This is a genomic window from Mesorhizobium waimense, assembly GCF_003601975.1.
In the GTDB taxonomy this organism is placed as follows: Bacteria; Pseudomonadota; Alphaproteobacteria; order Rhizobiales; family Rhizobiaceae; genus Mesorhizobium; species Mesorhizobium waimense.
Genome location: NZ_QZWZ01000043.1, coordinates 1 through 50,306, shown reverse-complemented (window position 1 = coordinate 50,306; position 50,306 = coordinate 1). Strand labels below are relative to the sequence as shown.

Sequence of the window (50,306 nt, the reverse complement as noted above, 5' to 3'; positions counted from 1 at the left end):
GCGACCTTGAAGATGAACGGATCAAGGCCGATTTGGCGCGCAAATCTCCGCGTATCATCAACGACGATAATCAGAAATCGCTGTTTCCCGCCATTTGAAGAGGGGGTGCATAATGAATCAGTCTTCGCTCTCGGCAGGAAAGCTTGGTTGTTTGCAGACTCTGATCGAGGCGCCGATCGGGCCGCCTTCATGGCGACGCTGATCAACACCGCCAAGCTCAACGACGTCGATCCGCAGGCCTGGCTGGCCGATGTCCTCGCTCGCGTCGCCGACACGCCGATCACACGGCTCGGTGAGCTGCCGCCATGGAACTGGCGGCCCGCTCGGGCGCTCATGGTGTCGGCCGCGTAAACAGCGCGCGAAACAGTTCCTCCGAGCGCCGAAGACCCTCATCCGTCAGCACCAAGGATTTTGCCTTGTTGACCGGGTCGGCGATCAGTCCCTTCTGGTGAAGTCGATCCGTCACGCCCCAGTCAAAGCCTTTCCAAGCGCACCGTTCATTGTGCAGCGTCAGCCAAAGCCGCGCCAGCACCGCATCATCGATCTTGTCGGTGTCGATCTCCATCGCTGCAGCTTAACACAGACCGCACCCGCCGCGGTCCAGACCGGATGGATACGAGGTTCTTGGGCAAGCACGGACCGCAGCTGGGCTGGATCAATGCCCGCCTTCGCTGCCGTCTCGTCCAATGCCTAGCGGGACTGGGTTGCTTCGTCTCGCCAGCGCTTGGTCTCAGTGTTGTCGGTCCCGGTTTCGCTGCATCCGGCCACCGCAAGCAGCGCCGTGGATGCCAAAAAGGCCTGTTATTCATTCGAATTGAGCCCGTGCGCGTTTACTCTTGCCATCGTCGGGCCGGACAGGAGCGATGATTTACGGATACGCAAGGTATCTACCGAAGGGCAAGACCTGGCTGACCAGCTGGAGAAGCTTGCCAAGGCCGGGTGCGCGAGCATCTTCCACGAAAGCGCAGCGGCAAGAACGCGGACCGGCCGGGGCTGCAGGCGATGCTGTCCGGCCTGAAGCCGGGAGATAACCGTGCTGGCCATGGTGACAGACCGGATTGCCCGCGACCCGCTGGACCATCCTGCGGACCGTCAAAGCCCGTGGCGCCCGCCTGCGGTTGCTTGAGGAGCCGTTCATCGACACCACGTTGAAATGTCGGACCTGATCCTTTACGTGGTCGGCTGGGCCGCCCAATGGCAGCGGCGCAACATCCTGCGTTGCACGGCTTTCGGCCGGGAACGCGCCAAGGCCAGAGGCGTCAAGTTCGGCCGCAAGCCGAAGCTTGATGCGCCTCAGCGGGTGGCAGCCCTCGCCCGCCTCGCCCTAAACCCCTCACGACGCATTTCGTGCCATTAGGCGAAGGCTGAGATCCGGCCTGCTTCGAATGACTTCGGTGATTGCATCGAGAAACTCTGTCGCGGGCGCGGGCGCCTCAAAGTTTGTCAGCGAACCGCGTGCTTGTCCTTCTCTGGCACTCCCAACCATGGCAAGGGTACTATCGAGGTCAGTCAGAACGCGACGAAGACTGCCTAGCAGCCTCGCGCCGGCCGGAGTTGGTCGGACACCGACCGGACGGCGCTGAAAGAGTGTGGTTCCGAGCGAGTGCTCAAGATCACGAACGCGCTGACTTAAGGCAGAATGATGGATTCCAAGGCGTCGCGAGGCGCCAAGGAAACTGCCCTCCTCAGCAATTACGATTATGCAATCAAGCGCAATTAACTGGACGCGTCGCCGCATCGTGGTCCTTATTAATCTGATGGCGTTGTGACGCGGTTCCACGAACGCCCTCAAGCGGTTTCGTCGAATAGCGTTCAGGCCGCGCCTGGAGGACGCGACTTTGGACCGCCATTTTCTTCTTGGGTATCACCTGATCTCGTGAGGAATTCCTCTGATCAATGGCGCCTGGAGGCTCAGCCACGGAATGCATTGTGGTCCGCATTCCTGATTGCTTGCCGTCACGAAGAACGCGGATCTGGCGTGCGCTCGATGTGCATAGCCCCGGCGAATCTAGGTCGATTTCGATGCGCTATATCAGGCAAGTGGTCGACGGGGCAGGCTGGTATGCATCGATGTCGAGCGTGCGGTGTGCCGTTTAATTCTCTGTATCAGCGGTTCGACACAACCACTGCCTCGGCTTGGATCACAGCCAATTCAAGTTGTTCGTGGGTCATAGCCTTCGCCGAGTTCACGAACCGATCAATCAAAGCGGTCATTCGACGGTCTTGGTCCGTCGCAGTAGCGAAGTCCAGTAGCCAGTTGGGCGTCACGCCTAGGCCCTCGGAGATATTCTTCAAGGTCATCAAATCTGGTTGTCGCCGTCCAGACACGTAGTGGGCGTATCTTCTTTCGTCCAAACCCACGCGTCGTGCAGCTTCGGCGTTTGAGATGCCAAGCTGCACGGCACGCTCCCGCAGCCGTTTTGCGAATATCTCCATGGGAACAGTCTGTTCCGGATTGACACGGGCATGGCCACGTACAATATGTAGTTACTTAAGAACGATATGTAGCGTCAGGCTATAGAGTCTGGCGAACCGTCCGTAACCCGCTACAGCCCACCAGCAGACAAATGCTCAAGCCCCTCCTCGATCCCGATGTTGCCGAAACTGCTCCGACCTCCAACGTGTTGACAGGTTATGATGAGCTGCGACTGCTCACCTACATCCGTCTGCTCGATGCAGCGGGAGAGAATGCGGACTGGCGCGAGGTTGCAAGGATTGTTCTGCACATCGATCCCGCGAAAGAGCCGGAGCGTGCATTTCGCGCCTGGGAAACACATCTCGCACGTGCCCGATGGATGACGACGAGCGGATACAAGCATTTGCTTGCGGGTGGCGCTCCGCACTGAACGCCGCAAACAATGCCATGGGGGTTCCTGGAAGCTTTTCGAACTTTCTGCCTCGCGCCTCCAGCCGAATTGCAGGCGCTTGTGAACGAGGTCGAAAGATTGGAATCTGTTCTGAGATAGGCGTTGCATGCCAGTGATCAGGGCCGTTGCTTCAGCCGGGCCTCAAGGGCGCGATAGGCGAGGGGTTCCCTAAGCTCGAGAATCTCAGACTTCTGGTCAATCATGTGAGCAAGCTCGAACGTCACGGCATCAAACAAATTGACCAGAAGCGCGTCTCCTAGGGTCCTGATATCTGAAAGGTCCTCAAGCAATCCGGTCTTTTCGCCATGCGCGAGTTTGTTGCGGCCTTCGCCGTATTCGCTGCCTGGCCGCCCGCGCCCGAAAGTCCGTCTGCCGCGCAGCCGTAGTTGACGACAGCCATGAAATCCGAGGCTTCGCGCCGTGGTTCTCCCACCCAGTACAATCCATTTGCCCAACGCTCAACGAGATGCGGCGCGCTGCCAGTCAGGCGACCTTGGACATAAGCATTGAGAATCTTACCTGCCGCATCCAGGAACGACCGCTCGGCCTGTATTTGGCGCCGCGCGGAGCGCCCAGTCCCGGCAGGGCCCCTCAACCAAATACCAAAACGGCCCGCCTCGTGCGAGCCGTTGGTATTCGGCTGTGGCGGCCGGCTGATTTGAACCCTCAACAGGGGCCCACAAAGGAGGCAAAGCCGACGCGGCGGGACACAAGTCAACTCCAGCGCCCGCAACCATCGCCGTTAAACCGCAGTTTTCTGCGGCTTTTTGGTTTTCAGGGATCCGCCAATCGGAGTCCGTTTGTTGCACTGGTTAAAGTTTGGACAGTTCCGCATGAATAGCGTCTCTGCCCTGTCTGGTGGCGATTGGCAGTATCCCTGCCAGATCGCCGATAAGGTCTACGGTGAGATGAACGGCGCCAGGCAAATCGGAGGCTCCAACTCCTGAGAAGGGTGGACCCATGACAAGCAAGACGACCAATAAGTTCTCTCCCGAGAGTAAGGAGTGACCGGCTCACTTACGCATCGTCGGTTGGATAAGTCGGAAGACCTACTTGCGCAACCGTACAGGGGCAGCACATCGTCCGGTGGCCGGAACCTTCTCGATCCCGGCTAGGGCCCGACTGCTGGACCCGCCACGTCATGCCCCCGCCGGCAGTCGGGCCTGATTAGAGTATGGAAAGCCGGACTGTTTGCTGTGGCCGTGCGCTCAAAACACGCAAATGCTACGATATGACCCAGTTAATCTAGGATAACAGGAGCGTCGAACCAAACAGGACGCCTTACGATCGCAACCAACCCCTCTTCATAATGATGATGCCGCCGAGTACTCCTGCGATTCCAGCTATTGCCTTGACTACGGCGTCGTCAACCGTGGGGTGTCGCGTCGGGCTGAACATCTGCAAGGCTTCGATGCCGAACCCTGCTGCAACCACCAGGCAAAGTGTCAAAAACCAGTTCCGCTCATAAGCGAGACTGAACAACAGCCCAAGCACAAAGAAGGCGGCAACTCGTTCTGGCTCTGGACCAAGGCCCAAGTGGGGGCGCATTCCGATCGGAACGACCGTCACGGTCAAGATGCCGATCAGGACCAGCCATACAGCGGTCCGGAGGGCGGTGCGAACCATCTCCCTTCAGTAGCAATGATTGGCGTGCATGGCTACTGCGTCTGTCACGCCGCAAGGACCCCCATTCGCCTTATGCCCGAACGGACTAGCAGGTGTGCAGGCCATTTCACTTTATCATCCGGCCTTGGCGCACTGGCAAAATCCTGGGAACGCATGAAACGCCACGACCATTACCTCACCATAGATATCTTGCGCATCTTCGCGGCGATATTGGTGTTGCTGAATCATTTCGCGACATTCGGGTGGGAGACCGCGTCAGTTGTCGAGGGCGATCAAGTCGCCTTCGGTTTTCTGTCCGCTTTCGCCGGCTTGGGTGCCGTGGGGGTTGAGATTTTCTTCGTAATTTCCGGTTTTGTGATCGCCATGAGTGCCTCAGGCGACGGTGGGCTGTCACAGGCGCTTCGGTTTACGCGAATTCGTGCCATTCGGATACTGCCGGCCTTATGGCTGTCGGCGCTTGTCAGTCTGATCGCCCGAGCTTGTTACGGCGAGGATTTGACGCTTCTGCTGATGGATTTCTGTAGATCCGTAATATTGTCGCCAAAAGGGCCTTACATTGACGGGGTTGTTTGGTCCTTGGTCGTCGAGGCCATATTCTATTTCTTGGTGGCGATAGCCATTCTGTCAAAATTTCGGTTGTCGCTCTATGATCTGGCTAAAGTCATAGGTTTCTCCAGCACCGTCTATGTACTGATTTTTTCTGGCCTCCATCTTGCGCCCCATTTCGCGAAATCAGACGAATGGATCTCGATCCTGTCGCGGTTCCAATTCAAAGCTCTCCTGCTTCAGCACGGCGTCTTTTTCGCAGTTGGCATGATACTTTTCAGCATAAAAGCCGATCGTGAAAAGCACGGTCGTCGCGAGTGGAAACTGGTATTGCTGTCGGTCTTTTCTGCCATGGGCATGGTGGAGATATTTATGTCAGTCGAACGTCCCAATGAATATAAGATCATTGCCATCGTGATCTGGGTGATGTGTATGTGTGCAATGGCGGCTGGTATTAGGTATGCTGATCTCGTTGGTAGCTACCTAGAAAAACATAAGGCGATTATCATTTATCTTGGAGGATTAAGCTATCCGATATATTTGAATCATTATTCTGTTGGTATGATCATCGTCTGGGCCGTATGCTCTTCTGGCCTTCCTGCCGGTATCGCCTTTGTACTCTCTGCGTCAATCGTCCTGGGTTTGAGTATGGGGGTCATGTGGCTGGAAAGAAAGATCCAGACCGCAGTCAAAAGCTGGTTCCCAAATCCGTCGCGAAAAGGGGTCAAGCTGGCGGTATAGCTCTGCAAAGGCTTATCCAGATCGTCCGGACGTAGCTCCATTTTGAGCAAGCGGCGACCGCGGTTCGCAAGGGTGCGCCGTTACCCGTGAGGGATCTATTCGCTGCCGCATCTTTTGATCGCGGTCGTTCTGCGGACATCTTCGGACGTAGGTAGGCCGAAGGAGTAGCCTCGCACCGAACGTAGCAATGGTCGCGTTGGGCCTTTTCGATGTAACAAAAAGCGGTTCGCTTGCTACGGCGCCTGGCAAAAGGCTCAAAACGTCTAATGGAATATCCGGGCGACCTGAATTCTGCCTGCGTTGTGGTTGTCGGCGATCGTAGGTTTAGGTGCGCGCGCCTTGCGGCTAGGTCTTTGTAGTCTGTTGATGGGTTTCGCGAGATCCGCGATCGGCACGACAGCTCCTTGGGGAGGTCTCGCATCGTCCGAGCTAAGTCCCGTTAGCTACAGCTAATTTGGTATGGCTTGCTGCTGTGTCGGGGCAGGAAATGGGGTTAGCATGGGCCCAAAAGAAGGGGATCAATCAACTCTGTTCACCTCTGACTTCCGGCGAGGCTCCCTACCCGAGCCAGTCCCGTTCCGTGTGTGATTACCTCTTCTGCACCGAGACATCGAGATGGCAAAAAAAAAGTCACGCGGCAGACCCAGTGGTGACCTCCTAGTGCTGCTGGCGAGCAGACCTAGAGGGATAGCACTTGCCGCGTTGCATGTGGTTGAATCTCTGCTCCTCGAACTGGAGGCATCCGAGATTTTGACCGCGAGAGAAATCAGGGGAGTACTGAAGGACGCGGCAACGACTTTGCGCAACGCCGCAGGTGAAGTGGACAACCGCAGCTGTCTTGTGGCCAGCGAAGTAATCGAGTCCATGCGAGAAAATTTCAAAAAAAGCAAAGCTTGAGGCAGCCGGGGTCCATCTGCAAACCTTTGGTCTGCTGGATATTTCCGTGGAGCCGTCGCTGCGTGCGGCCAGCAACCACCACAGGGTCGCAATCGACGCGTACCCGTGGGGGCAAAGCCAGGAAAAGGGGCAAATTCCCCGTCCCGCGAAAATCCGTACGCCGTTGCCAGGCGGCGTCGCTTGCGAGTAAGGAGCGTGATCCAGCTCATCCGATAGTGGTAGGTGGCTTAGGGGTACTCATGTAGCCAAGGTTGATATACACTTGCCCTTGGAGGTACTTGGGGAGGGGTTAGTGGGGGTCAATGGCGTACGCTTCACATCCTTTGAGTGGAAACGAGAACCGACAGTCGCATGTCGGGTTTGAGGACGACGATAAGGCGTATATCCAGGCGATTGGGTTTGTTCCGAAGGTGTATCCGGCACAGACCGCCATCGTGAATCAGGGCGACGAGAGCGATCGTATCTTCGTCGTCGAGTCCGGCTGGGGGTGCATTTCACATGATCTCGCCGGCGGACAACGACAGATCGTGGATTTTGCCCTTAAGGGCGATATCGTCATGCCGCAGTCGTATTCTGGGATCGCGGTTGAGACCTTTGTGGCTCAGACTGAGCTTGCAGTATTCGAGGGATCGGGCAAGAAATTTTCCCTCGCCATAGCCAAGTCGCCTCGCACAGCCTCTCTTTTTCTAGAAACTCTCATGCACCAGAGGGCGCTGGTTGCCCAGCATCTCACCAATGTGGGGCGGCGCAGCGCGCTGGCGCGTACCGCCCATTTGCTGCTCGAACTCAAGACGCGCCTGGAACGTGTCGGCGACATTACCCGCAAGGGCTTCGCGTGTCCTCTCACCCAATATGACCTTGCCGATGCGCTTGGCCTGACACCGATACACGTTAATCGGATGCTTCGGGAATTGCGGGAGCGCGGATTTCTCGAGTTCCGCCAGGGTTATGTGCGCGTACTCGACGACGCTGGTACAAGGAAATTTGCCGAGTTCGACCACCGGTATGCCGACAACTGAACGCAGCGTCGGAACGCGCTGCTAATTTGCTGGGTAAGGGGCAACCAACGTTTGGCCGGTGGTGGCTACCGCGACAGTTTAGGTTGCCTCCAACGGTTGGATGAAATGTCGGGCTCGGATAGATCGAATGATCTAGAAATTTTTTTACCGTTTGTTAACCTAAATTAGTGAAGCAGGATCTTTTGGCCGATAGCCTCTGTGCTCGATAGCACTGTGACCATGGCGGGGGCCTAAAATTTCACAGTCTGCAATCCTGTTGACGCGGACGCGTTTATGTTCGCGCAGTTGGTGTGTGTCCCTGCAGCGTCGTCTCGTGCTGGTTTTGTACGCGAGCAACGTTGGGGATAAGCTTATGAATCCGGCAATTCAATTCGACCGTAAATCGCCTGGCGCACTGGAACTCATTTCGCAGAAGGTCGGGGGTGCAATACATCTTCACAGGCAGGATTTGGCTGAATCCTGCCTGGTTCTGCTTGATGAGCGTGTGCTCGATCGGCAGTGCCTTGCCCAATGCCTGACAGCCTATCGTGTTGGCAAGGAAATCCTGTCGTTTGGCTCAATCGACGAGTGGCGTCAGCAGGATAACGCGCCGTCGGCGTCGGCTATCATGCTGAACTTGGGCAGCCGAAGGGCGACGGATCCCAAGACCGGCGACGAGATCGCCGATCTCGTCGCCGAGGCCCACCCCATTCCAGTGGTAATCTTGGCCGACACGGACGAATTGGAGCAGATCCTGAGGGCCTTGAGTTACGGCGTAAAAGCCTACATCCCCTCGTCGATCCGCTTCGAGATCTGCGTCGAGGCGGTAAACTTTGTTGTAGCTGGCGGGACATTTGTCCCTGCTAGCAGCGTCTTGGCCCTGCACAAGGGAATCGACGCGAGCGTCGACGTGACCAGGCCGATGGCGAGCGTGTTTACCGAGAGGCAGGAGGAGGTGGTCCAAGCCCTCAGGCGGGGCAAGGCGAACAAGATAATCGCCCATGAGCTCAATCTCCGCGAGAGCACGGTCAAGGTTCACATCCGTAACATCATGAAAAAGTTGAAGGCGACCAACAGGACGGAGGTCGTCTACAAACTCAATGAGATGTTTCCTGCCGCCAACGTGTCTATGCGATCGAGTTGAGCGATCCCTGTCGGGGCAGGCACTGCATAGAAGAGCAAAGTGATCGCCGGCGCCCAGCACCGGTGTCGGGTGCCTGTTCCCCTCACGGCCTTTGAGGGTTGCGGGGACGGCTGACGTTTGACTTTGCCAGCGACCAGCTAACGCTGGTCGCTGGGGAAGGGTGTTGGGCAATACGCCGGAGTTCAGTTGAGAGCGTGGTGTTGTCGTGGCTGATCGAATTTCGTGTTTTGTGATGAGTGGCGGGGTGGGCTCACGGCTATGGCCGCTCTCGCGAGAGGATAATCCAAAGCAGTTCCACGATTTCTCTGGCGATGGATCGATGCTGACGAAAACCGTACGGCGACTGAAAAGCCGCTGTGACGGTGAGACGCCGATCCATCTGATCGCGTCGGAACGGAATGCTGAACGGATCCACGCCGACCTCGCTGGAATCGATCTCTCGGGTGGAGGCCCCATCTTTGAGCCTGTCGGACGCAACACGGCGGTCGCAGTGGCCGTCGCGGCGTTGCATACGATCAATAGCCATGGAGACGGGATCGTTCTTGTCGTTCCCTCCGACCACGCAATCACCACGGATCTGCAATTCTGGGAGACCATCGAGAGGGGCGTGCCTGCTGCGAAAACAGGCAGTATTGTCGTGTTTGGCCTACGTCCGAGCCGCGCGGAAACCGGATATGGCTATATCGAGGGCGGTTCGCCAATCGGAACATCCGATATTCGCAAAGTGGTTCGCTTTATCGAGAAGCCAGAAATCGAGGCTGCCGAGAAGTATGTCGCGACAGACTCTTTCTTCTGGAACACGGGTATTTTCCTGTTCCGGGCAAGCGCCATGCGCGAGGCCTGCCTTTGGCATCGACCGGAAATCTGGAACAGCGCGAGGAAGGCGTTGGATGCTGCCACGACAAACTTGTCCGGCACCTATCTGCCGCTCGATCTCTACTCATCGATTCCATCGATATCGATCGATTACGCGATCATGGAAAAGGTCAGCGATATCACTTTGGTACCGGCGAGCTTCAAATGGAGCGACCTTGGCTCTTGGCAATCCCTGTTGGATGCAAGTTCCACTGACGAAAACGGCAATGTCGTCGTCGGCGATGTAGTCGCGATCGATTGCCAACATTCCTACTTGCGTAGCCGTGGCAGATTGCTGTCGGCAGTCGGGCTGAGGAATGTTGCCGTCGTCTCGACTGCTGACGCCACGTTCGTTGCTCCCGTCGGAGAAAGCCAGAACGTCAAGCGAGTTGTCGAGCGCCTCGAGAAATGGGGTCGTCTTGAAACCAAGTTTACGCCCGCTCACAATCACGTGCTGTTGCCGGGCGCTTGGCGCGAGCGGGTTGCGCACTGGCTGTTCGACGAGACGCTGCCGCACTGGTCGACCGTCGGGGTGGACGAACTCTACGGTGGGTTTCATGAGGCTTTGTCGCTGGACGGCATGCCGCTTTCCAAGCAGAAGCGGATGCGAACAATGGCGCGACAGGTCTACGCGTTCTCGGTCGCCAAGCTCCGCGGATGGAACGGTTCAGCCGACCGGCTGATCGCGCATGGCATTGAATTCATGAAGAATGGGCGAACCAGCCGAGGCGGATGGGCACGGACACTCAATGTCGACGGATCCGTCGCCGATCCATGTGAAGACGCTTATGATCACGCCTGTGTTCTTCTGTGCCTGGCCTACGCCCATCAGGCAAAAAACCCGGATGCACTCAGGCTTGGCGAGGAAACCCTGGCTTTCGTCGATGCACATCTCGAAGATGGGCGGTTGAACGGATTCCTGGAGTCGTCGAGCGGGACCGGCCTTCGTCGCAGCAATCCCCACATGCATCTGCTCGAGGCATTCCTGGCCTGGCATACGGCCACTGGCGAGAGGAACTACCTTCGACACGCAGCTCGCATTGTCGACCTCTTCAGAACGCATTTTTTCGATGCCGACAGTTGGACGCTAGGCGAGTATTTCGACGACGGGTGGAAGCTGGCTGCGGGCGAGCAGGGCCAGTGGACCGAGCCCGGACATCATTTCGAATGGGCATCGCTCCTCGTCGAGTTCGCGGCAAAGTCTGGGCAGGCGGACCTCGTTCCGTTCGCAAGAAAGCTCTACGCGTCTGCGATAGCCAATGGCCTCAACCGATCGACGGGGCTGGCCTATGGCGCCGTGTCACGTTCGGCAATGCCACTCGACCTGATATCGAGGAGCTGGCCCCAGGCCGAAGCGATCAAGGCCGCGATTGCATTGGAAGGATCCGGTGGGCCAGACCTGAAGCCCGAGATAGAAACGCGCGTCGGACGGTTGTTCCGCTGGCATATCGATCCGGCACCGCTTGGGCTGTGGATCGATAGAATCGATGAGAAGGGCAGGGCGGTCGCCACGGAAACTCCTGCCAGCATATTCTACCACCTGGTGACAGCGCTGATGCAATATCTCGACAAGACTGAGGGAGCGATCATTCGCCCTATGTCGGCTTCGGTCGACGCCCTCAGGCCCAATTTCGATCAGGGCATGCTCGATCAGGCGCTTCGAGATTCAGCTTAGGCAGGCCAGGCATTGCAGGATGAGCACTGGTCCATCTGACAAACCCGATGACCAGCCTCATGGGTAGGGCGCCTACCCCATTTGAACGAATATTCGCAAGCGGTACAAGCGCCTAGTGTGTGGTGTGACAGCGGCCAAAGCTGCTGATCGGTTGAGACTTTGTCGCAGATATGGATTGAAGCCATGCTAGAACGGCCGCTGTCGGCGATTGCCCACAAAACATGGCGCGAAGCCGATGCCCCGCAAGATTTCATCAGCCTCTCTGACATCGTTTCTTTCGTGCGGCAGTATCTTTTTTCGATTCTGTCGTTCTCTGGCACGGGAATTCTCTTCGCTGCGTTCTACATTGCTACTTCCGACCCGATCTATGAGGCGCGAACGCAGATTCTGATTTCGCCAAAGATCCCCCGCAACCTGCAACAGCAGCCGGCCGAAATAAATCTTTCGCTCGACACTGCTCAAGTCGAGAGCCAGCTTGCCGTTTTGCGCTCCGAGAAGATCGCGAAGATGGTGATCGATGACCTTGGGCTCATGAACGATCCGACTTTCAGGGATCTGGACGGTACGGGCATCGGCGAAAGGTTTCGAAGAGCTTGGACAAGCGTCGTTCAGGCGGCCGGGCTTGGCAACCATCCCGGCTATGTCGCGCTGGAGAATTTCTTCGGTCGAAATCGAACACAAACGGACAACCCACAGCCGGACCGCGAGCGCAAGGCGGTGGAGATTTTCGATGAAGGGCTGGACGTTCAGCGTGTCGGTGTCTCTTACGCAATAGACATTACGTTTCAGTCATTGGAACCGGAGCTGTCGGCACGGATAGCAAACGCTACCGCGGATGCGTTCGTTCGCGAGCAAGTTCAGACGACAACAGCTGCGGCGACCGAAGGCATCGCATGGTTGGAAAGGCGAATGCGGGAGGTCGGCGATCAGATGAACAAGGCGACCAGGATTGTTCAGGAGTTTCGCGCGAAACACGACTACGCGATCGTCGCGAACGAGACGTCCGTCGACCGCCAGGATATGCCGCTCGACAAAGAACATCCAGAACAACGGACCACGCTGGAGCAACTCGAAGTCACTGCAGACACGTATCGAAAAATGTACGAAAGCTTGCTCGCGGCGTACACGAATTCGGTAGACCAGCAGCCCTATCTGATGGCGGACGCTCGTGTCATCACATCTGCGACGAGTCCGGAGAGGGAAAGTCGCCCTCGCAAGAAACTTATCCTCGCCTTTGGCGCACTTGCAGGACTGGTGGCTGGCATAGGGTTTGCCGTAGCACAACGCAGCCTTGATGGGAACGTGAGGAGACCACACCAGATTCGCCGGGAATTGGGGCTGGCCTGCATTGGAGAACTGCCGCAGGTAAGCTTCAGGCGGGGTGGTTTTGGTCGGCTTGACGAAGTGCTCAGGGATCCCCTGTCTTCTTTCAGTGCGAGTCTGAAAGGAGTAAAGGCGACCATCAGTCTGGCCGGGGCCACTCGCTCAATGCGCTGCATCGGAATTACGTCCGTCTCGCCTGGCGACGGAAAGAGCACCGTTGTGAGCAATTTGGCGGCTCTCTATGGCGCATCGGGTATCACAACTCTAGTGATCAACGCTGACGACAAGTCTGCTCTGGCCACCGAACTTCTTAGTTCTCCCAACTTCGACGTATTCGATCAGGTGTCTGCGGATCCAAAAGAGTTCGTGAAAAAGATACAATTTATTGAAAGAATGGCATTCTATGGCCTGAAGAGCGTCGAAAGAATTTCGAATAACACTTCTCTTGAGAAGAATATCGAGAAAATAATAAGAGAGGCAAATCAATACAAAATTGTCATTGTCGAATTGCCGTCATTTACATCGGGCGCGGACGCCCTCGCCGTCTGTCCTCTCCTTGATGCGGTGATTGTCGTGGCGCAATGGGGCGAGACGTCGCTTGGTCAACTTGCAGATCTGACCCAGACTCTAAAAGATACAAACTCATCGGTACTTGGTGTGCTGATGACCCGTGTTCGGTCCGTTTCTACCGGCAGTTACCGGAAGCGCGCAGCTCAAGCACCGCGCTGACATGCGGCTGTGTCGGCGGAGGGTGAGTTCGGATCGGCAGGTCCTGGCTGAAGCGTGCTTGACCTGGACTTGGCGCCAGATGGCCGCGGATGTGGCGCCCAATCCTGAAAGCGCGCCTGGTGCCGGTCGGCGCAGCCATTCGTCCGGACAAAAGCCTAGCATCTTAGGTGTAGCCCGTCGTTGCCGCTCACCCCCAGTCTACCACCTTTTCGTTGCTTGCCGGGAGACATCCATCTTTGTGAATATGTAGCTGAAGACGTGTGCAAGTTTGTGTGAGCAGAAATGTCCAACGTGATCGAAGGCAAGCTGCGGCAACGCGAGATCTTGGGCATACTGGTCGGAACCGGGCCTGTGGCGACATGGGCTCTTCTGCGTCAAGGCGGCGCGGCCGCCAGATCGAATACGCCGAACGTTTCCCCGCCTCATCTGAGCGCAAGCCAAGACCACACTGCCATCCCATTTGATCAAGGCATGCCGGCGGCAGGCACACAACAAAACCTGCCGAGCGAACGCCGGCAGCCTCTCGGTGGTCGGGCAAAGAGGGTTCTTGACCTGCTGGTGGCCTCGACGGCGCTTGTCCTGATCAGTCCCCTCATGCTTCTTATTCCGCTCTTGATCAAGGCTACCACAGGCGGCCCGGTATTGTTTGTTCATCGCCGTATTGGATTCAATGGCAAGGCCTTCGACTGCTACAAGTTCCGCACGATGGTGCCGAATGCGGAGGAGGTACTGCAACAGCACCTGAGTTGTGATCCGCAGGCTGCGCAGGAGTGGACGGCCAACCAGAAACTGAAGTTCGATCCGCGTGTCTTGTTTTTCGGAAGGATGCTTCGCAGATCGAGCCTGGATGAGCTGCCGCAGCTGTTCAACATCTTGCGTGGCGACATGAGTTGTGTGGGTCCACGACCAGTCGTTGCCGATGAATTGCAACGGTATGGCGCCGCATCACACGAATATCTGAAGACACGGCCAGGACTTACCGGCCTTTGGCAAGTAAATGGAAGAAGCATGACCGAATATTCTCATCGAGTATCGCTGGATACGCAGTACGTTCTAACGTGGTCTCTGGGCAGCGATCTTTGGATACTGGTCAAGACAATACCGGCCATGCTGAAATTTGATCAGACTTCGTGAATCTGGGGGCGATGCAGAAGGAATCCTAGCGCCGCCAGGCGCGATGTGACAGCAGCGCTAGCGCAAGACCGACCAAATAGGCAATTTGAGTGACGATAACCAGATAGAATGTCGAGCGGATGGTTGTTTGAACGGACAGTTGGAGAACACTGCCGGTAGCGATGCTGGCGACGACCACAACCAATGTCGCCGCAATAAGGGCCGGCGCGCGCAGCTTCAGTCCTATTGCCAATCCAAGGCACGCAACGCCGACAATAGCAAACGACATCGTGATCTCCCCAGGTTAATTTGCGTTGCGCGATATCAACCCTGGCCCAAGGAAATCAGAGTCGCTCCTTCCTGTGAAGCCATCGACCTGCCCAAGCGGCGCGGCGACCCGGTCAGGGTCGGGACCAGCTTTCGTCGTCGGAGAAGCTAGATGCAGATTTCCGTCGTCGGGGTATTGATATGCGCGGGAATTCTGGCCTTCGTCGCCTGCATGCGCTGGTCGATGATCGCCGCGTTGATGGCCTCGCTGGCTTTTGGCGCGACTGCAATTGGGACGATAGGCTCGCTTGGCGGCTCATCGCCACTCATCTTCACGGTCTTCAATGTACTCCTGATTGTGGCGGCACTCGCGCGGCGGGGGATATGGAGGGAGTTAGGAACGGTCTTCAGCCACATTGGCGCAGCATGGATCGTCTGCGCGCTCATGATCTACGTGACAATAGGGGCGCTGCTGTTCCCAAGGCTTTTTGTCGGGCAGACGAGCGCCTTCGTCGCCTCCCGGACGGGCAGGGGCGTATACGAAGCGGCCCTGGCACCTGTGTCGGCCAACATTTCCCAGACGGGATACTTTGTTCTGGCGGGATTGACGTTCCTGGCGGTCTGCCTGTTGCTTCAGCGTGGTGGCACGTTGACGGATATCAAACGGGGCTACTTCCTGTGGTTCACCCTGCATGCGTCGATGGGCATCCTGGATTTGCTGGGTAAATTGACTGGCGCCGGTGACATCCTCGCCCCGATCCGCACCGCCAACTACTCGATGCTGACACAAGTTGCGGAAGCGGGCTTCTGGCGGATCGCAGGGGCATTTTCTGAGGCATCGGCATTCGGCGGAGTATCGCTGACAGGGCTTGCATTCACTTACACCTACTGGACCAGGACCGGATCCAAGTTTGCGCTGGGCCTGGGGGCGACTTTGTTCGTTCTCCTGCTGCTGTCGACATCGTCGACCGCCTATGTCGGCCTTGCAATCATAAGCGTGCCCGTTGTCATCTCCATCACGAAGTCGTTCGCTTCGGGCCGGCTGAGACCGAGGCAGGCGCTGCTCGTCGCACTACTGATGCCCTTGCTCCTCTTCGGGATGGCCGTCAGCCTGTTTTACCCTCATTTCTTTGATCCGGTGGTGCAGCTTGTCGACACCACGCTAGTCAACAAGGTCGCGTCGGCGTCCGGTCAGGAGCGCAGCTACTGGAACTACAAGAGCCTGCAGTCGTTCTTCGACACGGGTGGGCTAGGGATCGGATTGGGCAGTTCACGGGCTTCGAGTTGGCCGATAGCTTTGCTTTCGCAGCTGGGGCTGTTCGGCACCGTGATCATGATGGTCCTGTTGGCAATGCTGGTGCGAGGCCTGCGTGGCAGTGGCGATCGTCTCGATCCAGAGGTCGAGGCAATCGCGTTAAGTGCCCGCGCTTGCGCTCTGGCCTCACTGGTGGCTGGGTCTCTGGCAAGTGGCAGCCCCGACCCCGGTATCGGTTTCTATATTCCGCTTGCTGTCGTTCTTGTCTACCGACGGCTGCCGGTCCAGGACAGCAGCGTTGCTGCGGTCCCTGTGGAGATACTCCAGCGTCGGGTCCGTCCCGGCAAGCGTCGATTGGCTTCAATACCCGGTCGCGCCTAAGCAATTCCAGGAAAAGTGTGAAACGGTTTTCCGTCCGGAATTGCGTCAGAACAAACAGAAAGCGGCTCAACGTTTCCGTGAAACTACCGGAAGGGACGGAGCGGCAATACGCCAACGACGCCAGCGGTCTACGCGAACTGATCCGCAGCCTGGCGCCTCTTGCGCCCGCCCGCATCGTCTACGAGGCGACGGGTGCCTACCATCGGTTGCTCGAACGCATGCTCGGTGTAAAAGGGCTGCCGTTGGCAAAAATGAACCCGCAGCACACGCGTGCCTTCGCAAAGGCCGCTGGCCGCTTGTCCAAGACCGATCGCATCGACGCCGCCATGCTCGCCCGCTTCGGCGCGCTGATGACGCCGCAGATCCGACCGATCCGCAGCGATACCCTTGATACGCTTTGCGAACTGGTCGCCGCCCGACGAGCGCTGATCAAAGACTGCACCGCCACGTTGAACCGACAAAAGTCTTTGACCATGCCGCTGTTGAAGCGCCAGGCCGAGCAACGGTTGAAACAGATCGCCGCCCAGATCGCGGCGATCGACACCGAATGCCAAGCCCGGATCGCCAGCGAACTCGGCCTCAGACGCCGCTTCGATATTCTCAACAGCATTCCGGGGCTCGGCGAGGCGAGTGCCTTCGCCATCGTCGCCGACATGCCCGAACTGGGTGCACTCGAAAACAAGCAAGCTGCAAGCTTGGCCGGTCTTGCCCACGTCGACCGCCAGTCCGGCCTGTGGAAGGGCAAGAGCTTCATCCAGGGCGGCCGGCAAACGCTCAGGCAGGCACTCTACATGCCCGCACTCGTCGCCACCCGATTCAATCAGCCTCTCAAGGCAAAATACGAAAATCTCCGAGCAAGCGGCAAACCCGCAAAAGTCGCCATAACTGCCATCATGAGAAAGCTCATCGTTCTCGCAAACGCTCTTATCAGGGACGACCGGAAATGGTCTCCATCCCTTCCTTGACCAAGGCGGATACTCTAGCAAGCAGACAACAGAATGACTGATGGCCTACGGAATGGCTACGGAATCGCTGGCAGCATCTTGTTGAAGTGCTATTCCGGGCGCCTGCTTCCGTCCGACTGACATAGCGCCAAGCATGCCCGGTTCATCCGGAAGCAGCGGTATATCGATCTTTACGGTATCTCCTGGCTCGACAGCGCTCGTTTCGGTGGCCGGAATCTGCTCTGTCGTGCCATCCGCCAAAGGTCGGAAAATCTTATAGACCGGCGTGGCCAATTCGGACTCGGCTCTACGAGCCAGAAGACTTGGCGCGGACACCTCTGAATCGTACAATAGCCGCTTGGTCGTCTCGGTCTTGCTTTCGAGAGCATCGAGTTCAGCCTGTACCTGACGCAAGTCGGTGGTGACCTCGTTTCTCCTTCCGTCCTGAAGTTCGAGAATCGAAATGTCCGTCTTGCTTATTTCCTGACGCCCCCGTAGCAGGCTGGTTTCCGCCGACAACCTCTCACTCTGCGTTTGCGCAAGGGTTCGTTCCAGAGAAAATTCACGTGGCGCCACCGCGAGTCCTTTGTCCACGAGCGCCGAGACGTTCTTCAACTCTTTTTGGATAGACTCGATCTGTTTGTCGAGGAAGACGAGCTGCTCCTCCAGTGAAGCCAGTTCTTTCTCGAGGAACTCGCGCAGACTCTGAAGCGCCTTGATTTGGGTATCTAGCCCCTCGCTTCGTGCCTGGAAGATCAAACCCTCCTGCTTTACAGTCATGGCAATGGCGCTGTCCTGAATGCGTGAGGTCAGCTCGGGTGGAAACTGAATTTCGCTGGCATGAGAAAGTTCCGCCTCGAGCCGCGCCCTGCGGGCGAGGAGGTTGGCCTCGTTCAGCCTAAGCAGACTAATATCGCCTCGACTCTGGATCGCTTCGCGTTCGAACCTCGCGTCCCTGTCTTCCCGCATTCGCAATCCGCCTGCGAGGCTCAATGCCTGCAATACCGTTAGCCCTGGCCGGTATGCGAACTCGCCCGATTGCGTCACTTTGCCAACAACGTAGAATGGTCGGAACTGGACGATTTCCACCGCGGTGTTTGGTGGTCTCGCCAGGCCGACGCTGTTCATCAAGCTCTCGCCGATCGAGTTCGCAATTTCGTTGGTGGTCAGGCCGGCGGCCTTGATCTCGCCGACCAGCGGCAGCGATAGCGAGCCATCCGGACCAACCGTATATGTGTCATTCATGGCTTCCCAGGCGAAGATCGTGTCGCGCGAGGGGCGCCATTCGTAGACCTTGATTCGGAGCTTGTCTTGCGGCCCGAGCAGATATTCCTTGGAGCTGGCAGACGAAGCACCCAAGATGCAGGCCAATGACAGTCCTGCCGATACCGCGACATGGAGAAGGCGCGTGGCGGTGCGCCGATTGGACGGGTTGTCAGAGCATCGAGCCCGGCGAATTGAGCAGCTGCCGTTGTCGATCGATAGTGACGGGTCTTCGAGCATCTTTGCCTTTGTCCTAAATCTCCAGAATATACTCTGGCTCCACCCGGCCTCTTGCGACATGCGAAATGGCCAGGAGATTGCCGCGCAGACGACCTCGTCGGTCGACGAAGGATTCTGGCCACAAACTGCGCGCGAGATTGGCAAGAAGGTTTTTGCCAATCAGGCTTAATGCGAAGGTCAACGGAACGGTACCTTTGCGGATCAGGTAGATCGGGTTCGCCACCTGAGAATAGCCGAAGCGGACACCACTGACGCGACCGCTCTTGACGCCGAGATGAACCCCACGGATCGAGTGCAAGGCAACAACGCGCCCCTTGGCTCTCAGTTGGATGGTGAAATCGACATCTTCTTGCCACCCATAGAGCACCAGGCGCTCGTCAAAGCGCAGGTCGCCGATGAATGCCGCTCTTATGGACATGTTGCAGCCGTAGCCGCAAAGTTTTTCCACGCCTCCCGTTTCAGCCGCGGGGCCCGCCTCTCGCAGCGCCTGGATACCCTCATCCCACGTCAGCCCCGCTGTGGTTGCTCCATCCTTCAGCACCCTTCCTGTCACCACTGCCCAGTCCGGCTGCTGCTCGAACGCCGTCGATACGCCGGCGAGATAGGTGTCTTCGGGAATGAAGTCGTCATCGAAAAAAGTGACGATGTCGAAGCGGTCGGCCGCGACGTCGAGGGCGATGTTGCGTTGCGCCGGCAAGCCGGTCTTTCCGAACACGCTCGTTACGGGAAAAGTGCAGGCTATGCTGTTCGGAACATGCTTTGCGTCGGGGGCCGAGATTATGACCGCGTCCGGCAGTCTGGTCTGTTGCTCGAGCTGCGCGAGAAGCCGGGTCACGTGTTCAGGCCGACCAAACGTTGCAATGACGACGGCCAGTTTCATCGAGAATCAAACTCCGCACGGGCCAATGGACACAAATAGGAGTTCGGGCCTGTTTGTGAGGCGAGCATGCCCGGCATCTTAGTCCGTCAGCTCCACCGCTACAGCATGCGCATAAGGTTAGCTTCGACGTGTGCTTAGGCCCATCGAAGTAGGACGTGTACTCCGTTGGAATATCGTCAGCCTCTGGCGAACGCTGAGCTTAGCCCGATAGGCAGCTTGTTTGGACTGTATGGACGACACACAGTTCCCGGGGGCCTGGCGAAAAGTTCCGAATGGCGCCAACGCTGCGGGAGGACACAACATGCGTCATGTGCGTCAGGCAAAATCGACCACGATGGAGCGCCTTGCCGCGAAGGATGCGCCCTCCATCAGCAAGGCGCCATTCCCTGCTATCGACCGCAACGCCCGCATCGCAGTAGTGCACGACTGGTGTCCGAATTTTCGAGGCGGAGAGCGGGTACTAGCCCGGATCTGCAAGATTTTTCCGAGAGCCGAGGTCTTTACGCTATTCGATTTTCTTCCAAAGGAAATCAAAGACGAATATTTTAAAGATGTTGTTTTTCATGTATCTCCAATAAACCGCTTGCCATTCGTGCAGAAATACTACCGGTCTCTCTTCTTTCTCTGCCCATTCATGATCGAGCAGTTTGATGTAACCGGATATGACGCAGTAATTTCCTCATCAGCCGCCTTCTCCAGAGGGGTTTTGACCAGGCCGGATCAGCCGCACCTTTGCTATGTGCACAGCCCGGTACGATATGCCTGGGACGAACAATTCTCTTACCTGCAGCAGGGCGGATTGGGATTTGGGCCCAAAGGCCTGGCGTTTCGCTATCTACTCCACAACCTGCGGACATGGGATACTCGAACTGCGCACGGCCCCGATTTGATGCTGGCAAATTCGAATTACGTGCGCTCCCGAATCCAGCGGATCTACGGCCGCGATGCGAGGGTGGTCCATCCGCCAGTGGCCATCCAGGAACTTGAATACGTCGCCAACAAGGATGACTACTACGTAACGGCCGCGTTCCATGCGCCTTACAAGCGCACGGACCTGATCATCGAGGCGTTCAGCAAGACGCCGTCGCGCCGCCTGGTCGTTGTGGGCGACGACGTGCAATCAAAGCATCTCAGGTCGATTGCTGGTCCCAACATCATATTCACCGGTTATCTGCCGCGGCACGAATACATCGACAGAATTGCGAAAGCGCGCGCGATGGTTTTCGCCGGATGCGAGGATTTCGGAATTGCACTGGCCGAGGCGCAGGCTTGCGGTACTCCCTTGATCGCTTTCGGCCGTGGAGGCGCCCGCGACATCGTTCGGCCGCTTGGCGAAAGCAGTCATCCGACCGGTGTCCTCTTCAGCAGTCAGACGATCGAATCCATAGCGGATGCAATTGATCTGTTTGAAGAAAACAGGCTGTCCATTGCGCCGAACGTCTGCCGAATGAATGCGACCAGGTTTTCCGAGGAAAGGTTCGACCTTGCGATATTCGATGCTCTCGGCCTTGCCCAGTCCGTCCAGTCCGCTCGCGAAATGGGCCACAATGAATTTCTCGGAGCGGAGACTTCGGCACGCGGCATATCCGGTTCTCTTGCCGAGCCAGCCTTGCCATGAATTCAGTTGACCCGCACACGGCCAGGAACGGCCACGCGCTTCGGCCGGCGGCGTGTCCATGCTGCTCTGCGTCGGTTGGTCGATCGATCTACCGGGTCGGATCCGTCCCCGTGCATAGCTGCGTCCTGCTGAACTCGGCCGAAGAAGCTCGCGCCTTTCCTCGCCGCGATCTTGAACTCGCATTCTGCGAAGCATGCGGCTTCATATTCAACAAGGCCTTTGACGAAAAGGTCATGGTCTACTCGACCAATTTCGAGGAATCCCAGCACTTTTCCGGCACTTTCAACAGCTTTGCGAAGAGGCTTGCACATGAGATTGCGCAGAAATGCGCGATCTCCGGCAAGCGGGTGCTGGAGATCGGCTGCGGCAAGGGGGAGTTTCTCCGTGAACTTTGTGTGTTCGGCAACGCCACCGGACTGGGCATCGATCCAGGCTATCGGGCCGATAAAGGACGCAATGAAGACCTGGGCGATGTAAAATTCATCGTCGATTTCTTCGGGCCGGATTACCGACACCTCGAAGCGGATGCAGTCCTCTGCCGCCACACGCTCGAACACATAAGTTCAGTCGCTGCTTTCGTGCGGCTGATCCGCGAGATGATCGGCGAACGGACCGGAGATTGGGTGTTCTTCGAGACGCCGGACGCAAAGCGCGTGCTGGCCGAGAGTGCGTTCTGGGACATCTACTACGAGCATTGTTCCTACTTCAGTCCCGGAGCGCACGCGCGGCTGTTTCGCCAGGAAGGCTTCGACGTCACCGATCTGGAACTCGTCTACGACAACCAGTACATCGTCCAGTACGCCCGACCATCAATTGGCCAAACCAAACCAAGACTGCCGCTCGAGCGAGACCTCGAAGAAATGCACCGATTGGCGGAAACGTTTCCCGTCCGCGTTCGGGCCTGCCAGCATCTATGGCAGGAGCGCATCCGCTCGGCGCACGCTGCTGGCCGGCGGGTGGTCCTGTGGGGCGGCGGTTCCAAGGCGGTCTCGTTTCTGACGACCTTGCAGATTGGAGACGAGGTATCGGCTGCAGTCGACATCAACCCCTACAAGCAAGGCAAGTTTACGCCTGGGACCGGCCATCCGGTGATTGCACCTGCTGACCTCGTGCAAAATCCACCCGACCTCGTAATCGTAATGAACCCGATTTACCGAAACGAAGTGGTGCAGTCCCTGGAAGCGCTGGACCTGCGACCTGAAGTCGTCTCGGTCTGATCATCGTCGAGAAGAACCTGAAGATGGAACATTCCAAGTCGCCCCGAGTATCCCTTGGTCTGCCCGTTTACAATGGCGAGAATTTCGTCTCCGAGGCGATCCAGTCGATCCTGAAACAGGACTTCGATGATTTCGAGTTAATCATAGCTGACAATGCATCAACCGACCGTACGGCTGAAATCTGCCTCGACTTCGCCGCTGGCGACGAAAGAATCCGCTATGTCCGGAATGAAAGCAATTTGGGTGCGTCGGGTAATTACAATCTGACTTTCCAGCTGGCGCGGGGAGAGTTCTTCAAGTGGTGCGCGCATGATGATTTCATAAGTGCCAATTTCGTCAGACTCGGCGTGACGGCATTGGTCGCGGATCGGGAAGCGGTGGTTGCCTATGGCAAGCTCGAATATGTCGACGCAAACAGCAAGATCATTCCTAGGCCCGCCAGCGGCGAGCCGAGTGTTTCCGTGTATGCCACTACGTTCCCCGACATGACAGGGATAACACCCGGCCGCCGGTTTCGAATGCTGGTAGCGGCGGGCGGGTCGGATAATGCGATGTTTGGCATCATGCGCCGTGCGGCCCTGGCGAAAACGTCGCTTCACCGAAAATACTATATGTCTGACCGCGCTCTTCTGGTTGACCTAGCGGTGCTGGGCACATTTGTCGACGTTCCAGGGATGACGCTCTACAACCGGGATCATGCCGGGCGCTCGACGAAACTTGCGGACAAGGTGACGCGCAGCAAGTGGACCAATCCCGGCGTCAAGAACCACCGGTGCTTCGAACATCTGAGCCTGCTGTCGCATCAACTGGAAATCGCCTGGAAAGGCAGAGGCGTCGCGCCACTGCATACGACACTGCCGTATCTGACGGTGTGGGCGCTGCATCCATTCCGGGTTGGTTGCTATGTGCTGGAACTAGTCGGCGCCGTTTCGCCAACCCTGCGGCAATCGATAGGGACGTCGATCCGGCGACTAGGGGCGCCATTTGGAAAATCGCCCAGCGTTCGCCTTCAGAAGTCCGATAACTGATCGATCGACGCTGTGCGGCGCGCCAACCCAAACGGCTCAGAGGGTTCGTCCGGATCGGGACTGCCGGCCGGTACCGGCAGAAAGAACCTTGTGATCGTACGGGCAGGGCGTGGATCGCTGCATTCCGGCTGGGCGCAACGAACCGGCGAGGCCGAATTCGATCTTCTGGTCGCTGCCTACGAGGCAGGTGCACCCGGCGGGCCGGAGGGGCTCAACATTTTTCTTCCGGGCCGGAAGATTGCCGGCTATCATTTACTGTTCGAACACTATCCGGAAATCCTGACGCGATATGAATACATAGCGCTGATCGACGATGATATCCAGACGACGGCGCATGAGTTAAACCGCCTGTTTGGGATTGGACGGCAGTACAATCTCGATCTGTTTCAGCCCGCATTGGCATGGGACAGCCATTTCTCCTATGCTGCGACGCTGACCAACAGGAAGCATTACCTTCTTCGGTACACGAATACCGTGGAAATGATGTGTCCGGTGTTCAGCGCGAAATATCTTGCCGCGGCCCGGAGCCTGTTCGGGCTTGGCTACGAGACTGGCATTGATTTGCTGTGGACCCGTCTGACCGATTCACCATGGCTGCGGTTCGCCATAGTAGACGACATCGTGGTAAGACACACGCGGCCGGTCGGGACAACAAAGTCGCTTCAGGGGTTCGGCGCTGACGAACCCTATGACGTACAGGTTGATGCTGTGTTGAAGAGGTTCGGCGCTGCGTTTCGCGGGTTCGTGACCTATGCAGCTGTCGACCGGCGCGGGCAACTGGTCCGCTCCCGCTTTCTCCTCGGGCTCAACTCCCTCTCGCTTTTGCAGGGGCTGCTCAAGACGCCACTCAATTGGGCGCAGTTCGTGCGTCGGGCGACCGACTATACGCGACATTGCTGGTTGAGGCCGGTCAACCTGCAACGCATCGACATCGATGGAGTGGGAAAGCCACACCGTCAGCCGCAAAGTGCGGTTCGCCGGCTCATGCCACGATGATGTCCGGCGTCAGACCAAGCTTGTTCGTCGCCTGGGCAACTTCGTTTCGACAGAGCGGGTTCATCATGATGATCGAGCGAAAGGGTCTGCCGCGCAGGCTCTCCGGCCCAACCACACGAGTGCCTGCGCCTGGAGCAATCGCCCTGCTTGTGCGGGTTGACGTCGACCAGAACACTTATGCGCGCCCTCACCAGGCGACGTTGTGGCGATAGGTTTGGTCGAAGCGGCGGGCCAACGCATCGATCGTCGCGATTCTTGAAAGATCGGCCGTCGCCGGCGCTCCCTGCCTATGAAAAAGGGAAGGCTCGGCACCGTGACTCACAACCACAAGCGGAATGGCACGACCACACTGTTTGAGCCGTAGATCTCTCTCCAGCTATCGTTTGTCGAGCTGGAATCTCGCGAACGCAGAGCTGTCGCGGGACACGGATGCCGTTTCGCGTGCTTGCTCATCATTCTATTCCACCACCCGAGGTGCGGCGCGGCAATCAAAGTGAGAGCGCCTCTCTCCCAGATTGTCGCGCTAAAAGCGAGCGGGAAAGTCCGATGACCCCTGGTGGAATGGCCGTACTGATCTCGATTGGCACGGTCAATGGATATTCCCTACCAATCCCGTTCTGTGCTTTAGTGCCGCCGCGGTTGGCTTGAACTTTCATGCAACGGCAATCTCCGGTGTGAAGCCGAGCTCTGCTACCAGACTGGTGATCTCCTCGCGGTAGAGCGGGTTCATGACGATGATTGATTTGACTGGCTGGTCGCGCAACGCCTCCGGAGCAACGACCGGCGTAGCGGTTCCTGGCGCAAAGCGACCTTGCTTGTGCGGATTCACGTCGATGATCGCGCGGATCCGATCGGCGCCTGGCACCACGTTGACGAATGTAATGCCCTTCGATCCCCCTCCCCAGACGACGGTCTGCTGGGGATTGCGCCCGGCAAGGTAACCCCCCAATCGCTCGACCTTGTCGCGATAGGCGCGCTCGAAATTGCGGACGAGCATCTCGATCTCGCGGCTGTCAACGGAAGTAGCATACCTGGGGGCAGCCGGCCGCGCCTCGATGTAAAGATACTGGTCGCCGAAAGACGTTCCTGCATCCAGCACTCGAAAGCCAGCCGTCTCGAACGCCGCGTTCAGCGAAGCGGGCGTGAAATAGGAGGCGTGCTCATAAATGAGGTCCCAGATTCCCATATCTCGGAGCGTGTAGAGGACATTCGGGACCTCAAAGAAGAACACCGTCTCCGGTCCGATGCCCGGATGGGCGCGAAGGGCGCGCAGAAATTTCACCGGCTCGGCGATATGTTCGAGAACCTGGCGGCACACCACTAGGTCAGGATGCAGATCCGCGTAGGAATCGCCGAACCAGTCGTTGATAAAGCGTACGCCAGGAACCGCCTCCCCCCGGTTGTCCTCGAAGCTCTTGTCGAAACCAATGCCCTGCGCACCGCTGATCAAGCTTAGCCGCTTCAGGAAATCCCCCTTGCCGCATCCAATATCGACGATCGTCTTCCCAGAGAGCGCGTAGGTCCTGCTCAGGCGCTCGGCCAGCGTTTCAACAAACGCCACGAAACGGGGGGAGAAATGAAGCGAATTCTCGTAGCTTTGCGTATAACCGATGCGATTTTCCTCGAATGAGGCATTGAAGACGTGCGTGCAATCGAGGCAGAAGGTCGTCGCAAATCTGCCGGTCTGTGCCGCGCGCGCCGATGCCGCGTCCGCATAAAGCGCGTTGCAGAGCAGGGGCAACGCCTCAAAAAGTACTGAATTGAGCAGATTTCGCTGACCGCAGACCAAGCAATCGGTTCGAATGGAACCAGTCGACTGCGCCGTGGGTCCATCGGCTTTCTGGCAAACCATTTGCGCGCGGTCCGCCTGTTTTGTCATATGATTCTCGGCGTGGGGACGGGGAGGATGAATTTTCCGCCGCGTGCACGATACTTGGCCTGTTGATCGAGAATTTCGTCAACGAAATTCCAGGCAAGGAGAAGCACGTAGTCGGGTTGCACCTCGAGAAGCGCTTCAGTCGAGCGGATCGGCAGGCGCTGTCCGGGCATATATTTGTCGTGTTTATGTACGTTGCGATCCACGACGAAGTCCACGAGGTCGCGTCCAATGCCGACCGTGTTAATCAGCGTTGCTCCCTTGGCTGCCGCTCCATAGGCGGCAATCGTGGCACCCTGCGACTTTAACCGGCGCAAAAGCGCGGAAAGCTCGCGCTTCAGCCCGTCGACTTTGGTGGAGAAATCGCGGAAATAGCCAATCGTATCGATCCCGCGCGAGGCTTCATGGGCAAGCTGTTCCGTTACTGTCGCCCCCACGTTCTCGCGCGATTCCACATAAAGGCGCAGCGAACCGCCGTGGATTGAAAGGTGTTTGACCTCGTTGAGGTAAAGCCCGTGGCGGCGAAAGAGCTTATCCAGTGCAGTAACGGAAAAATAGCAAAGATGCTCGTGATAGATCGTATCGAACTCACAATGTTCGATCAAAGGCTCTACATAGGGTGCCTCGATAACCGCCACACCCTCATCCTTGAGAAGTCGGGCAATTCCTGCCACAAATCCGTTGGTGTCAGCCACGTGGGCGAGCACGTTATTGGCATGGATGACGTCCGCGCGCATGCCTTGCGCGCGCAGCGATTCAGCGAGATCGCTGGTGAAGAATGCACAGCGCGTGGGCACGCCGATCCTCTCGGCAGCGGCGGCAGGTCCGTCGGCCGGATCTATTCCGAGCACCCGAATTCCCGCTTCGACGTAATTCTTCAGCAAATAACCATCATTGCTCGCCAATTCGATGACAAGGCTCTCCGGGCCAAGGTCGCGGCGGTTGATCAGATCAAGCGTATTCGCACGCGAATGCTTTAAGAGCGCAGGGGAGAAAGAAGAATAGTACGGATAAGCGTCGGCAAAAAGAATTTGCGGATTCACCGTCTCGGTGATCTGGACGAGGCTGCAGTCTTTGCAGAACGCGACGCGCAGCGGAAAAATGGGCTCCAGTTCGCCGATGTCGGCGCTGGTGAGAAGGCGATCGGCTAGTGGCGTTTCACCAAACTCGAGAAACGTCTCAATGCCACTTCCACCGCAAGATCGGCAGGCCCGCTCGGTCACCGACTTCGCATCTAGGCACAACATGTCCATATCGTCCCCTTAGCTCGGCTCAGGCTGCTTTGGCCAGAACGGGAGCGCTGCCGGCTTGGAACGGCTGTCTGTTTTCTCGGCCAGCCGTGTCCCAAAGGTCCCCGCGAGGATACCCACTTTCATAAAGTCTTCCTCACCAACAAACACAGATCTCGAACGTCCATCAGTTTTGTTACCATGGCCGATCGGCGTTCAACAACGCGAGCGAATGGATGATGGAACCGCACCAAGGTGGACCTTTAGGCGGACCTTCAGCACCATGCTTGATAGTCAATTGCGACTGCGACTAAGGTCGTTTGAGGTAGGCGACTGGCCAGCGTCGGCTGTCATTGTTGCGCCGCATCCGGATGATGAGGGGTTGCGGTGGCGTTTCGGCCAAAAAGATTGCCTCGGGTTCCCAGGTCCGTTTGTTTTTGTCACCGATGGCGCCGCGTCTCATCGCGACCTTACGCACCCCGAAACCTTGCGGATGGCGCATCGATGCTGTGAAGTTTATGAGGCCCCGGACGTGCCGATCTCCATTTTTTGGCGACGACACTCAGCCGACATGCCCTATAGTTGATGCGGGCCAGAAAGTGCCATCAGAAATAATCCTCTTGCGTGACGGGCGGGGCATACGTTTTTAAAGCCTCGACGATCTCGGCATCCTGCGCGGGGTGACGTGGCCGGGCGCCGCAGAGAAGCCCAGCTTCTTCAGAAGATTCCGACCCATGGCGCTCGTGATAGTCCTTCTGGAGATCGACGCGCCGCCAGCGCACAACTCCGTCGACTGCGGGTTGGGACCGGTTTCGACAAATCTCGGCCAGCTCTGCCAGTTGATTTGTTGCTTTGGTAAAAGCCGCGGCTCGGGACCCACCATACCACGCGTCCTTGAGCCCTTCGGCCCGGCTTCGTTGAAGCGATGAAACCAGCCACGCAAGGTCTGGCGATCCATCCCGCCGATCCTGGCGGCGTCCGCTCGGCTCAGCCGTCAAGCACCGCCGCCAGCGAAAGCAACCGACTGCTCTGTCGCGCGTCCAGTGAAGCGCGAGCCAACCGGCGAAGCTCCGAGGCCGAATAGTCCCTGCGCAATTCAATTGCTGATCCCGATGGGCGAATCTCCTTCGCCCCAAAGGAACTTAAATCAGCCCCCAGTGGAATCTGGACCCGCGAGTCAGAAATAAGCGCCGCTGGTATTTGTCGATAGCAGGTTGACTAAGCCAGTGCGCAAACCGGGGCTCATCAGGCCTTTACGACGTTGTCGGTGCGTGACTGACTACGAGCACAAGCATTTCTGGTATCGAGCACCAGCTTTGCGTGCTTGGTGACGTACTGCCAATCAATTGCATCATGGTCTGTCGAGATGACAACGGCATCATACGATGCCAAACTGCTAGCGCAGATATCCACAGAGGGGCGACCTGCCAGGGTACCGTACTCTCTTGTTCCGGGTATCTCCGGTACGTAGGGGTCGTGGTAATCAACGACTGCCCCGCGTCGCTCCATTATGTCGATTAGCTTCAACGATGGACTTTCCCGTGTGTCACCCACGTTTTTCTTGTAGGACATCCCGATCACCAAGATCCGCGAACCGCTGAGGCCGCGGCTGGCTCGCTGGTCCAAGGCCTCCGCAAGGCGGGCAACCACATAATGCGGCATGTTCGTGTTGATTTCACCGGCAAGTTCGATGAAGCGCGTTGTTACTTCGTACTCTCTTGCCTTCCAGGTCAGGTAGAATGGGTCGATGGGGATGCAGTGGCCGCCAAGGCCGGGGCCTGGATAAAACGCCATATATCCGAACGGCTTGGTCTTGGCGGCTTCGATCACCTCCCAGACGTCGATGCCCATCCGGTCAAAAATCACCTTTAGCTCATTGACCAACGCAATGTTCACAGAGCGAAATATGTTCTCGGTTAGCTTCACAGCCTCCGCCGTTGCGGTGGAGGCTACGGGAACGGTTTGCACGATGATCTGGTCATACAGTTCCTTGGCAACCTGTAGGGACCATGGGTCGTCGGCGCCTATCACCTTTGCAACCGTGGCGGTGGTGTGTACGTCGTTGCCTGGGTCCACCCGTTCGGGCGAATAGGCGAGAAAAAAGTCCTTTCCTAGAGAAAGATTCGTCGCCTCGAGCAGCGGCTGCACGACCTCTCGCGTCGTTCCTGGCCAGGTCGTCGACTCCAGGACGACAAGTTGACCAGGGCGCAGCCGCTCCGCGATCGCACTTGCGCTATTTTCGACGAATGACAGGTTCGGCTCCCGGTTTTTGGTAAGCGGCGTTGGCACCGCTATCAAGATCGCGTCGGGTTCCCTCAGGTCGGCGAAATCGCTGGTGGCGCGAAACCGCTTGCTGTCGACAGCCACTTTGATGGCAGCACCAGGCAAATGATCTATGCCGGTTTCTCCGCGGTTAAGAAGTGCAACCCGAGATGCGTCGATGTCGAAACCGATGACCTTGAATCCCGCGTCCAGCGAGATCATGGCGAGCGGCAAACCAACGTAGCCGAGTCCCATGATGCCAATGGTGTAGTCCCGCGTTCGGATGCGGTTAATCAATTTCTCAAGGTCGGGAGCAGTGTGCATGAGATGCTGGCAACTTTCGCTTCAATGTCGACGACCTCAATTACCGCCTTGAAGCAGTTCACACCAATCAGCAAAATGTATGCGCTTAGCAACCCCCACAGCTGAAAATAGGACGGATTGCACCGTTGGGTGAACAGCCGAAATGCTTACGTCAAGCCACGTTGTCAAATAGACTTTGCGCTGCCACATTTAATTCTCAAGCGACGTCCTAGAGGCACTAGGAGCCACCTTCGCTCGCGATATCGAAAATGCCGCGATCGGCGATGGGGACGCACATTGCGTCAGTCGATTAACTATTCGGTTGAGGTGCGAATTATGATGCAATCGATCCTGGTAACTGGTGGAGCGGGCAATATTGGCAGTGCCCTTACTCGCGCGTTGGTCAAGCTACCTCAGACCCAGGTGGTCGTCGCTGACAACCTGTCGACCGGAAGTCGAGACAAGGTACAAATAGACGCGGGCAATCTGACCATAGTAAAGGCGGATGCGAACGATTTCGACGACATCTCGCCGTTGTTCTACCGCTTCCATTTCACCCACGTCTTTCACCTCGCAGCCGTGGTCGGTGTGCAGCGGACTTTGGCAAATCCCTTGCTCGTGCTGCGCGACATCACCGGTATCGAGAACGTGCTGAGGCTATGCAAGAACACCGGCGTCGAGCGTGTCTACTTCGCTTCGTCATCGGAGGTATATGGCGAGCCTTTCGAGTTTCCTCAAAACGAGAGTACCACCCCGCTTAACTCACGCCTGCCGTATGCAGTGGTGAAGAATCTTGGAGAGGTCTATCTGCGCACTTTTCAGCGTGAGTTTGGACTGCCATTTACCATTTTTCGCTTCTTCAACACCTACGGACCACGTCAGAGCGAGGATTTCGTTCTGCCGCGATTTGTGCGTGCCGCCCTGCGCGGCGAGCCCCTGACGATTTACGGGGACGGTTCGCAGACACGCACCTTCTGCTATGTCGACGACACGGTGGACGCTTGCATCGCGGTTCATCGAACGTGCGCACACGAGAACGAAGTGATCAACGTGGGCAGCGACGTGGAAATGAGCATTCGACAGCTGGCCGAAGTTGTCATCGAATTGCTGGGCTCCTCATCGAAATTGGAATTCCGACCGCCCCTTGCCGAGGGCGACATGACGCGCCGCTGTCCTGACACGAACAAGATGAAGGCTATGTTGAACCGTCCCTTAGTGCCGCTCGAAGAAGGCATTCGCCGTCTCGCCGACTACCTCGCCCGACCGGAATACCGTCCTGCACTTAGAAAAGTGGCTTGAACGAGCTGGCAGTGGGGAGTGACATGAAGCTCGTATACGTCGGTCAGCCGTACGATAGACTTTTTCCTCCTGTTCAAAACTCAATCGGGCTGATCGTCTACAATACGGCGCTGCGGCTCGGCGAAGGCCTTCAGATTACGCTCTATGGCAAGCATTATCGAGACGACACGGTGCCCGCGGACCTGCCGTTCGCGGTGCGGCGGGCTCCGGCGCGGCGTGACCATGCGCTACAGCGGGTCATCAACGAGTTTCCGCGTCTGGCGCGCTGGTTGCGGCTGGATCGGAGGGCCGATGACCACTCGCAATATCGTAACAAGGTTCGTCGGTACCTCGCCGTCGATCAACCAGATATTGTCCATTTAATGAATTACTGGACATGGTGCCGGGAACTGAAGGCAGCCAGCTCATCTCATCGGCTCGTGCTTGAGATGCAGTGTGAGTGGCTATCACAGCGTGACCGCGATCAGGTGGCCCGTCAGCTCAAGGTGGTGGATGCGGTGGTCGCTGTCAGCGATCACATCGCAAGGACTTTTCTTTCTGCATTCCCGGACTACCCTGGCGTCGTTGCCACCGTCGGTAATGGCGTGGACGTTTCTTACTTTCGGCCGAGCGAGCAGCGGACTTTCGCATCCACCAGAACCCGACGTGTCATCCTGTTCGTTGGGCGGGTGTCGCCAGAGAAGGGGCTTCACACACTGATCGAGGCCTTCAGTGAGGTCGCGGCCAGGTTCGCGGACGTGGAACTTCGGATCGCAGGGCCGCATTGGCCGCTTTCGGTGGACTTCCTGACCAGCCTCTCGTCGGATCCGCGGGTTACCGCATTGAGCCGTTTCTACGATCGCTGGGGCAATTGCAACTATCGGGAACACCTAGAGGAACTCATCGAGCGCCACGGGTTATCTGATCGAATTCACTTCGTGGGCAACGTGCCCCACAAGGACCTCGTAGCGACGTACCATGAGGCCGACATTGTAGTGAATCCGTCACTCAGCGAGAGCTTCGGAATATCGGTCGTGGAGGGCATGGCCTGCGGGATACCGGTGGTGGGAACGCGCGTGGGCGGGATGTGTGAATCCATTCTAACTGGCAGCACCGGGATGCTAGTCGAAGCCGACGCTCCTGGCGAGCTCGCCCAGGCATTGACCACGGTGCTGGAGGATACGGTCCTGGCAAGCGAAATGGGAAGCGAAGGGCGCAAGCGTGCCGTCGAGCTGTATTCGTGGGAGGCGCGCGCAGAGCGGCTCAAGTCGGTCTATCAGAAACTGCGCCCAGGAACGCGGATCCATGTTCACAAAGATCGTGAGCCATTGAGCCTAGCGGCGGTCGGCGATCGCTAAGTGCCTCGCAGCGGTGAAGGGTCTTGGGGAAGACGCTTGGCTCCGGCTGTCTTGGGTGAAGACGCTTGGCTCCGGCTGCCTTGATCTAGACGGGGATGGGCGGGCGCGCGTTCGCGCTACTGCAAGAAAGCCAAATCCAGGACGCACATTCTGCTCGCTGCCGTGGCGAGACCCAGGCTTTGGCGATTGAAGTGTCGATATCGCCTCCTGGCACTACCCGTGGGCTGACAGGGTCGCACCCGACACGAGGAGGAGGCTTGTTCTGCCAGGACCGCGACAACCTCTGCGTAACTACCTGGCGCGTCGATCTCGGTCTTCATCAAGCGCGCCGGTTTAGAGGAGCTCTAAGTCGTTTGGGGCAGGCGGTTCCACCTGCGAACGGCCTTCGATGGCGACCGCTTCAACATCTTCTTCGACGATGAACCCATCATGCAGCGTAGCTTGACAGATAGCTGTGTTGGCGATCCGCCACTTCGCATCACGCGTCGGTCTGGCGGTCTGGGAATGGCGCAACGACACCGGCCCGATCTTCGAGTCATTCACCGCGCGCTGCTGCACCCCCTGGCCGTACAGGAGAGCACCCCGAGTGGTTTTGCCTAACGGAAATGCATCAGCAGCGCTTGCGAGAACGCAAGCGGCGTCGTGCGGAGCTTCAGGAACATATCATGCGACTTCCACCGCAAGAGCGTCAGACATGCTCGGTTACAGACGCTGCACCAGCCATCATCATGGCCATGGCTCCCGGCTGTATTTGGTCAAACCGCAATCGCCAACTGCGGCGTGCGGCGCAGGTCGGCATCCAGTTCGCCGTTCCGGATCAGCTTCTGCACATGGGCGATGCGCTTGAACCGCTCGCCCTCGAAATCCTCGAGTGTGAGGCCTGCTGCGCGAAATGTGTCGTAGAGCTGTTCGATGCCGCGCCGCGCCGTCCATTGCGGCTTGAACCCGTGCAGGCGGCGGCCGATATAGGCGCAGTCGACGCGATAGCACCGCTTGTCTGGCCCGGCGTCGGGCGCGAACTCCACGCGGCTGCCGGGTACGATCGCCTGGACCAAGGCCGCGATCTCCCGGATCTGGTAGTTTTCCGTGGTCAAGCCGACATTGAATGCTTCATTGTGGACCAGATCCCGCTCGGCTTCCAGGACGGCGATATAGGCCAGCGCAATGTCCTCGACATGGACGATCGGACGCCATGGCGACCCGTCGCTTTTGAGGTAGACCAGACCGGTTGTGTAAGCCCAGGCGGTCAGGTTGTTGACCACGAGATCGAAACGGATGCGAGGCGACAGGCCGTAGGCCGTGGAAGCACGCAGGAATGTCGGGCTGAACGATTGATCCGCCATCGGCGCGACCGCTCGCTCCACATTCGCCTTTGACACACCGTACGGCGTAACCGGGTTGAAGGGAGCATCCTCAGTCAGAAAGCTGTCGCCTGCTGCGCCGTAATTGCTGCAAGAGGAGGCGTATAGGAACCGCTGGACACCGGCGGTCTTGGCGAGGTGCGCAAGCCTTACCGAAGCGCCGCAGTTGATCTCTTCCGTAAGCAGGGGCCGATAGTCCCCCAGGGGATCGTTTGAAAGTCCGGCGAGATGGATGATCGCGTCGAAGCCGGCGACGTCGTCGACCTCGATGTCACGGATGTCTTTCTCGATCGTCGGCACTTCGGCCAACTTTCCCACGAAAGTGCATGATCGGAAGATGTCGCTGTCTAGACCTGTAACGTCATGGCCGCGTTCAAGCAGCATCGGAGTTAGGACGGAACCGATGTAGCCGAGGTGGCCTGTAACCAGAACTTTCATCGATCAATTCCCATGTTTTCCAGGGCGCTTGCCCGCTGTCCCACAATTTCTGAAGGAGATGCTTTTCGCGGATGGTGTCCATGCATTGCCAGAAGGATTCGTGGCGGTATGCCATCAGCTGGCCGTCAGTGGCGAGCCGCTGCATCGGCGCATGTTCGAACATCACGTCGTCGCCATCGATATAGTCCTTCACGCCCGGTTCGAGCACGAAGAAGGCGCCGTTGATCCAACCCTCCGAGGCCTGTGGCTTTTCGGTGAAGTCGACAACGCGATTGCCATCGAATTCGATGTGCCCATAGCGTGCTGGCGGACGCACCGCCGTCATCGTTGCGAGCTTGCCATGCGATTTGTGAAAGGCGATCAGGTCATGAAGGTTGACGTCCGAAACGCCGTCACCCCAGGTGAGCATGACGGTCTCGTCGCCCATCCATTCGATCAGGCGTTTTATGCGGCCGCCCGTCAGTGTATTCAGTCCCGTCTCGACAAGATCGACGGACCAGTCAGGCAGCGAGTTCGAGTGGCGCTTGACGTTTCCCGATGCGGCATTGACAGTCAAGCTGCCATCGAATGCGACATAGTCGCTGAACCAGCGTTTGATGTATTCGCCCTTGTATCCCAGCGCGACCGCGAACTCGCGGTGTCCATAGGCATAATAATGCATCATGATATGCCAAAGGATTGGCTTAGCTCCGATTTCGACCATTGGTTTCGGCCGGATCTCGGTTTCTTCCGCCAGCCGCGTTCCCAGTCCGCCAGCAAGAATTCCTACCTTCATTGTTTTCTCACCCCAATCGCCTACAGTGTTTTGCTACCATGCGCAGGTCGGGTTGAACCACACCGAAGAAGGGATGATCGGAACCATCGATGCATGACGTCAGACATACGATTGGCGCTATGCTCGATAGAGCGATGCAAAAGCGGTCTCATCCATTCGACGTAGCAGACTGGCAGGCGTCGGCGGTCATCATCGCACCCCATCCCGATGATGAGACGTTGGGATGTGGAGGGGTCGCCAGCAAGAAGCTTAGCTCGGGCGCCGATGTCCGGTTTATTTTCGTTACCGACGGTTCGGCATCCCATCCAAATCGGATTGACAGTGAGGCACTGCGGATCGCCCGCGAGGGCGAAGCGATCGAGGCGGTTTGCCGGTTGGGCGGATCTGCTGATCGGGTGAGATTCCTGCGTGTTCCCGACGGGATGGCAAAGCATCATATCGGCAAGATCGCAGAGGCGATCGCTGAGTTGCTTTTCGTTTGGCAACCGCAGAGCGTGTTCGTCACCCATGCAAAAGAGCCGCCTGCGGACCATGTTGCCACCAATCTTGGCGCGCGAGGCGCGCTTAAACTGTATGGCCGGCGCGTGACCGTGTTCGAATATCCCGTCTGGTACTGGTATCAGTGGCCGTGGGTTCGCCTGCACGATCGTGTGCCTGGCCTCAGTCGCGTCGCGTTGCGGCAAACGATCCGGACCCTTGCAGGTTTGCGTGGGCTCATGCTGTTCAATTCGAACGCATATGTCGGCGACGTCGTTGACGTGAAAAGGCATGCGCTGGCCGCGCACCGATCACAGATGGAGCGGCCGGAAGGGCTGGACGACTGGCCGATCCTTCCGGATGTAGGGAGCGGCGATTTCGTCAAACGGCTGCTTAGCGATCATGAGATGTTCACGCGCTATGAGTTCAATGCATGAACGATGTCTTCCTTGCTGTGCCACCTCTGCCCTCGGCAGGTGGGGTCTGTGCGCTCGCGGCCAGGCCGAACTACTGATCAAGTGCACAAGAGCCAGCTTGCCCCCGACCGCACCTGCCGCTCACCGCCTGCCAACCAGGTGCGCCTCGTCTGGACCTGAGACAGGTGAACGTTGCGCTCAGGTCGGGACCTGCTGACGAACTCGGCGAGCGTGGAAGAGCCGTTGCCTATCGGCGCGCAGTAAAGGCCGAAAACACTGAGCCCGTATCGGTTCCCCATTCCCAGTTCGTCGCTAACCCAACGCGGGTGATGCGCAGGCGAGGGTCGTCTGGATAGAGGTCCGTCAACGTGCGCTGCATTACCGGCTCACCGTCCACAAAAACAACAAAGCGTTCGCCGTCAAAGACAATGCGAAGCTGGAACGGCCTTCCCCAGGCGATCTTCTTCCATAGCATTGTCCAGACTGCGTCATAGAGTTCCTCGAAATCGTGACGCTTTGTGAACAATGCGATCGAGGCGCCATCGTAGACGTCGTCCAGGTAGGCAGTAAATGTTAGATAATTGGCATCGTCCTGCCAAAATACCAGCCCTGCGCGGCAGTAGTGGCGCTGGCCGCTTGCGCTGCCCGGTGGTGTGATGGTGACTTCCAAATCCGCAAACTCAGAATGGTCCCATGGCAGCGTGTAGAGCGAGCGCCCTGGATCGGGGCTTTCCTTTGTGCCGCGTACGCGCGCGGCTCCCATGCCGTCAACATCAACGAAGCCGACGCCCAAAGTCCGCTCCCAGCTATGTGTGCCTTTGGAGGGGGCACGTCCTGCCAGCCCGCTGGTCACGCCAACGAAGTCATCGGCATACTCCACGCCCTCTCCGAACCGGACCCACGGCGCGTCGAATTGCATCTCGGAGGGCATGCCTACCTCGCGGGGATGCGCCTCGAAGTCACGAAGTCGCATGCCGCCGCCGTTTAGCCAAATGCCAACACATGTTGCGTCTTCAAGAAATTCACTTTCGAACCATCTGTCGAAAAGGCGGTCGCCATCCAGATAGCAGCCGATCTGGCCATGAGCATCGAGGACCTGGAGGGAGTGCGTGGAATTCGGCTTGAGACGACGCTGTTTGTCGCTTGCCACAGCCGTTTCGACACCCTGTTCGACACGCAGAAGATCACAGCCCTCCACTGAGACCTTGAGCAGCCAGAAATTCTCATGATTGCGGGCGCGCCATACGAGACCTGCAGCGGCTGCGGCTTGACCGGTGTCGACGAGCACGTGAACGAGACCGGATGACGCGCCTGGATCAAGAATGGCCATCGCGTGGTCATCGCCAGTCAACGCACCTGCATCCGTCCGATAGACGCGACCGTTCAAGATGCGCCAATTTCCACGCAGCTCCACCGTATCCCCAAGAGTGCCATTTCCGGTCAATGAATCGCCGGCATGCGCGGTGCCAAACGGCCGCGCAAAGTCTTCCAACCGCTGGATCTGGATGGCGTGGACGCGCGTATCAACGCGAAACCCGATCTGGCCGAGGACACATTGATGGACGCCGGCGTAGACCGACGCGTCCCTGTTGAAGGGATCGATGGCGATCGGACGCATCATCGGGACGGCGGCGAGCCCATGGGCTCCCTCCATCGCGGCTGCGTAGTAGACGGCACCCGACTCGCGAAGCGCGATCAGGTAGTGGACCTCTATATTCTTCAGTTGACGGAAGGCGCTGAGGCAACGATCTCCCACGCGCGTCCACAATTCGCCGTTTTCGCCTTCCGCGGCGTGCACAATGAAGCCGCAACCGTCAACCAGCGGATCCTTTGGTGCCTCGCTGCTGAACCAGCCGACCGCCATGTTCTCGTTGTGATTGGGCAGCTTGTACGTTCTGGACGTGCTGCGAATCCACCACAGGAATCGCCGAAGGGTTGCCTTTTTCCGTGGTGCGCGTGCCCAGGCGACCAGCCGCCGCGGCCACGGATCGGTGTTGGGCCCGACCGCCCAGCGATAAAATCGCTTCAGGATATGCTCCGGAATAGGGCTACCCTGCGAGGTGTTGTGCCCGTTCGTGATCGAGACGGCCATCACCAGGCCCGCTTGCCGGCGAAATGGGCCATAGGCGATGCCCTGACGTTGCCAACCTGGCGTGATCAGAGGTTGGAAGCGGAGCGCTCCATGGTCGATCGCGATCTGCCGTTCGACGTCGCGTCCCAACCTGATCGCGCCGCCGGCCGCACAGGTTCCGATGACCGTCCCAGCGGCTAATTCGTCGAAAAAGAAGTCTGCGACCTGAGGCTCCAAGCAGCCTGTCTGAACTGCCGTATCGATCCTCACCGGCACGGTCATCGTAGAGCTAATCCCTTCCAGCTTTGGCTGCACGTTCGTCCCTGACGGTCCTTTATTCTACACAACGACCACCTCGGCCGCGATATCGAGCGCCGCCTTCGGCACCTTGAAGGCCCTGAACGCCCTCGTGCCGTCGTGATTTCAGCTAACATGCGTGATCCGCGTCGAACAACGCCAGCGAACGGATGATCGATACGCACCGATGTGGCACCCAGACACATTTGCACGATGCTCGATAGGCGTATGCGACTCAAGTCTAACTCGCTTTAGGTAGCCGATAGGTCCGCATCGGCCCACCTTTTCTGCGCCGCATCCTGACGACTAGTCGCTTGGTTGCAGTCAAGTTGCGGCCAACAAGATCGCCGCGGGTGCGCAGGTTCGGTTCGTTTTTGTTCACCGATGGGCAGGCAGCACCTCATCCCGGCTTCAGGGTTAACGAGACGTTGCGAGAAGCGCGTGCGGATGCCATCGAGGCGATCCGGTCATCAAAACGTATTACGTTCTTACGGCTTCGTGGGGGGACGACTTCGCGTCACGCTCGTGAGATAACGACGGCGGGTCGTGTCGCTGCTCGGCAAGTGGCGACCGCAAAGTGTGTTCGTGCCATGCGAGGGATCCGCCACCGACCATCGCAGCGTCAATGCGGCCGTCCGTGCGACACTTGGACCGTATCGTCCTTCGTTGGCCATCGGTGCGCATGCTGGGCGATCTGCCGAACATGTCGCGCTCCACCGCACGGCAGACCGTCAGGCCGCAGCGGGATTGGGTGCGCCCTACGCGCCAGCTTCGCATTTTGCAGCAAGGTAGTGGAGACCAGGATGATCGGCACACGCTTGTGGATTTGTCGGGCGGCCAATTCGTCGCGCGGCGGCTGGCCGGCGACGAAATGTTCACACGCTACAAAGTCAATATTCGACGTGTGTTACCGCCTCGTCGCCATCCTTGCGGTCGGCGTCTCCATCGCAAGCTGTGATTCTGCTCGCAGCAGGGACTCCGAAGAAACGCTCAGAACGGGTCTTACGTTTGATCGCCGGGAGGTCGCCGATCATTCCGGGGATGTGAAGCTCGTCGGCGACATCGACGGCGACGGTCAGCTGGATCTGGTTCTCGGCGGATTGCCACAGACCCCGCTGTCGTGGTGGCGTTGGCCCGACCTGCTCCTCACCACCATTGCAACCGCCCGTGTGGAGTTCACGACGGATGGCGTGCTCGTCGACGTCGATGGGGATGGTGATCTCGACATCGTGACGGCCGACGGGCCGGACGGGGTCAATCTCGTCTGGTTCGAGAATCCGCGCCCGAACCGTGATCCGACCGACGGCCCAAGCTGGAAACACCATGAGATTGGGGCGGTCGGCGGCTGGGGCAAAGACATCAAGGCGGCCGATTTCGATGGCGACGGCCTTGCCGACATCGTCGTGCGGGCACCCAGCGAAATCATGATCTTCTTCCAGGACGGAGCCGGCGCCTGGACTCGCGTGGCCTTGCCATCTTTCTATCTAGGCGAGGAGGGGATGGCCCTCGGTGATATCGACGGCGACGGCGCTGTCGATCTGGTCGTGTGCGGACAATGGATGCAGAATCCAGGTGCAGCGACAGCGCGCAATCCTGTCCACTGGCAGAGCCACGACGTTGGCACGTTCAATCCCGCATTCAAGGCGCTCGTCGTCGATCTCGACCAGGACGGCGACGCCGACATTTTGACCTCGAGTTCCGAGCACACGGCCGACGTGGCCTGGTTCCAGGCCGTCGACGGACCCGCGGGACGGTGGACCCGCCACATCATTGAGCCTGCCGTTGCCGGCGCCCATACATTGCAGGCGGCGGACATGGATGGAGACGGCGATGTCGACGTCGTGGTTGGGCAGATGCACACGACCGAGGAACGTGCCCTGTCCATCCACCTCAACGCAGACGGCCGAGGAATGCGCTGGGCGCGACAAGTGATCGACAACGTGGGGCTCCACAACGGGGTCGTCGCCGATGTCGACAGCGATGGCGATTTCGACATCTACGGGGCCAATTGGGCGGGCAATCCGCCCGCTCGGATCTGGATCAATCGCCTCGACCCGCCCGAATCGGTCCGCCGCCTCGACCGCTGGAGCCATCACCAGATCACGCACGCGCATGTCCGTTCCTTTGGCCTCGCATTCGCCGATATGGACGGCGACGGACGGACGGACATTATCTCGGGTCCGTTCTGGTATCGCCAGCCGGCCGACCCTTGGCTAAGTGAATGGGAACAGATCCGGCTCGGCGAGGGAGTGGATGCGATCGCGGCAATCGATGTTGACGGCGACGGACGTACAGAAGTGATCGCCCAGCGCGGCGGAGGCGAGACATTGAGCGTGGTGTGGCTTCAGGCGCAGCAGGCGTCAACGCCCGGCTTCGAGGAGCATGCGATCGACGAGGTTCCCGCCGCCAGCCACGAACTCGGATCCCAGGGCCATGCATTGGCGCAGATCGACAAAGGTGGCCAGCCGGAGCTTGCGGTCTCAAGCGGTGCCGGGGTCTTCTATTTTGCCATCCCCGATGACCCGGCGGCGGGGCCTTGGCCGCGAACCCGCATTTGCGCCGAGGCCTCGGACGAGGGGATCGCTTTCGCCGATATCGACGGCGACGGCCTGCTTGACCTTGCCGCCACTACCGGCAACGCAAAGGAGGTCGCGTGGTGGCGCAATCCGGGAGATGGCTCTGCCGACTGGGAGCGCCACGACGTCGCCAATGTTTCCAACATGGTCTATCCGGACCGGGTGGCGGTCGTCGATCTGGACGGCGACGGACGAACCGACATCATCGTGAGCGAGGAAAACGGGAAGGCCGATCACGCAAAGGCCTATTGGTGGCGCAACCCCGGCGACATCAGGTCAAGCTGGGAGCGGCAGGAAATCACCTCGCGCGGCTCCCTCAACAGCCTTTCGGTGGCCGATATGAATGACGATGGTCAGCCGGACCTCGTCATGGGCGAGCACCGCGGCGCCCTGCGCCTTTCAATCTGGCGCAATCTGGGTGGCGGGCGGTTGGTCGAGCAGCTGGTCGGCGAAGGTTTCGAGAATCATCTCGGTGCCCGCACGGTTGACCTCGACCGCGACGGCGACCGCGAGATCGTCTCGATCGGGTGGGATGCTCCCGAGGCGATCCATGTCTGGCGCAACGATGACACCGTTCCATCGGACCGAGAGGCCGGGCAGGTACCCCCAAGATGAGATCTGGTCCCACAATCGGAGTAGCGATCAGCCGGAGGAAGTAGGAGGCGGCCAACCGTTGTCGGGGTCGATCCCGGGCGCACAATCTGTCACCTTCGCGGCGAGCGGCACGGGCTGGCCCGCGTCCCGAGGCGTCGCAGAATGGGGACGAGCGCGTGAGATTGACGGCAAAGTTCCTCGGCGTGTTCGGTGGCGCGCGCGTCATAGCCAAGGGAGAGGCTGCCGGTCTCAAGCTCGTGGCGAAGAGCGCCGACCCGAACTTTGTTCGCGGCACCTACGAGCCGCCCATCCAACAGGCGATCGCGGCAAACCTGGCGCCTGGGGACGCCTTTTTCGACATCGGCGCGAATATCGGTTTCTTCTGCCTCATCGCCGCGCGCCGCGTCGGGCCGCGCGGTCAAGTCTATGCGTTCGAACCTGTCCCACGCAACGCCGCCGCTGTCGCAGAAAGTGCGCGGCTCAGTGGGTTCGACACGATACGGGTGTTCGCCGAAGCCGCGGGCGCGAAAACCGGCCGTGGCCAGCTTCTGCTCGCCCATCACATCGGCGGCGCCGCGCTTGCCTCGGCGGGAGCACCGCCGGACATGAGTGGCCGCCTGGAAGTCAGCATAGTCGCTATCGACGATGCCATCGCCCACCGGGGCCTCAGGCCGCCCTCGCTGGTCAAGATCGACGTGGAAGGCGCCGAAATCGACGTGCTGGGCGGTATGACGGAAACGCTGCGGAGGCACCGTCCGAAGGTGATTTATGAGGTCGACGATGCAACGCGCGAGGGGCTCGACCGCAAGGCCCGAAAGATCGCGGAACTCCTGACTGCTGCAGGCTACGCATTGAAACCGCTGCCAGCCTCCTATGGCGATGGGGAATGGCGGGTCGAGCACGTCTTGGCGCAGCCGGTGGGCGCTTAAGAACTAGATTTGCGCCACGGAAGGAATCTCATGCAAGGCACTGCGAGCGTGATCAAACGGACAAGAAACGCGGTGCGCGACTTCCTCCGGGCGCGTGCGCCCGGGCTGGCGCGCCATGTCAGCACATTTCATCTGACCGATGACCGCAAGCTCCTGGAAGCGGTCATCTTCACGCAGTTGCGCGACGATCCAGCGGTGAAGCGCATCCTGTTCGTCGGCTGTGAGTGGTATACCAAGCCTTATGAGTCCCGGTTCCGATCCAAGGAATACTGGACGCTCGAAATCGATCCGGGCAAGCGCCGCTACGGGGCGGCGCGACATGTTGTCGATGCCTTGAAGAACCTCGCACAGCATGCACCTCCCGACTACTTCGATGCGATCGTGTGCAATGGCGTCTTCATGAAGACCGCGATCGAAACGAGCGAGGAGGCGGAACCCTCTTTCAGCGCTTGCGTGCATTGTCTCCGTCCCGGCGGCTGGTTCATCCTCGGTTGGAACGATACGGACGATCTGCGTCCCTACCCACCCTCCGAAAGCCCCGTGCTTGCAGCCTTGACGCGCACACGGTTTCCGCCGCTCGGGACAAGCGAGCATCCGACTGACACGAGCATTCGGCACACCTATACATTTTATCGCAAGCCCTAGCTGACCGATCCGAGCTTGCGCTAGCCGCCGCGGATGGAATCGGGCTGTGAAACGGCCACGGCCGATCGTGATCGCCGTGCCGACAGGGCCTGTTCGTGGAGGTCACGGGTGATGCTGGCGACGCGTTCCCACGAATAGAGCTCCGCGACCCGCTGGGCGCCCCGTCGGCCGATTTCATTGCTCGACTCGGGGTTGGCGACAAGGCGGGTGATCGCGTCCGAAAGTGCGGCCGGATCATTCTTTTCGACAAGCAAGCCGCCACCGGTCGCCTCCACAATCCCCGGCATGCCACCTACACGCGTGGCGACGACAGGCGTCCCGGTCGCAAGTGCCTCCACCAGGCTCTCATGCCGAAGGATTCGCTAAGTGACGGATTGACGAGGAGCGAGGCCCCGGCACAGCGCTCGATGACCTTTTCATAGGGTTCCATGCCGGTGAAGGTGACCGTGTGGGCGAGCCGCGGCGGGATCATTTCGCGCAGAGCCATCTCGTAAGAACCCCTGAAAGCGCTTCCCCCTGGATAGAACCGTGAAAGACCCAAGACCTCCGGATCCCGGCTCAGGTCGATCAGGAGGTCCAGCGGCAGTGCCGCGGACGGACCAACGATCTCAAGTCGGGCCTCAGGGTGAGCGGCGACAACTTCCGGCCAGGCCTCGAGAAGGGTATGAACACCCCTTCTCCGGAGAGGCACGGCCGTCGAACAGCACTTTTGCCGGCATGCGCCGCGCCGCAACACCAAGCCGATCCACTGGCGCACCGTTCGGCAGGACCGCAAAAGGCATCCGCGTGCTTCCGAAGCGTTCGCGCGCAGTCGCAACGACATGTTGCGAACAGCCGGCCACGAGATCCGATGCGGCGACGTCGCGCGCCATGACATCAGGATCGAGTTGCGCCAGCCAGTCGCAGTGCATGTGCAGCAGGATCGCCGCGTCGGGGACGGCACGCCGAATAGCCGGCGCATAATGCGGAAAGTTCTGGAGATGAACGACGTCAGGCGCCAGGCGGCGGAGCTTTCGCAGCGCCTGAGCGAGGAAGTCGAACGCATAGAAGCTTTGCGCAAAGAGCGGAGCGCCTGGCCAGGCGCGGCTCCACATGCGGGACGCTCTCCCCCACACACGCGCCGGCGCGCAGGTGAGGAGTTCGATCCGCACGCCATCGATCTCGAGCCGCTTGGGGCTTCCGCGCGGGCGACGCGCGATCACGGTCGTCTCGCAGTCCGCAGGCCAGACGGCGTGACACTTCATATGTCCAGATGCCGACCGAGTTCTGGTCGGGCGGAAGGACCATGTCGAAGTGTTGTGAGATAAAAGCGACCTTCATGAGTTGGGTACCTTCATGCAGGCCGACGCAGCCTGAGAAGCATGTCGCGTGCGTTGAGAAGGTCGGGACGCACAAGCACGATGACTGCGGCGACATACACGGCGGCGCCGACGATGATCCCGCCTGCGATGAGGAAACCTTGCGGCGTGGATTCCGGTGCCACGACCAGCCAAGCGGTGACAACGGCGAACATGAGCAGGCCCGCCACCGCCAGCCGCGGGAGTATTGTGAGCGGCTTCAGTACGTCGATATGGGCGATGTGGTGAACGAGGAAGAGAAAGACCGGCAGGAGCAGGACGTTGCAGGCCAGAAGAGCTGCCATCGTTGTCTCGAGGTCGACCTGCACGGCAGCGGTGAGGAGGATCACGGCCAGGACGGTGTAGGATATGTTTAGCTTGAGGATCAGGCCGGAATGACCGAGCGCGAGGAGGGTGAGTGCACAGATGCTGTCGATCGTGCGTTGCAGACCAAGGAGCATCAGGATTTGAACGGCGACGACACCGCTCACCCATTGCGGGCCGAAGATGAAAGGGACTGCGACGGGAGCGATCGCGGCAAACCCCAGAAATGCCGGGAAGCCAGCAATCGCTGCCACGCGTATGCTTGAGTTGAAGAAAGCATCGATCTTCGCCGGCTCGCTCTGCACTCGAGCGACCGCTGGCATCGTCACCGCCGTAAGCGGACCCAGAAATGCCTCAGTCAAAAGGTCCAGCGGCCGGCGGGCCAGGGCGTACACACCTACCGCATAGGGTCCGAGGAAGCTGCCGAGTATGACCTTCGGCATTTCCTCATTGACGAAAGTCCACAGGGATTGGCCGATGAGAGGACCTGCGAAGCCGAACAGCTCGCGACAGCGCGCGTGGGAATATCTGAGACGCGGCCGCCATGCGCTTGCGAGTAGAATAACGGCGGTTTCCACAGCCGCCTTGGCGACCTGCATCCACACCAGGCTCCACATGCCGTGGCCGGCGATTGCCATGCTGATTCCGATCGTTCCGCCGACGACTGTTCCGGCGAGCGTTCGCAGAGCGAACAGTCGAAAATGAAGCTGGCGCTTGAGGATCGCCGCTGGCACCGCCGCAAGGGCCTGGAGCACAATGACGACGCTGGTCCAGCGGACGAGGTCCTTCAGAACGGGTTCGCCGAATGCCGCGGCGACTACACCGGCAAAGGCCCACACGAGCACACTGAGCACCGAGCCGGAGACGGCAAGGAGCCAAAAGGCTGAGTCGAAATGAATGGACTCGATATTCGGACGCTGGATGAGTGCTTCGGGGATTCCGCGCGTCACCGGAACGGCGACAATGGTCGGCATGACCATGGCGAGCGCTGCCAGACCAAATGCCTCCGGGCTCAGGTGGCGGGCGAGAATGACAAAGACGGCAAACAACGCCAAATGGCGGCCCCAGGTCTCGACTGCGACCCAAGCTGCCCCGTTGATAATCTCTCTGCCGGTCGCCTTCATTATCGCTCTCTTTTGCCGTCGACGGCCAAACGGAGTATGCGCCCAGTCGCCAGCGCTGCGAGCCGCAATGCCCCGGATCCCAATTTCTGGGGTTGGCGAGCCAGCGCCACAAACGCGCCGAACATGGCGACCTGCCGGACCCACGTCTCGGCAGCTGCCCAAAAAGCACCACTGACTATTTGTTTGCCGAAGACGTTCATTGAACTGCCTGCTGAGGATCGCTGGAAAACAGCATGGTGTGTCTGGAGCGAAACTCATACGAGTGGATCAGTTCCGCCATGATCTGTTCGCCACTCGTCTCCCCACTGTTCAGTCTCGAGACATAGACGGAAAGCCCGTTGTTATCTGGATCTCGTCCCAGCAGGAGCCGATAGAGAATGGTCACGTATTCCACATTTTCAGGCTCAGCCGGCAGATTGTCAGTCCTGAATTCGACCGAGTGCAAAATCTGCATCAGTGTCGGAACGATGGATGGATCCTTCTTCATCGCGACGACCGAGTTCCACTGCTCGATCGGTGACGGCAAGCGATGCAGGATCAGACAATATGCATATGCAATCTGGTTGGCGTGGTTGAAGACCGACTTATCAAACGCATCAAGCGAACAGGGGCGACCTGTGTCGGCGGCGGCAAGGGAGGGCGCCGACGTCTGGTCCGGAAGCGGCGGGCTCGTCGTCGAAACTGTCGGCGAAACGGAATCTGCATTGCCGTCCGCAATGACTTTCTTTACGGCGTCGTATGCCGGCTTTTGCCCACTTGGGGCCCAGAGCCCGTCGTCGCGCTTTTTCAGGCGGACGAGACCCATGAAGGCTTCATAACTTGGCGCCCAGTAGGGCTCGTCGAGGAGTTCGTAGATAAAGGCAGCCTGCACTCCGTAGGGAGATTGATATTTGCGCAGGAGCATCATGGTCTGGAGCAAACCTTCGGCCTGCTGCTTTTCCCCTTTTTGGCTGCCGCCGCTGTAGTTAAACTCGGTCAGCCAGATGGGTTTGCCAAACGTCGCAAGGAATTTGAATGCCTCCTCTGGGTCACCCTCATAAAGATGCCAGACTGAAATATCCCATCTGACACCGTCCCGCTGCATGCGGGTGAACGCGGCGCGATGACCCCAGCCCGCCGTTCCCATGGCTTTCCTTATGGTCGGATCAACTGCGATGGTCGCATCCGACAGACCTCGCAGCACTGCGCTCACCTTCGCCCAGCGCGGGCTGAAATAGTCGGATGTCTCTATGCCGCCGGCCGGTCCCCAGGAGCAGTTGTATTGTGCTCCGTCGTCCTGGATCTCGCACGGCAGCAGGATGGCATAGTTCTCCATCTCATTGCCAAGTTCCCAAACGCGGATGTCGTCCCTGAAACGGGATACAAGCGTCGATGCAAGACGATAGGCTTGCGCATAGAGTTCATCGACAGTCCCATGGTCGAGGTCCAGTTCGGGCGTAATCACCGGCAGGATCTGGACACCGCGTGCCTTGCCCGCCTTGATCAGTTCGGCAAGTTTGGAGGCGCTGTCGACACTGGAGATGTTGACGCGATAAGACTTCATGCCGAGATCGTGGATGTAGTCGATTTGCTGTTCGATGGATATGCCGGGATAGGCGTTGAAGGGGTGACCATTTACACCCCAGAGCAAATCCGCTGCGGATGGACCGGTCAGGCACAGCAGGCATGCCAGGCACATCCAGAGGCGTCTCGTCGCCACCGCGGCCCAGCCAACGGCTCTCAATCGCGATGGCACGGTCGACCGCAGCATCAGCGAAAACTTGCCCGTCTTTCGCCAGGTATCATACGGCTTCACTCCATTTGCCAGCTCTGCCACGCATCCATCCGAGCGAGCCAATTGGGGACCTACCGCGGTGCCGGACGCATTCTACCATTGCCGCGCCCGGTGGAACCCCACACATTGGGCGTAGCTGTCGGAGTTCGGCCACGCCATTCGGATGAGAGCAGCAAGGGGGCCTTCCGGGCAGGGCTGCCAGTTACGTCGCAAGGTCAGGATGACCGGGCCATTATCGTCATCCAAAGTCGCGGAAACTGCGACATGGCGCTGGCGCCGCGACCATTGCGCACAACGTGGTTCGTGATGATGCGACATTGGACGATCAACGGCCGTTTTCTTGCGCAGCCTGCTACAGGCGTTCAACGATATGCGCGCGAGATCATTTTGGCGCTGGATCGCTTGATCGTGGGGCAGGCTCCCATGACGCGGGATCTGGCCGTCGAGCTGCTGGTTCCGCCAGGAACGCCCGACACACTGGATCTGGCAGCAATCCGTGTCCGGACCGTTGGGAGCTTCGGTGGACACGCGTGGGAGCAGGCAGTGCTTCCGGCCTATTTTCGCGGCGGTCTGCTCAGTCTCTGCAATACGGGTCCTCTGACCGTGCGTAGGCAAATTTTGTGCATTCACGATGTCAATACGCGAGTGTGCCCCGAAAGCTATTCACTCCCATTTCGACTTCTCTACCGCACCCTAGTGCCCGCCTTGGGCAGGACAGCGCTCAAGATTGCGACGGTGTCGCAATATTCTGCGGGCGAGCTCACGCGTTATGGCGTTTGCCCGGCGGCAAAGATTGAAGTTGTCAGTAACGGGCATGAGCATGCGCTTGGCTGGAAGCCTTGCCATTCGCAACAAACTCTGGCGGTGGCGGGGCCCAGGACGATTGTCGTTTTCGGAAGTTCCATCCCGCATAAGAATGTTGGCTTGATCGTCGGCATGCATGAGCGACTTGCCTCGGCCGGTCTGCAGGTTGTCGTTGTGGGAGCACCGCCGTCTCGTGCCTTCAGCAACAGTGGCACCAGGGCGTCCCCAAATGTCATCTGGCTCGGTAGAAGAACCGACGCTGAACTCGCGGCACTTCTCCGCGATAGCCTGTGCCTGGCGTTCCCCTCATTGGTCGAGGGTTTCGGTTTGCCGCCACTCGAAGCCATGGCGCTCGGATGTCCAGTGGTAATGTCGGACCGCGCGAGCCTGCCGGAAATCGGCGGCGATGCGGTTCTCTATGCATCGCCCTGCGATGCGAACGCTTGGTTTGAGTGTTTCATGCGGCTGCTCCGCCAGCCTGGGCTCAGAGCCGACTTGATTGCGCGGGGGCGCGAAAGGACGGCTCGATACCAATGGGCTGCGTCGGCTCAACGGTATTTGGATTTGATGGCCAGCGTGGACGAAATTTCCGAAACTGCTCGAATTGCGACCGCAGCCTGAGGAGAGCAAGCGCTGTTGGTGTGAGCCAGCACTTACGATACTGTTTCCGTGGTCCCCACAGAGGCGCAGGTGGGGATGACGCAATTTTGCTGCGCGAGAAGCTGAGATGAGGCGAATATCAGCGGCGGTAGCTCAGCCGGCAAGGGTCGTGATGGCGCAGTTAATCTTTGCTTCCATCACCGGACGACGAGTTTCGTCGCAAATCTGGACGGCCAACTTCTTCCCAAACCCCTCGTGCCATTCGTCTTGGGCAATGGCCACCAGCATCCTTATGGCATCGGCCTGAGCCTCCCGGACACCAACGTATTCCGTGCCGACGGTGTCCATGGAGCGGAGATTGTCATCGTGGATATCGAAATAGAAAAGCGGCATTGAATCGCCAGGCTCGAAGAGCCAGTCCCCCGTTTATCGCTTATTATGTGTCTGTTTCCTAAGGGGCACCGTCGCGAATCGCAAGTGGCTGCTGCAACGGAACTGTGCAGAAACTTGACATCATTTCGATCATACACGTAGGGATTGTTATTGGTTGGCTACTGGTTGTGCGTAAGTCAGGTTTGAAGAGTGACCATCTGGCGCCTGCTGCCTGCCCGTCCGGAATTGACCGGCCGGCTTGAGAACCTCGAAAGGATTTCGCACGCTCTGGCTTTACGAAATGTAAGATTCAGATAGGTTTCATTTTCGCTGAGCAACGGCCCCGATAAATCGGACCGTCTGGAGTTCTGCTGTCTTGCCCCCAAAAATCGTCGGCGACGCCCGGCCCAACAGCTTCGAATTCGAAACCGACGCGCTGATCAAGGCGTCCGGCTTTCGCGAATATGACGCGCGCTGGTGGTT

Annotated in this window: 44 protein-coding genes and 1 pseudogene; 23 read left to right on the top strand and 22 right to left on the bottom strand. The window is 58.7% G+C overall.

Annotated features, from left to right (window positions below; all coding sequences use genetic code 11):
- Positions 1 to 126 precede the first annotated feature (126 nt).
- Positions 127 to 351, top strand: a pseudogene (locus D3227_RS32300) (transposase domain-containing protein); the annotation flags it as partial.
- Here D3227_RS32300 and D3227_RS32295 read toward each other — a convergent pair.
- Positions 332 to 565, bottom strand: a complete 234-nt coding sequence (locus tag D3227_RS32295) for a DUF6429 family protein (protein WP_120018229.1) — start codon at positions 563 to 565, stop codon at positions 332 to 334. The pseudogene D3227_RS32300 and the gene D3227_RS32295 overlap by 20 nt on opposite strands.
- A 588-nt stretch (positions 566 to 1,153) precedes the next feature.
- Here D3227_RS32295 and D3227_RS41925 point away from each other — a divergent pair.
- Positions 1,154 to 1,357, top strand: coding sequence for a recombinase family protein (locus D3227_RS41925; protein WP_120018228.1), 204 nt, complete (start codon positions 1,154 to 1,156; stop codon positions 1,355 to 1,357).
- Here D3227_RS41925 and D3227_RS44475 read toward each other — a convergent pair.
- Both D3227_RS44475 and D3227_RS32280 read right to left on the bottom strand, forming a co-directional pair.
- Complete coding sequence (locus D3227_RS44475) at positions 1,334 to 1,738, bottom strand: LysR family transcriptional regulator (RefSeq protein ID WP_425374576.1); 405 nt, start codon at positions 1,736 to 1,738, stop codon at positions 1,334 to 1,336. The two genes, D3227_RS41925 and D3227_RS44475, sit on opposite strands and share 24 nt — an antisense overlap.
- Before the next feature lie 368 nt (positions 1,739 to 2,106).
- Positions 2,107 to 2,436, bottom strand: coding sequence for a helix-turn-helix domain-containing protein (locus D3227_RS32280; protein ID WP_120018226.1), 330 nt, complete (start codon positions 2,434 to 2,436; stop codon positions 2,107 to 2,109).
- Positions 2,437 to 2,567: 131 nt separating this feature from the next.
- Between D3227_RS32280 and D3227_RS32275 the strand changes: the two genes are divergently transcribed.
- On the top strand, positions 2,568 to 2,846 hold the full coding sequence (locus tag D3227_RS32275) for a DNA -binding domain-containing protein (RefSeq protein ID WP_120018225.1): 279 nt from the start codon (positions 2,568 to 2,570) through the stop codon (positions 2,844 to 2,846).
- Between the two features lie 137 nt (positions 2,847 to 2,983).
- On the opposite strand, the gene D3227_RS41250 is transcribed toward D3227_RS32275, so the two are convergent.
- Positions 2,984 to 3,322 (bottom strand): hypothetical protein, encoded by a 339-nt coding sequence (locus D3227_RS41250; RefSeq protein ID WP_147377729.1) that lies wholly within the window; start codon positions 3,320 to 3,322, stop codon positions 2,984 to 2,986.
- A gap of 826 nt (positions 3,323 to 4,148) precedes the next feature.
- Entirely contained in the window at positions 4,149 to 4,493 is a 345-nt protein-coding gene (locus D3227_RS32270) for a VanZ family protein (RefSeq protein WP_120018224.1), read from the bottom strand.
- Positions 4,494 to 4,646: 153 nt separating this feature from the next.
- Between D3227_RS32270 and D3227_RS32265 the strand changes: the two genes are divergently transcribed.
- The 7 genes from D3227_RS32265 (at position 4,647) to D3227_RS32235 (ending at position 14,535) form a co-directional block, all read left to right on the top strand.
- Positions 4,647 to 5,780, top strand: a complete 1,134-nt coding sequence (locus D3227_RS32265; RefSeq protein WP_167480946.1) for an acyltransferase family protein — start codon at positions 4,647 to 4,649, stop codon at positions 5,778 to 5,780.
- A gap of 615 nt (positions 5,781 to 6,395) precedes the next feature.
- Complete coding sequence (locus D3227_RS32260; protein ID WP_120018222.1) at positions 6,396 to 6,677, top strand: hypothetical protein; 282 nt, start codon at positions 6,396 to 6,398, stop codon at positions 6,675 to 6,677.
- Between the two features lie 302 nt (positions 6,678 to 6,979).
- The gene (locus D3227_RS32255; RefSeq protein ID WP_120018221.1) at positions 6,980 to 7,696 is read left to right on the top strand and encodes a Crp/Fnr family transcriptional regulator; all 717 of its coding nucleotides are present in this window, start codon (positions 6,980 to 6,982) and stop codon (positions 7,694 to 7,696) included.
- Positions 7,697 to 8,048: 352 nt separating this feature from the next.
- Positions 8,049 to 8,819: a response regulator transcription factor gene (locus D3227_RS32250; RefSeq protein WP_120018239.1), complete on the top strand. Its 771-nt coding sequence runs from the start codon at positions 8,049 to 8,051 to the stop codon at positions 8,817 to 8,819.
- Between the two features lie 232 nt (positions 8,820 to 9,051).
- Positions 9,052 to 11,349 (top strand): AGE family epimerase/isomerase, encoded by a 2,298-nt coding sequence (locus D3227_RS32245; RefSeq protein WP_425374575.1) that lies wholly within the window; start codon positions 9,052 to 9,054, stop codon positions 11,347 to 11,349.
- Positions 11,350 to 11,532: 183 nt separating this feature from the next.
- Entirely contained in the window at positions 11,533 to 13,401 is a 1,869-nt protein-coding gene (locus D3227_RS32240) for a GNVR domain-containing protein (RefSeq protein ID WP_245451978.1), read from the top strand.
- A gap of 282 nt (positions 13,402 to 13,683) precedes the next feature.
- Entirely contained in the window at positions 13,684 to 14,535 is an 852-nt protein-coding gene (locus D3227_RS32235; RefSeq protein ID WP_120018219.1) for a sugar transferase, read from the top strand.
- A 25-nt stretch (positions 14,536 to 14,560) separates the two neighbouring features.
- Here the strand turns inward: D3227_RS32235 and D3227_RS32230 are convergent, their stop codons facing one another.
- Complete coding sequence (locus D3227_RS32230) at positions 14,561 to 14,803, bottom strand: hypothetical protein (protein ID WP_147377728.1); 243 nt, start codon at positions 14,801 to 14,803, stop codon at positions 14,561 to 14,563.
- A gap of 150 nt (positions 14,804 to 14,953) precedes the next feature.
- On the opposite strand from D3227_RS32230, the gene D3227_RS32225 reads away from it, so the two are divergent.
- Positions 14,954 to 16,417: a hypothetical protein gene (locus tag D3227_RS32225; protein WP_120018217.1), complete on the top strand. Its 1,464-nt coding sequence runs from the start codon at positions 14,954 to 14,956 to the stop codon at positions 16,415 to 16,417.
- A 77-nt stretch (positions 16,418 to 16,494) separates the two neighbouring features.
- The gene (locus D3227_RS32220; protein WP_425374573.1) at positions 16,495 to 17,382 is read left to right on the top strand and encodes an IS110 family RNA-guided transposase; all 888 of its coding nucleotides are present in this window, start codon (positions 16,495 to 16,497) and stop codon (positions 17,380 to 17,382) included.
- A gap of 45 nt (positions 17,383 to 17,427) precedes the next feature.
- On the opposite strand, the gene D3227_RS32215 is transcribed toward D3227_RS32220, so the two are convergent.
- A complete protein-coding gene (locus D3227_RS32215; protein WP_120018215.1) occupies positions 17,428 to 18,864 on the bottom strand; it encodes a polysaccharide biosynthesis/export family protein in 1,437 nt (478 codons plus the stop codon).
- A 13-nt stretch (positions 18,865 to 18,877) separates the two neighbouring features.
- Complete coding sequence (locus tag D3227_RS32210; protein WP_120018214.1) at positions 18,878 to 19,744, bottom strand: glycosyltransferase family 2 protein; 867 nt, start codon at positions 19,742 to 19,744, stop codon at positions 18,878 to 18,880.
- Positions 19,745 to 20,078: 334 nt separating this feature from the next.
- On the opposite strand from D3227_RS32210, the gene D3227_RS32205 reads away from it, so the two are divergent.
- From D3227_RS32205 to D3227_RS32190, 4 genes are all read left to right on the top strand, one after another.
- On the top strand, positions 20,079 to 21,362 hold the full coding sequence (locus tag D3227_RS32205; protein ID WP_425374574.1) for a glycosyltransferase: 1,284 nt from the start codon (positions 20,079 to 20,081) through the stop codon (positions 21,360 to 21,362).
- A gap of 233 nt (positions 21,363 to 21,595) precedes the next feature.
- The gene (locus D3227_RS32200) at positions 21,596 to 22,579 is read left to right on the top strand and encodes a class I SAM-dependent methyltransferase (RefSeq protein WP_167480950.1); all 984 of its coding nucleotides are present in this window, start codon (positions 21,596 to 21,598) and stop codon (positions 22,577 to 22,579) included.
- Between the two features lie 23 nt (positions 22,580 to 22,602).
- On the top strand, positions 22,603 to 23,607 hold the full coding sequence (locus D3227_RS32195; protein WP_120018212.1) for a glycosyltransferase family 2 protein: 1,005 nt from the start codon (positions 22,603 to 22,605) through the stop codon (positions 23,605 to 23,607).
- A gap of 90 nt (positions 23,608 to 23,697) precedes the next feature.
- Positions 23,698 to 24,603: a DUF707 domain-containing protein gene (locus tag D3227_RS32190; RefSeq protein ID WP_245451977.1), complete on the top strand. Its 906-nt coding sequence runs from the start codon at positions 23,698 to 23,700 to the stop codon at positions 24,601 to 24,603.
- Positions 24,604 to 25,255: 652 nt separating this feature from the next.
- Here the strand turns inward: D3227_RS32190 and D3227_RS32185 are convergent.
- The 4 genes from D3227_RS32185 to D3227_RS32170 all read right to left on the bottom strand — a co-directional run bounded on the left by D3227_RS32185 (position 25,256) and on the right by D3227_RS32170 (position 30,294).
- Positions 25,256 to 26,482, bottom strand: a complete 1,227-nt coding sequence (locus tag D3227_RS32185; RefSeq protein ID WP_245451976.1) for a class I SAM-dependent methyltransferase — start codon at positions 26,480 to 26,482, stop codon at positions 25,256 to 25,258.
- Positions 26,479 to 27,732: a class I SAM-dependent methyltransferase gene (locus tag D3227_RS32180; RefSeq protein ID WP_167480945.1), complete on the bottom strand. Its 1,254-nt coding sequence runs from the start codon at positions 27,730 to 27,732 to the stop codon at positions 26,479 to 26,481. Before D3227_RS32180 ends, D3227_RS32185 begins: the two co-directional genes overlap by 4 nt.
- Before the next feature lie 581 nt (positions 27,733 to 28,313).
- Positions 28,314 to 28,706 carry a hypothetical protein gene (locus D3227_RS44470; RefSeq protein ID WP_147377727.1) on the bottom strand — a complete coding sequence of 131 codons (393 nt, stop codon included), beginning with the start codon at positions 28,704 to 28,706 and terminating at the stop codon, positions 28,314 to 28,316.
- 247 nt (positions 28,707 to 28,953) lie between these two features.
- The gene (locus D3227_RS32170) at positions 28,954 to 30,294 is read right to left on the bottom strand and encodes a nucleotide sugar dehydrogenase (RefSeq protein WP_120018211.1); all 1,341 of its coding nucleotides are present in this window, start codon (positions 30,292 to 30,294) and stop codon (positions 28,954 to 28,956) included.
- Positions 30,295 to 30,609: 315 nt separating this feature from the next.
- Between D3227_RS32170 and D3227_RS32165 the strand changes: the two genes are divergently transcribed.
- Complete coding sequence (locus D3227_RS32165) at positions 30,610 to 31,572, top strand: NAD-dependent epimerase/dehydratase family protein (protein WP_167480944.1); 963 nt, start codon at positions 30,610 to 30,612, stop codon at positions 31,570 to 31,572.
- A gap of 23 nt (positions 31,573 to 31,595) precedes the next feature.
- Positions 31,596 to 32,909 carry a glycosyltransferase family 4 protein gene (locus tag D3227_RS32160; RefSeq protein ID WP_120018210.1) on the top strand — a complete coding sequence of 438 codons (1,314 nt, stop codon included), beginning with the start codon at positions 31,596 to 31,598 and terminating at the stop codon, positions 32,907 to 32,909.
- Positions 32,910 to 33,242: 333 nt separating this feature from the next.
- Here the strand turns inward: D3227_RS32160 and D3227_RS32155 are convergent, their stop codons facing one another.
- The 3 genes from D3227_RS32155 to rfbF form a co-directional block, all read right to left on the bottom strand.
- The gene (locus D3227_RS32155; protein WP_147377726.1) at positions 33,243 to 33,452 is read right to left on the bottom strand and encodes a hypothetical protein; all 210 of its coding nucleotides are present in this window, start codon (positions 33,450 to 33,452) and stop codon (positions 33,243 to 33,245) included.
- Positions 33,453 to 33,664: 212 nt separating this feature from the next.
- Positions 33,665 to 34,708 carry an NAD-dependent epimerase/dehydratase family protein gene (locus tag D3227_RS32150; RefSeq protein ID WP_120018208.1) on the bottom strand — a complete coding sequence of 348 codons (1,044 nt, stop codon included), beginning with the start codon at positions 34,706 to 34,708 and terminating at the stop codon, positions 33,665 to 33,667.
- Positions 34,644 to 35,483, bottom strand: coding sequence for a glucose-1-phosphate cytidylyltransferase (gene rfbF / locus D3227_RS32145; RefSeq protein WP_120018207.1), 840 nt, complete (start codon positions 35,481 to 35,483; stop codon positions 34,644 to 34,646). The genes D3227_RS32150 and rfbF overlap by 65 nt, the downstream gene beginning before the upstream one ends.
- A gap of 89 nt (positions 35,484 to 35,572) precedes the next feature.
- Here rfbF and D3227_RS32140 point away from each other — a divergent pair, with 89 nt between their 5' ends.
- Positions 35,573 to 36,397, top strand: coding sequence for a PIG-L deacetylase family protein (locus tag D3227_RS32140; RefSeq protein WP_120018206.1), 825 nt, complete (start codon positions 35,573 to 35,575; stop codon positions 36,395 to 36,397).
- A 226-nt stretch (positions 36,398 to 36,623) separates the two neighbouring features.
- Here D3227_RS32140 and D3227_RS32135 read toward each other — a convergent pair whose 3' ends face one another.
- A complete protein-coding gene (locus tag D3227_RS32135) occupies positions 36,624 to 38,729 on the bottom strand; it encodes a DNA-binding protein (protein ID WP_245451975.1) in 2,106 nt (701 codons plus the stop codon).
- Positions 38,730 to 39,547: 818 nt separating this feature from the next.
- Between D3227_RS32135 and D3227_RS32125 the strand changes: the two genes are divergently transcribed.
- The 3 genes from D3227_RS32125 (at position 39,548) to D3227_RS32115 (ending at position 43,488) form a co-directional block, all read left to right on the top strand.
- A complete protein-coding gene (locus D3227_RS32125) occupies positions 39,548 to 41,935 on the top strand; it encodes an FG-GAP repeat domain-containing protein (RefSeq protein WP_120018205.1) in 2,388 nt (795 codons plus the stop codon).
- A gap of 182 nt (positions 41,936 to 42,117) precedes the next feature.
- Positions 42,118 to 42,843, top strand: coding sequence for an FkbM family methyltransferase (locus D3227_RS32120; protein WP_245451974.1), 726 nt, complete (start codon positions 42,118 to 42,120; stop codon positions 42,841 to 42,843).
- Between the two features lie 72 nt (positions 42,844 to 42,915).
- Entirely contained in the window at positions 42,916 to 43,488 is a 573-nt protein-coding gene (locus tag D3227_RS32115; protein ID WP_245451973.1) for a methyltransferase domain-containing protein, read from the top strand.
- Between the two features lie 20 nt (positions 43,489 to 43,508).
- On the opposite strand, the gene D3227_RS43130 is transcribed toward D3227_RS32115, so the two are convergent.
- The 5 genes from D3227_RS43130 to D3227_RS32095 form a co-directional block, all read right to left on the bottom strand.
- Positions 43,509 to 43,775 carry a glycosyltransferase gene (locus D3227_RS43130; RefSeq protein ID WP_245451972.1) on the bottom strand — a complete coding sequence of 89 codons (267 nt, stop codon included), beginning with the start codon at positions 43,773 to 43,775 and terminating at the stop codon, positions 43,509 to 43,511.
- 5 nt (positions 43,776 to 43,780) lie between these two features.
- Positions 43,781 to 44,179: a glycosyltransferase gene (locus tag D3227_RS44130; protein WP_342634028.1), complete on the bottom strand. Its 399-nt coding sequence runs from the start codon at positions 44,177 to 44,179 to the stop codon at positions 43,781 to 43,783.
- Positions 44,109 to 44,690: a glycosyltransferase gene (locus D3227_RS43120; protein ID WP_245451970.1), complete on the bottom strand. Its 582-nt coding sequence runs from the start codon at positions 44,688 to 44,690 to the stop codon at positions 44,109 to 44,111. The genes D3227_RS44130 and D3227_RS43120 overlap by 71 nt, the downstream gene beginning before the upstream one ends.
- A 131-nt stretch (positions 44,691 to 44,821) precedes the next feature.
- Positions 44,822 to 46,273, bottom strand: coding sequence for a lipopolysaccharide biosynthesis protein (locus D3227_RS32105; RefSeq protein ID WP_120018203.1), 1,452 nt, complete (start codon positions 46,271 to 46,273; stop codon positions 44,822 to 44,824).
- A 196-nt stretch (positions 46,274 to 46,469) separates the two neighbouring features.
- The gene (locus tag D3227_RS32095) at positions 46,470 to 48,089 is read right to left on the bottom strand and encodes a DUF4214 domain-containing protein (RefSeq protein WP_245451969.1); all 1,620 of its coding nucleotides are present in this window, start codon (positions 48,087 to 48,089) and stop codon (positions 46,470 to 46,472) included.
- A gap of 264 nt (positions 48,090 to 48,353) precedes the next feature.
- Between D3227_RS32095 and D3227_RS32090 the strand changes: the two genes are divergently transcribed.
- Positions 48,354 to 49,472, top strand: coding sequence for a glycosyltransferase family 4 protein (locus D3227_RS32090; RefSeq protein WP_120018201.1), 1,119 nt, complete (start codon positions 48,354 to 48,356; stop codon positions 49,470 to 49,472).
- Positions 49,473 to 49,604: 132 nt separating this feature from the next.
- Here the strand turns inward: D3227_RS32090 and D3227_RS32085 are convergent, their stop codons facing one another.
- The gene (locus D3227_RS32085) at positions 49,605 to 49,844 is read right to left on the bottom strand and encodes a DUF6894 family protein (protein ID WP_120018200.1); all 240 of its coding nucleotides are present in this window, start codon (positions 49,842 to 49,844) and stop codon (positions 49,605 to 49,607) included.
- Positions 49,845 to 50,306 lie beyond the last annotated feature (462 nt).

What these genes read in the sequence shown, in the direction of transcription:
- D3227_RS32295 (WP_120018229.1), bottom strand. Translation starts at nt 565, where the DNA reads ATGGAGATCGACACCGACAAGATCGATGATGCGGTGCTGGCGCGGCTT.
- D3227_RS32135 (WP_245451975.1), bottom strand. Translation starts at nt 38,729, where the DNA reads ATGACCGTGCCGGTGAGGATCGATACGGCAGTTCAGACAGGCTGCTTG.
- D3227_RS32235 (WP_120018219.1), top strand. Translation starts at nt 13,684, where the DNA reads ATGTCCAACGTGATCGAAGGCAAGCTGCGGCAACGCGAGATCTTGGGC.
- D3227_RS32160 (WP_120018210.1), top strand. Translation starts at nt 31,596, where the DNA reads ATGAAGCTCGTATACGTCGGTCAGCCGTACGATAGACTTTTTCCTCCT.
- D3227_RS32205 (WP_425374574.1), top strand. Translation starts at nt 20,079, where the DNA reads ATGGAGCGCCTTGCCGCGAAGGATGCGCCCTCCATCAGCAAGGCGCCA.
- D3227_RS43130 (WP_245451972.1), bottom strand. Translation starts at nt 43,775, where the DNA reads ATGCCGGGGATTGTGGAGGCGACCGGTGGCGGCTTGCTTGTCGAAAAG.
- D3227_RS32255 (WP_120018221.1), top strand. Translation starts at nt 6,980, where the DNA reads ATGGCGTACGCTTCACATCCTTTGAGTGGAAACGAGAACCGACAGTCG.
- D3227_RS32180 (WP_167480945.1), bottom strand. Translation starts at nt 27,732, where the DNA reads ATGGACATGTTGTGCCTAGATGCGAAGTCGGTGACCGAGCGGGCCTGC.
- D3227_RS32245 (WP_425374575.1), top strand. Translation starts at nt 9,052, where the DNA reads ATGAGTGGCGGGGTGGGCTCACGGCTATGGCCGCTCTCGCGAGAGGAT.
- D3227_RS41925 (WP_120018228.1), top strand. Translation starts at nt 1,154, where the DNA reads ATGTCGGACCTGATCCTTTACGTGGTCGGCTGGGCCGCCCAATGGCAG.
- D3227_RS32225 (WP_120018217.1), top strand. Translation starts at nt 14,954, where the DNA reads ATGCAGATTTCCGTCGTCGGGGTATTGATATGCGCGGGAATTCTGGCC.
- D3227_RS32210 (WP_120018214.1), bottom strand. Translation starts at nt 19,744, where the DNA reads ATGAAACTGGCCGTCGTCATTGCAACGTTTGGTCGGCCTGAACACGTG.
- D3227_RS32085 (WP_120018200.1), bottom strand. Translation starts at nt 49,844, where the DNA reads ATGCCGCTTTTCTATTTCGATATCCACGATGACAATCTCCGCTCCATG.
- D3227_RS32150 (WP_120018208.1), bottom strand. Translation starts at nt 34,708, where the DNA reads ATGAAAGTTCTGGTTACAGGCCACCTCGGCTACATCGGTTCCGTCCTA.
- D3227_RS32170 (WP_120018211.1), bottom strand. Translation starts at nt 30,294, where the DNA reads ATGCACACTGCTCCCGACCTTGAGAAATTGATTAACCGCATCCGAACG.
- D3227_RS32195 (WP_120018212.1), top strand. Translation starts at nt 22,603, where the DNA reads ATGGAACATTCCAAGTCGCCCCGAGTATCCCTTGGTCTGCCCGTTTAC.
- D3227_RS32275 (WP_120018225.1), top strand. Translation starts at nt 2,568, where the DNA reads ATGCTCAAGCCCCTCCTCGATCCCGATGTTGCCGAAACTGCTCCGACC.
- D3227_RS32215 (WP_120018215.1), bottom strand. Translation starts at nt 18,864, where the DNA reads ATGCTCGAAGACCCGTCACTATCGATCGACAACGGCAGCTGCTCAATT.
- D3227_RS32165 (WP_167480944.1), top strand. Translation starts at nt 30,610, where the DNA reads ATGATGCAATCGATCCTGGTAACTGGTGGAGCGGGCAATATTGGCAGT.
- D3227_RS32140 (WP_120018206.1), top strand. Translation starts at nt 35,573, where the DNA reads ATGCATGACGTCAGACATACGATTGGCGCTATGCTCGATAGAGCGATG.
- D3227_RS32240 (WP_245451978.1), top strand. Translation starts at nt 11,533, where the DNA reads ATGCTAGAACGGCCGCTGTCGGCGATTGCCCACAAAACATGGCGCGAA.
- D3227_RS32265 (WP_167480946.1), top strand. Translation starts at nt 4,647, where the DNA reads ATGAAACGCCACGACCATTACCTCACCATAGATATCTTGCGCATCTTC.
- D3227_RS32125 (WP_120018205.1), top strand. Translation starts at nt 39,548, where the DNA reads ATGATCGGCACACGCTTGTGGATTTGTCGGGCGGCCAATTCGTCGCGC.
- D3227_RS44475 (WP_425374576.1), bottom strand. Translation starts at nt 1,738, where the DNA reads ATGCGGCGACGCGTCCAGTTAATTGCGCTTGATTGCATAATCGTAATT.
- D3227_RS32250 (WP_120018239.1), top strand. Translation starts at nt 8,049, where the DNA reads ATGAATCCGGCAATTCAATTCGACCGTAAATCGCCTGGCGCACTGGAA.
- D3227_RS32260 (WP_120018222.1), top strand. Translation starts at nt 6,396, where the DNA reads ATGGCAAAAAAAAAGTCACGCGGCAGACCCAGTGGTGACCTCCTAGTG.
- D3227_RS32280 (WP_120018226.1), bottom strand. Translation starts at nt 2,436, where the DNA reads ATGGAGATATTCGCAAAACGGCTGCGGGAGCGTGCCGTGCAGCTTGGC.
- D3227_RS32200 (WP_167480950.1), top strand. Translation starts at nt 21,596, where the DNA reads ATGGTCTACTCGACCAATTTCGAGGAATCCCAGCACTTTTCCGGCACT.
- D3227_RS32270 (WP_120018224.1), bottom strand. Translation starts at nt 4,493, where the DNA reads ATGGTTCGCACCGCCCTCCGGACCGCTGTATGGCTGGTCCTGATCGGC.
- D3227_RS32090 (WP_120018201.1), top strand. Translation starts at nt 48,354, where the DNA reads ATGATGCGACATTGGACGATCAACGGCCGTTTTCTTGCGCAGCCTGCT.
- D3227_RS32185 (WP_245451976.1), bottom strand. Translation starts at nt 26,482, where the DNA reads ATGACAAAACAGGCGGACCGCGCGCAAATGGTTTGCCAGAAAGCCGAT.
- D3227_RS32105 (WP_120018203.1), bottom strand. Translation starts at nt 46,273, where the DNA reads ATGAAGGCGACCGGCAGAGAGATTATCAACGGGGCAGCTTGGGTCGCA.
- rfbF (WP_120018207.1), bottom strand. Translation starts at nt 35,483, where the DNA reads ATGAAGGTAGGAATTCTTGCTGGCGGACTGGGAACGCGGCTGGCGGAA.
- D3227_RS32230 (WP_147377728.1), bottom strand. Translation starts at nt 14,803, where the DNA reads ATGTCGTTTGCTATTGTCGGCGTTGCGTGCCTTGGATTGGCAATAGGA.